This window comes from Leclercia sp. W17 (assembly GCF_003336325.1).
Lineage (GTDB): Bacteria > Pseudomonadota > Gammaproteobacteria > Enterobacterales > Enterobacteriaceae > Enterobacter.
On the sequence record NZ_CP031101.1, the window covers coordinates 3,378,238 to 3,434,815 of the forward strand.

General features: G+C 58.9%; 54 protein-coding genes and 1 riboswitch (1 of these 55 cut by a window edge). Of the genes, 30 read left to right on the forward strand and 24 right to left on the reverse strand.

Features of this window, described 5'->3' with window-relative positions:
• Together DVA44_RS16725 and mntR are read right to left on the reverse strand one after the other, a co-directional pair.
• Positions 1–384 carry the 5' end (the start) of an anion transporter gene (locus DVA44_RS16725; RefSeq protein ID WP_114387607.1) on the reverse strand. 726 nt of this gene lie to the left of the window's left edge, so the window shows 384 of its 1,110 coding nt (coding positions 1–384); the start codon lies at positions 382–384; its stop codon lies beyond the left edge, outside the window.
• The gene (mntR, locus tag DVA44_RS16730) at positions 381–854 is read right to left on the reverse strand and encodes a manganese-binding transcriptional regulator MntR (RefSeq protein ID WP_103178799.1); all 474 of its coding nucleotides are present in this window, start codon (positions 852–854) and stop codon (positions 381–383) included. The genes DVA44_RS16725 and mntR overlap by 4 nt, the downstream gene beginning before the upstream one ends.
• 183 nt (positions 855–1,037) lie before the next feature.
• Between mntR and mntS the strand changes: the two genes are divergently transcribed.
• Positions 1,038–1,163, forward strand: coding sequence for a manganase accumulation protein MntS (gene mntS, locus DVA44_RS16735; RefSeq protein WP_103178798.1), 126 nt, complete (start codon positions 1,038–1,040; stop codon positions 1,161–1,163).
• Positions 1,164–1,442: 279 nt separating this feature from the next.
• Positions 1,443–3,026 carry a phosphoethanolamine transferase gene (locus DVA44_RS16740; RefSeq protein ID WP_114387608.1) on the forward strand — a complete coding sequence of 528 codons (1,584 nt, stop codon included), beginning with the start codon at positions 1,443–1,445 and terminating at the stop codon, positions 3,024–3,026.
• 422 nt (positions 3,027–3,448) lie between these two features.
• On the opposite strand, the gene ompX is transcribed toward DVA44_RS16740, so the two are convergent.
• Entirely contained in the window at positions 3,449–3,967 is a 519-nt protein-coding gene (ompX, locus tag DVA44_RS16750; protein ID WP_114315556.1) for an outer membrane protein OmpX, read from the reverse strand.
• 354 nt (positions 3,968–4,321) lie between these two features.
• On the opposite strand from ompX, the gene rhtA reads away from it, so the two are divergent.
• The 6 genes from rhtA to ybiO all read left to right on the forward strand — a co-directional run bounded on the left by rhtA (position 4,322) and on the right by ybiO (position 10,943).
• Positions 4,322–5,209 carry a threonine/homoserine exporter RhtA gene (gene rhtA / locus DVA44_RS16755; RefSeq protein WP_114315557.1) on the forward strand — a complete coding sequence of 296 codons (888 nt, stop codon included), beginning with the start codon at positions 4,322–4,324 and terminating at the stop codon, positions 5,207–5,209.
• Positions 5,210–5,488: 279 nt separating this feature from the next.
• Positions 5,489–5,992 carry a DNA starvation/stationary phase protection protein Dps gene (dps, locus tag DVA44_RS16760; RefSeq protein ID WP_103178794.1) on the forward strand — a complete coding sequence of 168 codons (504 nt, stop codon included), beginning with the start codon at positions 5,489–5,491 and terminating at the stop codon, positions 5,990–5,992.
• Positions 5,993–6,352: 360 nt separating this feature from the next.
• On the forward strand, positions 6,353–7,099 hold the full coding sequence (gene glnH / locus DVA44_RS16765; protein ID WP_103178793.1) for a glutamine ABC transporter substrate-binding protein GlnH: 747 nt from the start codon (positions 6,353–6,355) through the stop codon (positions 7,097–7,099).
• A 116-nt stretch (positions 7,100–7,215) separates the two neighbouring features.
• Entirely contained in the window at positions 7,216–7,875 is a 660-nt protein-coding gene (gene glnP / locus DVA44_RS16770; RefSeq protein WP_103823501.1) for a glutamine ABC transporter permease GlnP, read from the forward strand.
• Complete coding sequence (gene glnQ, locus DVA44_RS16775; protein WP_114387610.1) at positions 7,872–8,594, forward strand: glutamine ABC transporter ATP-binding protein GlnQ; 723 nt, start codon at positions 7,872–7,874, stop codon at positions 8,592–8,594. The genes glnP and glnQ overlap by 4 nt, the downstream gene beginning before the upstream one ends.
• 135 nt (positions 8,595–8,729) lie before the next feature.
• Positions 8,730–10,943 (forward strand): mechanosensitive channel protein, encoded by a 2,214-nt coding sequence (ybiO, locus tag DVA44_RS16780; RefSeq protein WP_114387611.1) that lies wholly within the window; start codon positions 8,730–8,732, stop codon positions 10,941–10,943.
• 34 nt (positions 10,944–10,977) lie between these two features.
• Here ybiO and rlmF read toward each other — a convergent pair whose 3' ends face one another.
• Positions 10,978–11,892, reverse strand: a complete 915-nt coding sequence (rlmF, locus tag DVA44_RS16785; protein WP_168194493.1) for a 23S rRNA (adenine(1618)-N(6))-methyltransferase RlmF — start codon at positions 11,890–11,892, stop codon at positions 10,978–10,980.
• Between the two features lie 241 nt (positions 11,893–12,133).
• Here rlmF and mcbA point away from each other — a divergent pair, with 241 nt between their 5' ends.
• The 5 genes from mcbA to ybiJ all read left to right on the forward strand — a co-directional run bounded on the left by mcbA (position 12,134) and on the right by ybiJ (position 16,601).
• Complete coding sequence (gene mcbA / locus DVA44_RS16795) at positions 12,134–12,394, forward strand: DUF1471 family periplasmic protein McbA (protein ID WP_103178789.1); 261 nt, start codon at positions 12,134–12,136, stop codon at positions 12,392–12,394.
• A 276-nt stretch (positions 12,395–12,670) separates the two neighbouring features.
• On the forward strand, positions 12,671–14,956 hold the full coding sequence (locus tag DVA44_RS16800; RefSeq protein ID WP_114387612.1) for a catecholate siderophore receptor Fiu: 2,286 nt from the start codon (positions 12,671–12,673) through the stop codon (positions 14,954–14,956).
• A gap of 82 nt (positions 14,957–15,038) precedes the next feature.
• Positions 15,039–15,716 (forward strand): PKHD-type hydroxylase YbiX, encoded by a 678-nt coding sequence (ybiX, locus tag DVA44_RS16805; RefSeq protein ID WP_114387613.1) that lies wholly within the window; start codon positions 15,039–15,041, stop codon positions 15,714–15,716.
• A gap of 72 nt (positions 15,717–15,788) precedes the next feature.
• Positions 15,789–16,055 (forward strand): DksA/TraR family C4-type zinc finger protein, encoded by a 267-nt coding sequence (locus tag DVA44_RS16810; protein WP_039029401.1) that lies wholly within the window; start codon positions 15,789–15,791, stop codon positions 16,053–16,055.
• Between the two features lie 285 nt (positions 16,056–16,340).
• Positions 16,341–16,601: a DUF1471 family protein YbiJ gene (ybiJ, locus tag DVA44_RS16815; protein ID WP_103178785.1), complete on the forward strand. Its 261-nt coding sequence runs from the start codon at positions 16,341–16,343 to the stop codon at positions 16,599–16,601.
• 112 nt (positions 16,602–16,713) lie between these two features.
• Here the strand turns inward: ybiJ and ybiB are convergent, their stop codons facing one another.
• The gene (gene ybiB, locus DVA44_RS16820; protein ID WP_114387614.1) at positions 16,714–17,676 is read right to left on the reverse strand and encodes a DNA-binding protein YbiB; all 963 of its coding nucleotides are present in this window, start codon (positions 17,674–17,676) and stop codon (positions 16,714–16,716) included.
• Between the two features lie 279 nt (positions 17,677–17,955).
• Between ybiB and DVA44_RS16825 the strand changes: the two genes are divergently transcribed.
• The 5 genes from DVA44_RS16825 to DVA44_RS16845 are packed head-to-tail and all read left to right on the forward strand — an operon-like array spanning position 17,956 to position 23,298.
• The gene (locus DVA44_RS16825; protein WP_114387615.1) at positions 17,956–18,492 is read left to right on the forward strand and encodes a fimbrial protein; all 537 of its coding nucleotides are present in this window, start codon (positions 17,956–17,958) and stop codon (positions 18,490–18,492) included.
• Between the two features lie 57 nt (positions 18,493–18,549).
• The gene (locus DVA44_RS16830; RefSeq protein WP_114315564.1) at positions 18,550–19,224 is read left to right on the forward strand and encodes a molecular chaperone; all 675 of its coding nucleotides are present in this window, start codon (positions 18,550–18,552) and stop codon (positions 19,222–19,224) included.
• Positions 19,225–19,237: 13 nt separating this feature from the next.
• Positions 19,238–21,784, forward strand: a complete 2,547-nt coding sequence (locus tag DVA44_RS16835) for a fimbria/pilus outer membrane usher protein (protein WP_114387616.1) — start codon at positions 19,238–19,240, stop codon at positions 21,782–21,784.
• Positions 21,785–21,800: 16 nt separating this feature from the next.
• Positions 21,801–22,790, forward strand: a complete 990-nt coding sequence (locus DVA44_RS16840; RefSeq protein WP_114387617.1) for a fimbrial protein — start codon at positions 21,801–21,803, stop codon at positions 22,788–22,790.
• Positions 22,791–22,797: 7 nt separating this feature from the next.
• Positions 22,798–23,298, forward strand: a complete 501-nt coding sequence (locus DVA44_RS16845) for a fimbrial protein (protein WP_114317125.1) — start codon at positions 22,798–22,800, stop codon at positions 23,296–23,298.
• Here the strand turns inward: DVA44_RS16845 and dinG are convergent.
• The gene (gene dinG / locus DVA44_RS16850) at positions 23,285–25,462 is read right to left on the reverse strand and encodes an ATP-dependent DNA helicase DinG (RefSeq protein WP_114387618.1); all 2,178 of its coding nucleotides are present in this window, start codon (positions 25,460–25,462) and stop codon (positions 23,285–23,287) included. The genes DVA44_RS16845 and dinG overlap by 14 nt on opposite strands.
• A gap of 95 nt (positions 25,463–25,557) precedes the next feature.
• Complete coding sequence (rhlE, locus tag DVA44_RS16855) at positions 25,558–26,919, reverse strand: ATP-dependent RNA helicase RhlE (RefSeq protein ID WP_114315568.1); 1,362 nt, start codon at positions 26,917–26,919, stop codon at positions 25,558–25,560.
• Positions 26,920–27,164: 245 nt separating this feature from the next.
• Here rhlE and cecR point away from each other — a divergent pair, with 245 nt between their 5' ends.
• The 5 genes from cecR to DVA44_RS16880 all read left to right on the forward strand — a co-directional run bounded on the left by cecR (position 27,165) and on the right by DVA44_RS16880 (position 32,884).
• Positions 27,165–27,842: a transcriptional regulator CecR gene (gene cecR, locus DVA44_RS16860; protein ID WP_114315569.1), complete on the forward strand. Its 678-nt coding sequence runs from the start codon at positions 27,165–27,167 to the stop codon at positions 27,840–27,842.
• Positions 27,839–28,834, forward strand: a complete 996-nt coding sequence (gene hlyD, locus DVA44_RS16865; RefSeq protein WP_103823515.1) for a secretion protein HlyD — start codon at positions 27,839–27,841, stop codon at positions 28,832–28,834. The genes cecR and hlyD overlap by 4 nt, the downstream gene beginning before the upstream one ends.
• Positions 28,827–30,563 carry an ATP-binding cassette domain-containing protein gene (locus DVA44_RS16870; protein ID WP_114388442.1) on the forward strand — a complete coding sequence of 579 codons (1,737 nt, stop codon included), beginning with the start codon at positions 28,827–28,829 and terminating at the stop codon, positions 30,561–30,563. Before hlyD ends, DVA44_RS16870 begins: the two co-directional genes overlap by 8 nt.
• Complete coding sequence (locus DVA44_RS16875; protein WP_114315570.1) at positions 30,556–31,689, forward strand: ABC transporter permease; 1,134 nt, start codon at positions 30,556–30,558, stop codon at positions 31,687–31,689. Before DVA44_RS16870 ends, DVA44_RS16875 begins: the two co-directional genes overlap by 8 nt.
• 88 nt (positions 31,690–31,777) lie before the next feature.
• On the forward strand, positions 31,778–32,884 hold the full coding sequence (locus tag DVA44_RS16880) for an ABC transporter permease (protein ID WP_114387619.1): 1,107 nt from the start codon (positions 31,778–31,780) through the stop codon (positions 32,882–32,884).
• Here the strand turns inward: DVA44_RS16880 and DVA44_RS16885 are convergent.
• Entirely contained in the window at positions 32,846–33,256 is a 411-nt protein-coding gene (locus tag DVA44_RS16885) for a YbhQ family protein (protein WP_103823518.1), read from the reverse strand. The genes DVA44_RS16880 and DVA44_RS16885 overlap by 39 nt on opposite strands.
• A gap of 132 nt (positions 33,257–33,388) precedes the next feature.
• Here DVA44_RS16885 and DVA44_RS16890 point away from each other — a divergent pair, with 132 nt between their 5' ends.
• Genes DVA44_RS16890 through DVA44_RS16900 form a run of 3 tightly spaced genes read left to right on the forward strand, consistent with a single transcriptional unit; the run spans position 33,389 to position 36,350 of the window.
• The gene (locus DVA44_RS16890) at positions 33,389–34,150 is read left to right on the forward strand and encodes an endonuclease/exonuclease/phosphatase family protein (protein ID WP_114387620.1); all 762 of its coding nucleotides are present in this window, start codon (positions 33,389–33,391) and stop codon (positions 34,148–34,150) included.
• Positions 34,147–35,388, forward strand: a complete 1,242-nt coding sequence (gene clsB, locus DVA44_RS16895) for a cardiolipin synthase ClsB (RefSeq protein ID WP_114387621.1) — start codon at positions 34,147–34,149, stop codon at positions 35,386–35,388. The genes DVA44_RS16890 and clsB overlap by 4 nt, the downstream gene beginning before the upstream one ends.
• The gene (locus tag DVA44_RS16900) at positions 35,388–36,350 is read left to right on the forward strand and encodes a YbhN family protein (RefSeq protein WP_103178770.1); all 963 of its coding nucleotides are present in this window, start codon (positions 35,388–35,390) and stop codon (positions 36,348–36,350) included. Before clsB ends, DVA44_RS16900 begins: the two co-directional genes overlap by 1 nt.
• A gap of 84 nt (positions 36,351–36,434) precedes the next feature.
• Here the strand turns inward: DVA44_RS16900 and DVA44_RS16905 are convergent, their stop codons facing one another.
• From DVA44_RS16905 to moaA, 6 genes are all read right to left on the reverse strand, one after another.
• Positions 36,435–37,142 carry a Bax inhibitor-1/YccA family protein gene (locus DVA44_RS16905; RefSeq protein WP_103178769.1) on the reverse strand — a complete coding sequence of 236 codons (708 nt, stop codon included), beginning with the start codon at positions 37,140–37,142 and terminating at the stop codon, positions 36,435–36,437.
• A 58-nt stretch (positions 37,143–37,200) separates the two neighbouring features.
• Positions 37,201–37,653 (reverse strand): molybdopterin synthase catalytic subunit MoaE, encoded by a 453-nt coding sequence (gene moaE, locus DVA44_RS16910; RefSeq protein WP_114387622.1) that lies wholly within the window; start codon positions 37,651–37,653, stop codon positions 37,201–37,203.
• 1 nt (position 37,654) lies between these two features.
• Entirely contained in the window at positions 37,655–37,900 is a 246-nt protein-coding gene (gene moaD / locus DVA44_RS16915; protein ID WP_103178767.1) for a molybdopterin synthase sulfur carrier subunit, read from the reverse strand.
• The gene (gene moaC / locus DVA44_RS16920) at positions 37,893–38,378 is read right to left on the reverse strand and encodes a cyclic pyranopterin monophosphate synthase MoaC (protein ID WP_103823522.1); all 486 of its coding nucleotides are present in this window, start codon (positions 38,376–38,378) and stop codon (positions 37,893–37,895) included. Before moaC ends, moaD begins: the two co-directional genes overlap by 8 nt.
• 3 nt (positions 38,379–38,381) lie before the next feature.
• Complete coding sequence (gene moaB / locus DVA44_RS16925; RefSeq protein WP_103178765.1) at positions 38,382–38,894, reverse strand: molybdenum cofactor biosynthesis protein B; 513 nt, start codon at positions 38,892–38,894, stop codon at positions 38,382–38,384.
• A gap of 20 nt (positions 38,895–38,914) precedes the next feature.
• On the reverse strand, positions 38,915–39,904 hold the full coding sequence (moaA, locus tag DVA44_RS16930) for a GTP 3',8-cyclase MoaA (RefSeq protein ID WP_114387623.1): 990 nt from the start codon (positions 39,902–39,904) through the stop codon (positions 38,915–38,917).
• A riboswitch (molybdenum cofactor riboswitch) is annotated at positions 39,892–40,026 on the reverse strand. It overlaps the preceding gene by 13 nt.
• Before the next feature lie 225 nt (positions 40,027–40,251).
• Between moaA and yvcK the strand changes: the two genes are divergently transcribed.
• Positions 40,252–41,160: a uridine diphosphate-N-acetylglucosamine-binding protein YvcK gene (gene yvcK, locus DVA44_RS16940; RefSeq protein ID WP_103178763.1), complete on the forward strand. Its 909-nt coding sequence runs from the start codon at positions 40,252–40,254 to the stop codon at positions 41,158–41,160.
• 92 nt (positions 41,161–41,252) lie between these two features.
• On the opposite strand, the gene uvrB is transcribed toward yvcK, so the two are convergent.
• Positions 41,253–43,268, reverse strand: coding sequence for an excinuclease ABC subunit UvrB (gene uvrB, locus DVA44_RS16945; RefSeq protein WP_103178762.1), 2,016 nt, complete (start codon positions 43,266–43,268; stop codon positions 41,253–41,255).
• 746 nt (positions 43,269–44,014) lie between these two features.
• Between uvrB and DVA44_RS16950 the strand changes: the two genes are divergently transcribed.
• The gene (locus tag DVA44_RS16950; protein WP_114387624.1) at positions 44,015–44,719 is read left to right on the forward strand and encodes an ABC transporter ATP-binding protein; all 705 of its coding nucleotides are present in this window, start codon (positions 44,015–44,017) and stop codon (positions 44,717–44,719) included.
• On the opposite strand, the gene bioD is transcribed toward DVA44_RS16950, so the two are convergent.
• From bioD to bioB, 4 genes are read right to left on the reverse strand one after another with little or no spacing between them, the layout of a single operon-like run.
• Positions 44,679–45,383 (reverse strand): dethiobiotin synthase, encoded by a 705-nt coding sequence (gene bioD, locus DVA44_RS16955; protein WP_168194494.1) that lies wholly within the window; start codon positions 45,381–45,383, stop codon positions 44,679–44,681. The two genes, DVA44_RS16950 and bioD, sit on opposite strands and share 41 nt — an antisense overlap.
• Complete coding sequence (gene bioC / locus DVA44_RS16960; protein ID WP_114387626.1) at positions 45,376–46,131, reverse strand: malonyl-ACP O-methyltransferase BioC; 756 nt, start codon at positions 46,129–46,131, stop codon at positions 45,376–45,378. The genes bioD and bioC overlap by 8 nt, the downstream gene beginning before the upstream one ends.
• The gene (gene bioF, locus DVA44_RS16965) at positions 46,115–47,272 is read right to left on the reverse strand and encodes an 8-amino-7-oxononanoate synthase (RefSeq protein ID WP_114387627.1); all 1,158 of its coding nucleotides are present in this window, start codon (positions 47,270–47,272) and stop codon (positions 46,115–46,117) included. Before bioF ends, bioC begins: the two co-directional genes overlap by 17 nt.
• On the reverse strand, positions 47,269–48,309 hold the full coding sequence (bioB, locus tag DVA44_RS16970) for a biotin synthase BioB (protein ID WP_103823529.1): 1,041 nt from the start codon (positions 48,307–48,309) through the stop codon (positions 47,269–47,271). Before bioB ends, bioF begins: the two co-directional genes overlap by 4 nt.
• Before the next feature lie 69 nt (positions 48,310–48,378).
• Here bioB and bioA point away from each other — a divergent pair, with 69 nt between their 5' ends.
• Together bioA and DVA44_RS16980 are read left to right on the forward strand one after the other, a co-directional pair.
• The gene (gene bioA / locus DVA44_RS16975; protein WP_114388443.1) at positions 48,379–49,686 is read left to right on the forward strand and encodes an adenosylmethionine--8-amino-7-oxononanoate transaminase; all 1,308 of its coding nucleotides are present in this window, start codon (positions 48,379–48,381) and stop codon (positions 49,684–49,686) included.
• A 44-nt stretch (positions 49,687–49,730) separates the two neighbouring features.
• A complete protein-coding gene (locus tag DVA44_RS16980) occupies positions 49,731–50,207 on the forward strand; it encodes a kinase inhibitor (RefSeq protein ID WP_114387628.1) in 477 nt (158 codons plus the stop codon).
• Positions 50,208–50,274: 67 nt separating this feature from the next.
• Here DVA44_RS16980 and hutH read toward each other — a convergent pair whose 3' ends face one another.
• The 5 genes from hutH to hutI form a co-directional block, all read right to left on the reverse strand.
• Positions 50,275–51,795: a histidine ammonia-lyase gene (gene hutH, locus DVA44_RS16985; RefSeq protein ID WP_114387629.1), complete on the reverse strand. Its 1,521-nt coding sequence runs from the start codon at positions 51,793–51,795 to the stop codon at positions 50,275–50,277.
• Positions 51,795–53,480, reverse strand: a complete 1,686-nt coding sequence (gene hutU, locus DVA44_RS16990) for a urocanate hydratase (protein ID WP_114387630.1) — start codon at positions 53,478–53,480, stop codon at positions 51,795–51,797. The genes hutH and hutU overlap by 1 nt, the downstream gene beginning before the upstream one ends.
• Positions 53,481–53,605: 125 nt before the next feature.
• Positions 53,606–54,340 carry a histidine utilization repressor gene (locus DVA44_RS16995; protein ID WP_103178753.1) on the reverse strand — a complete coding sequence of 245 codons (735 nt, stop codon included), beginning with the start codon at positions 54,338–54,340 and terminating at the stop codon, positions 53,606–53,608.
• Positions 54,341–54,384: 44 nt separating this feature from the next.
• Positions 54,385–55,323: a formimidoylglutamase gene (gene hutG / locus DVA44_RS17000; RefSeq protein ID WP_114315581.1), complete on the reverse strand. Its 939-nt coding sequence runs from the start codon at positions 55,321–55,323 to the stop codon at positions 54,385–54,387.
• A complete protein-coding gene (gene hutI / locus DVA44_RS17005; protein WP_114315582.1) occupies positions 55,320–56,543 on the reverse strand; it encodes an imidazolonepropionase in 1,224 nt (407 codons plus the stop codon). Before hutI ends, hutG begins: the two co-directional genes overlap by 4 nt.
• Positions 56,544–56,578: the final 35 nt, after the last annotated feature.

Below are 56,578 nucleotides of genomic sequence, written 5' to 3' on the forward strand. Positions count from 1 at the left end.
CGCCTCGAAGATGATCATCCGGTTGACCGGGATCTCGCACAGCTTGCGCAGCGTGAGCGTCAGCGGCACCACGATAAACAGCGCCACATCATTGGTCAGGAAGGTGGAGAGCAGCGCGGCCGAGAAGACCATAAACAGCGCCAGGCGCCGCTCGGTAGCGAAACGGCGCACCATCTTGCGCCCGAGCACGTCGAAAAAGCCGCTCTGCTCGACCCCTTTGGTGAGCATCATCAGCCCGGCGAGGGTAATAATGGTGTGCCAGTCGATGGCAGCAGGCCAGCGCTCAGGTGCGAAGGGAACCAGAAAACTGAGCCCAATCCCGACCACCAGCAACAGATGAAAGAAACGATCGCGGGCCAGCGCCCGCAGGCCTGGAAGGGTCATTCTGCGGCGGATCCGTGCTTCAGCGTAAAGGCCAGGAACTGCTGCAACGTCTCTTCGCTGACGTGGTGTTCCATTCCCTCGGCATCCCGGCGGGCAATCTCAGGGCTGACGCCCAGTACCAACAGGAAGTTTTCGACAATCTGATGGCGCTCGCGGCTCGCCTGTGCCAGCTTTTCCCCTTCCGGGGTGAGAAAGACGCCGCGCCAGGGGATCATTTCGATCAGGCCCACCGTGGCCAGACGCTTGAGCATTTTTGCCACCGTCGGCTGGGAGACGCCAAGACGCGCCGCCATATCTACCTGACGGGCCTCCCCTACTTCGCGGATCAGATCCGAGATCAGCTCGACATAATCATCAATCAGCTCGCGGCGATGCGCTTCGCGAACCTGGCGAAAGCCTTCGACATGCTCTTCGACATTGACCAGTTGCGTCATTTTTTTTGTTGTTGGTTTACCTGCACGGCGATTCATTGTGCTTCCTCAATCCGGTGACACATCAAGCGTATCAATGCATAAGCGGCCATTGTAAACCATCGCTACACAAGCACAAAAAATTAACGTAATAGCCATAGCTATACAACATAGCCTGTGCTATATCTGTATGTAATGCAGTCACCCTTCAAGGATCGAAGGGATCAACCCGCAGGAGGTCATATGAACGAATTCAAGAGGTGTATGCGCGTGTTTAGCCACTCTCCCTTTAAGGTACGCTTAATGCTGCTGAATATGATTTGCGACATCATCAACGGCAAGCCAGAGCAGAACAAACCTTCCCACTAAGCGGCGTCGCGGTACGCCGCTTCATTTTTTTGTCATTTATCATCGCTATACTCCCTCGCGGACGGCTATTCCCCGATCTTTTTTACGGAAATGCAGCCCTCTTCGCAAAACCCCCCTTTTATATCTGTTGACGTTATACCTTACTGGCTCTATCTTCTTGCAGCCCTGCACTTTTTGCGGCTCGCAGATGCGGACCTCAATCCCCCTTCTACGCATTCTCAGGCAGGTTTTGACCCTTGGCGCCAGGGTGAGCACATGGCGTTTTCGCGATAGTGACCTATGAATTTAACCCTGAAAGAGACGCTCATTACCCGCAGCCGGGCCTTAAGCCCGTGGACCGGATTCTATTTTTTACAGTCGCTGCTGATTAACTTTGCCCTGGGCTACGAATTCAGCCTGCTGTACGCCGTTGCCTTCACCTGTATCCTGCATCTGTTGTGGCTCAGCGCGCCGCGATTGCAGAAAGGGGTGGTTGGGATCTGCTCGCTGGTGGCGGCCATGTATTTCCCTTTTGGTCAGGCCTACGGCGCGCCAAACTTTAATACCCTGCTGGCGATGCACTCCACCAATATGGAAGAGTCGACGGAGATCCTCACCATCTTCCCGTGGTACAGCTATATCGTCGCCCTGTTTATCTTTGCGCTCGGCGTGATTGCCGTGCGCCGTAAGCCGCAACCCAGAAACGCGTGGAGCAAAATCGACAGCCTGTGTCTGGTCTTCAGCGTGGTGGCCTTTTTCGTCGCCCCGGTGCAGAACCTGGCCTGGGGCGGCGTCTTTAAACTGAAAGATACCGGCTATCCGGTGTTTCGCTTCGTCAAAGATGTAGTGGTGAACAACCAGGAAGTGGTTGAAGAGCAGGCCCGGATGGCCGAACTGTCGCAGATGAAGGACACCTGGAACGTGCTGGGGGTAAAACCGAAGTATCACATCTATATGGTGGTGATCGGTGAAAGCGCCCGCCGCGATGCGCTGGGCGCCTTTGGCGGCCACTGGAATAACACCCCGTTCGCCAGCAAGGTCAACGGCACCCTGTTTACCGATTACATTGCCGCCAGCGGTTCTACCCAGAAGTCGCTGGGGCTGACGCTTAACCGGGTCGTGGACAATAAGCCGCAGTATCAGGATAACTTTGTGACCCTCGCCAACCGCGCGGGCTTCCAGAGCTGGTGGTTCTCCAACCAGGGGCAGATCGGGGAATACGATACCGCCATCGCCAGCATTGCCAAACGGGCTGACGAAGTGCATTTCCTGAAAAGCGGTGATTTCGAGGCGGATAAAAATACCCGGGATGAGGCGTTACTGAAGATGACCGAACAGGTCTTCAGTAGCCATCGCACCCAGCCGCAGCTGATTGTTCTGCACCTGATGGGTTCCCATCCGCAGGCCTGCGATCGCACTCAGGGGAAATATACCGAGTTCGTGCAGTCGAAAGAGACGTCGTGCTATCTCTATACCATGACCCAGACCGATGACCTGCTCAGCAAGCTCTATGCTCAGCTGCAAAACACCGGCGAGAGTTTCTCGATGGTCTATTTTTCCGATCACGGGCTGGCGTTCAAAGAGCGCGGAAAAGAGGTGCAGTACCTGGCGCACGACGACGCTTATCAGCAGAACTTCCAGGTGCCGTTTATGGTGCTGTCGAGCGATGACAAAGCCCATCGCATCATCAAAGCGCGCCGCTCGGCGAATGATTTCTTAAGTTTCTTCTCGCAGTGGACGGGGATCAGGGCCAAAGAGATCGCGAATAAGTACCGCTTCCTGTCGAACGATAAAGCGCCGCCAGTGTATGTGACCAACTTTAAATTACAGAAAGTGGATTACAACCATCTGGGGACGGATCTGTTTGAGACGAAAAGCCGGTAAATTTTTTCTGTCGCAGCAATAACATAATTACAGAACAATAAACGTCTTACAGCGGCTCCCTGGTCCGGCTGAAAATCGCCGAAGCGTTGACCGTAGGCCGGGGCGAGGCGCAGGGATGCGCCGAGAGGGCGTGACCTACAGGGATGTAGGATCACGCCCGACCCGATAGCCGGAGGGCATAAGCTGAGGGTACCGCAACGCGGCGATTTTCTTTGCCGGGAGCCGGGATTGTTAAGGGGGCGGCGGTAGCCCCCTTAACACGTTCACAGGTGACGCTGCTGGAAGAGAAGCACAGAACATGAAGTGAACGGAACAAACCTCCGAGCCGCATATTCTCCTCATCCCCTCCTCTATCCAACATGATGGGGAGAAAAACAAAAAAACCCGCCGAAGCGGGTTTTTATATTGGCTCACCGAAGTGATTAGAAGCGGTAACCTACGCCCGCGATCCAGGTGCCAACGTCAACGTTACGGATGCGGCTCTGCTCATAGGAGAAGTCCAGCGCAACGTTTTCAACTGGGTTGAACTGCATACCTGCGCCATAGGAGAAACCGTAGTCGCTGTTGCTTGCAGTGCGGTTGAAACCCTGGTTTTCAGTCTGCTGGAATTTACCGTAGCCAACACCCACAACACCGTAGATGCTTGCCCAGTCGTTCAGGCGGTAAGCCGGGCCAGCGGTGATGCCGTAGTACTGACCTTTGTTGTACGCGCCGTCTTCAGAACGGTCTTTCTCGGTGTAGGTGAAGGAACCGATAACACCCAGTGGGTTGTTATCCTGCTCGTAGCGATATTTCAGGTTGAAACCGTTGGTTTTGTTCATTACGCCCTGCATATCGCTCTGAGCGTAACCGCCAGTAACGGTGGACGTATCTGCCATTGCGGAACCTGCGGAAACAGCCAGAACGGCCGCCAGTGCTGAAAGACATGCAATTTTTTTCATAACCACCTCAAATGTGCTTCAAGTAAATCCGTAAGTTTTAAATATATCAAAAAAACTTGTGAACTCTTTGTGATTCGTGATGTCTAACGCGGGTTTTCATGTAACTAAACATTTCTACCAGCAGCTATCTTGTTCAAAAAACACCACATTTGTGTTTCATAACGCTAATAGTGCGCGTCAGTCACAATACATTCATCCAGATGATTCCTAATCTGTTACAGAAATCATTCTGCCGTATGAGGCCATTTTACGGATTTGTGACGACTTTTTTTCAACAAAGTCTCAACCGCCCGGCGTTATTTCCTTTACACTCCTCCTCTTTACTTCCTTTGACACAAACTGACAGGAGAAAGGATGCCTGGGTTGTCTCGCAGGGCGCCGGTCTGGTTGCCCGTAATCGTCATTCTTATTGCCATGCTCTCCATTCAGAGCGGCGCTTCGCTGGCAAAATCGCTCTTTCCGGTGGTGGGTGCCCCTGGCGTGACGGCGCTGCGTATTGCGCTCGGCACCCTGATCCTGGTTGTGATTTTTAAACCCTGGCGGTTGCGCTTTCAGAAGGAGCAGCGCCTGCCCCTGCTCTTTTACGGACTGTCGCTGGGGGCGATGAACTACCTCTTTTACCTGTCGATTCAGACGGTGCCGCTGGGGATCGCCGTGGCGCTGGAGTTCACCGGCCCGCTGGCGGTAGCCCTCTTCTCCTCCCGACGTCCGGTGGACTTTATCTGGGTGGTGCTGGCGGTGCTCGGGCTATGGTTTCTTCTGCCGCTGGGCCAGGACGTCTCGCACGTTGATCTCACCGGCGCAGCGCTGGCGCTGGGGGCAGGTGCCTGCTGGGCCATCTATATTCTGACCGGACAGCGCGCCGGCGAAGAGCACGGCCCCGCCACGGTCGCCCTCGGGTCGCTTATCGCCGCCATAGTTTTCGTTCCTCTGGGGATGGCCCAAGCCACAGAATCGATCTGGCAGTGGTCAATCCTGCCGGTGGGGCTGGCGGTGGCGGTGCTCTCCACCGCGCTCCCCTACTCGCTTGAGATGATTGCCCTCACGCGTCTCCCGACGCGCATTTTCGGTACCCTGATGAGTATGGAACCGGCGCTGGCGGCGATATCCGGAATGATATTCCTCGGCGAAACCCTGACCTTCACCCAGACACTGGCGCTCTGCTCGATCATTGCCGCCTCGATGGGTTCGACCCTCACCCTGCGCCGGGAGAGTAAAGTCGAAGAGGTGGATATTCGCTAGCGGGCGTTATTTTGCCGGGGAGCGGTTCCCCGGCAAAATATTCCCATTCGCATTAGCGTCATTATTTTGAAATATTTTCCGCCCCTCCTTCCAAGTCCTTCAAAAATAAGATTAATTTACCCACCGATATAAGTATCCATTTATTTTCAAGCACTTATATATCACAACCAACCTTTTACTATTAAACCGATAGGCAGGACCCGGTCGCGCTATCTATAGCCGGTGCTATACTTAATTCCGAAATAACTTTGGACGCCAACATCAAGAGGAAATGAGATTATGCCTACCGCTAAACTGGTAAAAACAAAAGCACCTAATCTGCTGTATACCCGTAACGATGTGTCAGACAGCGATAAGAAAGCGACGATTGAGCTGCTGAATCGCCAGGTGATCCAGTTCATTGACCTGTCCCTGATTACTAAACAGGCTCACTGGAATATGCGCGGTGCCAACTTTATTGCTGTGCATGAGATGCTGGATGGCTTCCGCACTGCACTGACTACTCACCTGGATACCATGGCTGAACGTGCCGTGCAGCTGGGCGGCGTGGCGCTGGGTACAACCCAGGTGATCAACAGCAAAACCCCGCTGAAGAGCTACCCGCTGGATATCCACAGCGTTCAGGACCACCTGAAAGAGCTGGCGGATCGTTATGCTGTTGTCGCCAACGACGTGCGTAAAGCGATTGGCGAAGTTAAAGACGAAGACACGGCAGATATCCTGACCGCGGCATCCCGCGACCTGGATCAGTTCCTGTGGTTCATCGAGTCTAACATCGAGTAATCCATAGCATTTTGCTATCACACCCTCGCTTATGGCGGGGGTTTTGCACTTTCATGGTGCAGTCATTTCTCCTCTCCCCCGCCAAACGTAAAGCATTTGTAATAATCACCTCACACAATCGTTAATGAAAGATTGTTTTCTCATCAATATTTGCGCTAAATAGCATAACCGTTAGTGATGGCGTTTCACTGCACCAAAACAGTGCTTCGTTATGGTGCAACTGACCGCCATTGTGACCTTTTTTGTGCAATGAAATCCGTCCTGGCCTTGCAAAAACAACACGTTGTAAAGTTGGCACGATTTTTTCATAGAACGTTCGTTCTCGCAGGGGATCGCCCCGTGGATATAAAAGGAAATGCTATGAAGTCTGTATTAAAAGTTTCACTGGCTGCACTTACCCTGGCTTTTGCGGTCTCTTCTCAGGCTGCTGATAAGAAACTGATTGTTGCCACCGACACCGCCTTCGTACCGTTCGAATTTAAACAGGGCGACCAGTACGTTGGTTTTGACGTGGATCTGTGGGCGGCTATCGCGAAAGAACTGAAGCTTGACTACACCCTGAAGCCTATGGACTTCAGCGGCATTGTGCCGGCACTGCAAACCAAAAACGTTGACCTGGCGCTGGCCGGTATCACCATTACTGACGCACGTAAAAAAGCGATCGACTTCTCTGACGGCTACTACAAAAGCGGCCTGCTGGTGATGGTGAAAGCGGATAACAACGACGTTAAAAGCGTGAAAGATCTCGACGGCAAAGTGGTTGCGGTGAAGAGCGGCACCGGTTCTGTTGATTACGCTAAGGCCAACATCAAATCGAAAGATCTGCGCCAGTTCCCGAACATCGACAACGCCTACATGGAACTCGGCACCAACCGTGCTGACGCCGTGCTGCACGACACGCCAAACATCCTTTACTTCATCAAAACCGCAGGCAATGGCAAGTTCAAAGCGGTAGGTGATTCCCTGGAAGCACAGGAATACGGTATCGCCTTCCCGAAAGGCAGCGACGAGCTGCGTACTAAAGTGAACGGCGCACTGAAAACCCTGCGCGAGAACGGCACTTACAACGAAATCTATAAAAAATGGTTCGGTACTGAACCTAAATAATTCAGCCTGATCCAGGCTCTGTCAGGCCCGGTGGCGCGCGCTCACCGGGCCTGCAATTTTAGTCACGCACATTGTCGCTGACTGTTTGTTTTCACCACGGTATACAGGAACTCATCATGCAGTTTGACTGGAGCGCCATCTGGCCCGCCATTCCTCTTTTGCTTGAAGGCGCCAAAATGACCCTGTGGATTTCGGTCCTCGGTCTGGTTGGCGGGTTGATTATCGGCCTTGTCGCCGGTTTTGCCCGCACCTACGGCGGCTGGATAGCCAACCACGTAGCGCTGGTTTTCATCGAAGTGATCCGCGGCACGCCGATTGTGGTGCAGGTGATGTTTATCTACTTCGCCCTGCCGATGGCCTTTACCGACCTGCGCATTGACCCGTTCAGCGCGGCGGTGGTCACCATCATGATCAACTCCGGTGCCTATATCGCCGAGATCACCCGCGGTGCGGTACTGTCGATCCATAAAGGCTTCAGCGAGGCTGGTCTGGCGCTGGGTCTCTCCCGTCGCGAAACCATCCGCCACGTGATCCTGCCGCTGGCGCTACGCCGTATGCTGCCACCGCTGGGTAACCAGTGGATCATCAGCATTAAAGACACTTCGCTGTTCATTGTTATCGGCGTGGCTGAACTGACCCGTCAGGGCCAGGAGATCATTGCCGGTAACTTCCGTGCGCTGGAGATCTGGAGCGCCGTGGCCGTGGTCTATCTGATTATTACGCTGGCGCTGAGCTTCGTGCTGCGTCGTCTTGAAAAAAGGATGAAAATCCTGTGATTGAATTTAAAAACGTCTCCAAGCACTTTGGTCAGACCCAGGTGCTGCACAACATCGACCTGACTATTCAGACCGGCGAAGTGGTGGTCATTATCGGGCCGTCCGGCTCCGGTAAATCGACCCTGCTGCGCTGCATCAACAAACTGGAAAAGATCACCAGCGGCGATCTGATTGTCGATGGCCTTAAGGTCAACGACCCGAAAGTGGACGAACGCCTGATCCGCCAGGAAGCGGGCATGGTGTTCCAGCAGTTTTATCTCTTCCCGCACCTGACGGCGCTGGAAAACGTGATGTTTGGCCCCCTGCGCGTGCGCGGTGCCGACAAAGCGGCAGCCGAGCGGCTTGCAAAAGAGCTGCTGGCGAAAGTGGGGCTGGCGGAGCGCGGGCATCACTACCCGTCCGAGCTCTCCGGCGGTCAGCAGCAGCGCGTGGCCATCGCCCGTGCGCTGGCGGTGAAACCAAAGATGATGCTCTTCGATGAGCCAACCTCGGCCCTCGACCCGGAACTGCGCCACGAAGTGCTGAAGGTTATGCAGGACCTGGCGGAAGAAGGGATGACCATGGTGATCGTGACCCACGAAATCGGCTTTGCCGAGAAAGTGGCCTCACGCCTGATTTTCATCGACAAAGGCCGTATTGCCGAAGATGGTAATCCGCAGACGTTGATTGAAAACCCACCGAGCCAGCGTTTGCAGGAGTTTTTGCAGCACGTTTCGTAAGTTTTTGCCTTTTGTAAGCCGGGTAGGCGTAGCCGCCACCCGGCTTTTTTATTGCCGGAATTCTCCCAAAAACCCCCCGCTTCCGCCCGCCTTCTATACTTATCACTTTGCACAATTTTGTCACCGGAGGACATCGTGCCGTGGATTTTGCTGCTCCTGATAAGCCTGTTTTGTCTGCCTGCCCAGGCCGTCAGCCTGCCGGGCATTCCCGCCGCCGCCGCCAGCGAGCAGAGCACGCCGCCACCGGAGCCGGACGTTGAGCAGAAAAAGGCGGCCTACTCGGCGCTGGCAGATGTGCTGGAAAATGACGCCTCGCGCAAGGAGCTTATCGATCAGCTGCGCAGCGTGGCTGCCACACCGCCTGAGACACCGGTGCCTAAAATAACCCCGCCGGAGATCACCGAAGAGAAAACGGTGCTGGAGAACGTCACTGATATCAGCCGTCACTATGGCGATGCCCTCGCCTCCCGTTTCGCCCAGCTCTACCGCAACCTGATCGGCTCCCCGCATAAGGCCTTTAACCCGCAAACCTTTACCGCCGCCGCGCAGCAGTTTCTGATCCTGGCCGGACTGGTCTTTGCCTTTTACTGGATGGTGAGGCTCTGCGCCTGGCCGTTGTACCGCAAAATGGGGAGCTGGGGGCGCAAAAAGAACCGCGAAACCAGCAGCTGGGTCCATCTGCCGCTGACCATCGCCGCGGCCTTTATTATCGATCTGCTGCTGCTGGCGCTAACCCTGTTTATTGGCCAGATGCTGCGCGAGTACCTCAACACTGGCAACCCGACCATTGCCTTCCAGCAGGCGCTGTTCCTCAATGCCTTCGCGCTGATTGAATTCTTCAAAGCGATCCTGCGGTTGATATTTTGCCCACGCGTGCCCGATCTACGACCTTTCGCCATTAACGACAGCGCCGCGCAGTACTGGTCGCTACGCCTGAGTATTCTGAGCGGCCTTATCGGCTATGGCCTGCTGGTGGCGGTACCGATTATCTCCAATCAGGTCAACGTGCAGATTGGCGCTCTGGCCAATGTGCTGATCATGCTCTGTATTACCGTCTGGGCGCTGTACCTGATCTTTCATAACAAGCGCGCCATTACCGAGGGGCTTCTCCACCTTGCCGACCGTTCGCTGGCCTTCTTCAGCCTGTTTATTCGCGCTTTTGCCCTCGTGTGGCACTGGCTGGCGAGCGCCTATTTTATTGTGCTCTGCTTCTTCTCCCTCTTCGATCCGGGCAACAGCCTCAAGTTTATGATGGGGGCGACCTTCCGCAGCCTGGCCATCGTCGGCATTGCCGCCTTTGTGTCGGGGCTGCTCTCCCGCTGGCTGGCTAAAACCATCACCCTCTCACCGCACGTGCAGCGCAGCTACCCGGAGCTGCAAAAACGGCTCAACGGCTGGATCTCCGTGTCGCTGAAGGTGGCGCGGTTCCTGACGGTCTGCGTGGCCATTATGCTGCTGCTCAGCGCCTGGGGGCTGTTCGATTTCTGGAACTGGCTGCACAACGGCGCAGGGGAAAAGACGGTCGATATTCTGATCCGTATCGCGCTGATCCTCTTCTTCTCGGCTATCGGCTGGACAATCCTGGCGAGCCTGATCGAAAACCGGCTGGCGTCAGATATTCATGGCCGTCCACTGCCCAGCGCCCGCGCCCGAACGCTGCTGACGCTGTTTCGTAACGCGCTGGCGGTGGTCATCAGCACCATTACCATCATGATTGTGCTCTCGGAAATTGGCGTCAACATCGCTCCGCTGCTGGCAGGGGCCGGGGCGCTGGGGCTGGCGATCTCTTTTGGTTCCCAGACGCTGGTGAAGGACATCATCACCGGGATCTTTATTCAGTTTGAAAACGGGATGAATACCGGGGATCTGGTGACCATCGGGCCGCTGACCGGCACGGTGGAGCGGATGTCGATTCGTTCGGTGGGGGTGCGGCAGGATACCGGGGCGTATCACATCATTCCGTGGTCATCGATCACTACCTTTGCCAACTTTGTCCGCGGCATCGGGTCGGTGGTGGCGAACTATGACGTGGACAGGCATGAAGATGCCGAAAAAGCGAAAGATGCGCTGAAAGCGGCAGTGGATGAGCTGCTGGAAAGAGATGATATTCGCGGGCTGATTATCGGCGAGCCGTCGTTTGCCGGGATTGTCGGCCTGACCAGCACCGCCTTTACTCTGCGCGTGTCGTTCACCACCCAGCCGCTGAAACAGTGGACGGTGCGTTTCGCCCTCGACAGCATGGTGAAAAAGCACTTTGACCTGGCGAACGTGCGGATGCCGGTACAGATGTATCAGCTGTTGCCGTCGCCGGGCCCGACACCACCGGCACCGCAGGAGCCCACCCTGTAGCCCCGGTAAGCGCAGCGCCACCGGGGAGAAGCGGTTAACGCTGGCGGCGTTTGGCGTTGTCCATAAAGGTCCAGGCGATAAAGCGGCTCTGCTTCTGTCCCTGGGCCATCTCTTTTTTCACCACTTTCACCGCACCGACGTCGGTCAGGGCGCGGTAGAGGGGCGGCAGGTTTTCGCTGCGGGAGACCAGGGTGGTAAACCACTTCACCTGACGGGCAAACTGGGCGCTTTCGGCGATCATCTTCGTGATAAAGGCCACTTCGCCGCCTTCGCACCACAGCTCCTGCTGCTGGCCGCCGAAGTTCAGCGCGGCATCGGCCGCCTGGCCGAGGTTGCGACGCTTACGCTCGCTGCCCGCCCGGGCGGATTCAGCGGAATCATGGAACGGCGGATTGCACAGGGTGGCGTCGTACTGTTCGTTTTTATGGATGATACCCGTGAAGATCGCCGAGGCCTCTTTCTGACGCCGCAGACGGATGGCGCGGCTCATGCCGGGGTTACCGTTAATGATGGCCGTGGCGTTGGCAAACGCCTGCGGGTCCACTTCGCTGCCGGTAAAGCGCCAGCCATATTCATGCACACCAATCAGCGGATAAATGAGGTTCGAGCCGGTGCCAATATCCAGGAGGGTTGCCTCTGCGGGAACGACGCCATTGTTACCCTCCGCCAGCAGATCGGCGAGATGGTGAATATAGTCGGCACGCCCCGGCACCGGTGGGCAGAGATAGCCGTCCGGAATATCCCACTGCGTTACCCCGTAGAAATGCATCAGCAGCGCTTTATTCAGCGTCTTCACCGCCTGTGGATCGGCGAAGTTCACCGTTGGCTCGCCTGTAGGCGTCTGGGTGATAAATTCGCGCAGCGCCGGACAGCTCTCGCATAAGGCATTCATGTCGTAACGGCTACGGTGGCGGTTGCGAGGATGCAACCCCGGCTTCTGGGATGTCATGGCGTTCTCCTGTAAACAGCGGCGTAAGATACCCGTTGCGGGCGCAACGGTAAATATTTCTCTGCGCCGCAGAATAAAACACCAGAAATCAGTCACCTGTATGTCGCTGATTTGTCATGTAATTGTCAAAAAATGTCGTTCAAAAAATAAGCAGATCATCATCAATTTTTTGCCCTAAATCACACTCTGCCCCGTTCTACACTTAGTGTGCATCACCCGTTGTCAATCAGAGGAAGTGATTATGAAAAAATACCTGGTAATGCTCGCTGCCGCTTCACTGGCAGGTGCGTCGTTTGCTGCATGGTCAATCGAATCACTCAGCAATGGCGATACCGGTCAACTGAGACCAGCCGGAACCGTGCAGGCTTCTGGCGCAAGAGACCTTGACGATCTGCAGGACAAACTGGCTGAAAAAGCGCGTGAACAAGGTGCTAAAGGCTATGTGGTGAATTCTGCCAGCGGCGATAACACCATGTTCGGTACCGCCACGATTTACAAGTAATCCCCCGCCCTGCACTGCAACTGCAACTGCATCCCCCGGGGTGCAGTTATTTTTTGCCCAAAATCCACTTTGTGAAGTTTTTTAGCAGGCAATGTAAATTTACGTATTTCATTTTGTTGACGAGAGTGATAAAAAGTCACGCCAAATGATAATGTTTATCAAAATAATTATCATTTGTAGGCTCATTACGGATATCACGTGGCACAGGATAAGGCGCAGACCTGCCTGACAACGTAATGGAAACTCAATACTAAAAATTATAAGTCGCTAAACAATATGGATAAAAATCGCAACGTTCCGAACAGCTTTAACTCGCTGACCTTTTTTGCGGGTCTGTGTATCGGTCTTTCCCCGGTGGCGACAGCTCTTGCCGCAGACAGCACGGATAACAAACCTGACGATACCCTGGTGGTAGAGGCCGCCCAGCCTTCGCTCTATGCCCCACAGAAGTCTGCCGACGCCAAATTCAGCCGCCCGGTGGCAGACACGACTCGTACCATGACGGTGATCTCCGAGCAGGTGCTGAAGGATCAGGGCACCACCAATCTGACCGACGCGCTGAAAAACGTCCCGGGTGTCGGCGCCTTCTTTGCCGGTGAAAACGGCAACTCCACCACCGGCGACGCAGTCTACATGCGCGGCGTGGATACCTCGAACAGCATCTACGTTGACGGTATTCGCGACATCAGCACCACCACCCGTGACACCTTCAACACCGAACAGGTGGAAGTGATCAAAGGGCCGTCCGGCAGCGATTACGGACGCAGCGCCCCGAGCGGCTCCATCAATATGATCAGTAAACAGCCGCGTCTGGATTCCGGTATTGATGCCTCTGCCAGCATTGGCAGCGCCTATATGCGCCGTGGAACCCTCGATATTAACCAGGTGATGGGCGATACCTCGGCATTTCGTCTGAACCTGATGGGGGAAAAAACTCACGATGAAGGGCGCGATAACGTTAAAAACGAGCGCTACGGCGTGGCCCCTTCCCTTGCCCTGGGGCTGGGAACGGAAAACCGCCTCTACCTGAACTACCTGCATGTCACCCAGCACAACACCCCGGATGGCGGCATTCCGACGATCGGGCTGCCGGGCTACTCTGCCCCATCGGCAGGCACCGCGGCGCTGAATCACTCCGGCAAGGTGAACACCAGCAACTTCTACGGCACCGATTCCGATTACGACGATTCTACGTCTGACACCGCCACGATGCGCTTTGAGCATGACTTTAACGACAACACCACTCTGCGCAACACCACGCGCTGGTCGCGGGTGAAGCAGGATTATCTGATGACCGCCGTGATGGGCGGGGCCAGCAATATCACCCAGCCGGATCGCAACAACGTGGACACCTGGACCTGGTCGCGCAACGCCAACACCAAAGATGTCAGCAACAAGATCCTCACCAACCAGACCAACCTGACCACCAAATTTTATACCGGCAGCGTCGGGCACGACATCAGCACCGGGGTGGAGTTCACCCGCGAAACCCAGACCAACTACGGCGTGGATGCCCTCACCCCGCCGCCGGTCAATATCTATCATCCGAACAGCAATATCGATATCGGCGGTCTGAACAACAGCGGCGCCAACGCCAATGGCCGGACCGATACCTTCGGTCTGTACGCCTTCGATACGTTGCAGGTCACCCGTGATTTCGAGCTGAACGGCGGGGTTCGTCTGGACACGTACCATACCGAATATGACAGCGCCAGCATCTGCGGCGGCACGGGGCGTGGGGCTGTGGCCTGCCCGGCCGGCACGCCGAAAGGTTCCCCGGTCACGACGGTTGATACCGCCACCTCCGGTAACCTGGTCAACTGGAAGGCTGGGGCGCTTTATCACCTGAACGAATACGGCAACGTCTATGTGAACTACGCCATCTCCCAGCAGCCGCCGGGCGGCAATAACTTCGCGCTGGCCCAGGGCGGAACCGGCAGCAGCGCCAACCGCACCGACTTTAAGCCGCAAAAGGCTAAAACCAGCGAGCTGGGCACCAAATGGCAAGTGCTCGATAAGCGTCTGCTGCTGACCGCGGCGATCTTCCGCACCGACATCGAAAACGAAGTCGAGCAGAACGACGACGGCACTTACTCCCAGTACGGTAAAAAACGCGTCGAGGGTTATGAGCTGTCGGCAGCGGGTAACATCACCCCGGCCTGGCAGGTGATCGGCGGCTATACCCAGCAGCGCGCCAGCGTGCGCACCGGCAATGACGTGGCGCAGGATGGCACCTCTTCCCTGCCGTATACCCCGGAACATGCCTTCACCCTGTGGAGCCAGTACCAGGCCACGGACGATCTCTCCGTTGGCGCAGGCGCCCGCTATATTGGCAGCATGCACCGTGGCGCTGACGGCGCGGTGGGTACGCCATCGTTTACCGAAGGGTATTGGGTGGCGGATGCCAAACTGGGCTATCGCGTCAACCGCAACCTCGACATGCAGCTCAACGTCTACAACCTGTTTGATGAAGACTATGTCGCGTCCATTAACAAGAGCGGCTACCGCTACCATCCGGGCGAGCCACGCACCTTTATGTTAACGGCGAACATGCACTTCTGATCCCGCGTGGGGCTTCGGCCCCACCTTTCCGTGCACTTCTGTTAGCGCGTGGGGCTGCAGCTCCATGCTTCGGAGAACCATTATGATGTATCACATTCCGGGCGTGCTGAACGCCGATGAGGTAGCGCACTTTTGCGCCCAACTGGACCAGGCCCCCTGGATCGACGGGCGCGCTACGGTAGGTAACCAGGGCGCGCAGGTTAAAAACAACCAGCAGGTCGACACCCAAAGCCCGCTGTATGCCACGCTACAGGCCGCGGTATTGCAGGCGGTGAATCAGCACCCGCTCTTTTTTGCCGCTGCTCTGCCGCGCCAGATCTCAAGCCCGCTGTTTAACCGCTACCAGCAGCAGGAGACCTACGGTTTTCACGTTGACGGCGCCGTGCGCAGCCATCCACAAAGCGGCTGGATGCGGACCGATCTCTCTGCCACCCTCTTTTTAAGCGCCCCCGACAGCTACGAGGGCGGCGAGCTGGTGGTGAACGACACCTACGGCCAGCACAGCGTCAAGCTCCCGGCGGGAGATCTGGTGCTCTATCCCTCCAGCAGCCTGCACTGCGTCACGCCGGTCACCCGCGGCGTGCGGGTAGCTTCCTTTATGTGGATCCAGTCGATGATCCGCGACGATAAAAAGCGCGGCATGCTGTTCGAGCTGGATCGCAACATCCAGACCCTTCGCGCCCGCCACGGCGAAAGCGACGAAGTGCTCTCCCTGTTGAATCTCTATCACAACCTGCTGCGTGAATGGTCTGAAATCTAGCCGTTCGCCTTGATTGTACGTTTTTTGGCCCCATAGTTACTGAACAGCGCAATAACCTGTCAGGAGGGGTTTATGGCTTCCGGTTGGGCGAATGATGACGCCGTTAACGAACAGATCAACAGTACCATTGAAGATGCGGTGGCGCGGGCGCGGGGCGAAATTCCGCGAGGCGAAAGCCTGAAATTCTGCGAAGAGTGTGAAGAGCCGATCCCCGAAGCGCGGCGTAAAGCGGTGCCTGGCGTGCGGCTGTGCATCGCCTGTCAGCAGGAGAAAGATTCACACAACGCATCACATGCAGGATATAATCGCAGAGGATCGAAAGACAGCCAGTTGCGATGACTGGCCGTACGGCGACATCACCACGCAAGCGATTACCTTTTAGCGCATGCTTTTTCACCGCAGGTTTGGCAAAATGTGCCCTCACCGCCGCGTCTGTAAAGCGCAACGGCAAGAAACGTAAATCCATTCACTGAATTTATTAATATTCAATAACTTATTTGTCATTCAAATTTTTCGCATGATGACGTCAATTCTCTTCGATTTTATCTCTCGCAAAAAAGCGTGATACTTATCACATCGACGGAACAACGTCCCCTTAACAGAATAACCTGCGAGATACTGACCATGAAAACCATCAAATATGCTGTTGCTGCTGTTGCCCTGACCACCCTCTCTTTCGGTGCTTTCGCTGCGGAATCTGTAACCGCTGCCCAGGCAAACAGCATGAATAAAATCGGTGTGGTCAGTGCAGAAGGCGCGACCACTCTGGATGGTCTGGAAGCACGCCTGGCGGCGAAAGCTGAAGCGGCTGGCGCGACCGGTTACACCATTACCTCCGCTAACACCAACAACAAACTGAGCGGCACTGCGGTTATCTACAAATAACCTGACCCTTATCTCTGCTCTGCTCGCCGGTTCGCTGGCGAGATGTTCCAACCCTCATTGACCCTGTTGTTATTTTTTGGCCCGTCCATCGCTGGACGGGCCTTTTTTTTAGTTAAAAACTCTGGTTAACCCGCGCCAGCCCGGCATCGACCGTTTCAACCTGACCCGTCGCCAGCAAACAGCAGGCCATCTGCAGCTTGAGGGAGTGCGGCACCGCTTCGCGCCCGGCGAGGCAGCCCTCAATCCAGCGCGCCGTGGTTTCGGCATCTTTTGCCTGCGGCAGCACAACGTCGCTGTTCTCTTCGCCGCGCTCCAGCACCACCCGGGTGCCCGCCGCATCAATCAGCGTTAGCTGCGGACAGCGCTGCGGGTTGGCATAGACTTCGCCTTCCGTCCCGTGCATCAGGAGTCCTCTGCCGCCGATATCGGCAAAAAACGTCGCCACGCGGGTGACATATTCCGGGTGCGACACGCTGGAAAGGCGCAGCGCGGCATCTTCTGCAAAGGGCGTCGCCAGCTTGGCAAGGGTGTGGGCGCTGTTACGCACCCCCATGCGCCAGCGCATCGCCAACTGTTTTTCCAGCGGCGGACAGAGAGTGCTCACCGGGATATAGACCGGATGATGGCCGTCAAGCTTCGCCTGGGCCTGGCCGCCGTGACGAGTCGGCTCAATGCCCAGCAGGGTGAAAATGGTTTCCGTCAGCACGCGGGTCGGATCTTCACTCACGCCGTGCACCACCACCGGGAAACCCAGCTTATGCAGCAGGATCGCCAGCAGCGGGGTCAGGTTGGCCTGCTTACGTGCGCCGTTGTAGCTCGGGATCACCACCGGCATTGGCTTCGCCACCGGCGGCGTCAGGCGCAGAGTTTGTGCCTGCATCGCCTCATAGAAGCCGCGCATTTCGCCTTCGCCTTCACCCTTAATGCGCAGGGCAATCAAAATACCACCCATCTCCAGGTCCGGCACTTCGCCATTCAGCATCGCGGTATAGAGCGCCCGGGCGGTCTCCTGATCCAGGTCGCGGGCGTGGTTTTTCCCCCGCCCGACCTCTTTGATAATTTTGCGATAATCCACGTTGTTTCCCCTTGTGACATCTTGTTAACACTATAGCGTTGATAAGGGGCCATCGGACAGACATTTCTCTTATTGCTGCCGGGCGGCAACAACACCATCCCCTTGTAATGACAGTAAAAATAAAAAATCAAGCATTAATGAAATCACTATTGACCGGGTCAATAGTTATCTGCCAACGATTAATTTCGTAAATTACCCCCGCTAAAAAGTCGCCCCGCTTTTTTCCAAAAATTAATCACAACGGATGTTATAAACACCGGAATTCACTCAGGAATTATTATGCGTAAAATTGTCTCCGGCACCTTTATTGCCACTGCATTATGTTGTTCTGTCTCTGCCTGGGCTGCAACCAGCGGCGAGGGGCAAATTAATTTTACGGGTGAGATCATCGACTCCGCCTGCCAGGTGGTCAATGGTGTCAGCAGCCCGCTGGATGTTTCCCTCGGCAAAGTGTCGCAAAAGGCCTTTACCGGTTCCGGCTCCACCACCGCAACAACCCGTTTTGATATTCAGCTGAAAGACTGCCCGGAAACCATCACCAGCGCGGCCATCACCTTTGGTGGCTCCGCTGACGGCACCAACGCCAACGTGCTGGCCGTCACCCCAGGTACTGGTGCGGCAACCGGCGTGGGTATTCAGCTGCTGGATAAAACCGAAAATCCGCTGAGCCTCTATACCGCCTCGACCAGCTATGCGCTGCAGTCTGGCACCACCACCAACGATCTAGTATTCGGCGCACGCTATATCCAGACCGGCAGCACCATCACCGCCGGTTCGGCTAATGCGGTCTCCACCTTTACCGTCATGTACAACTAATCCTGCGGCGCCTGGCCTCTGCGGCCAGGCGTTGTCAGCTTTATTCAGAGTCCCACCATGCGTAAATCTATTTTCATCGCCTCCCTGTTAGTTATGACCACTGCCGCTCACGCCGGCGTGATTATCGAAGGGACCCGTTTAATTTATCAGGGAGATAAAAAAGAAGCGTCGTTAGGGATTTCCAACCCGGATAACCTCGACTACCTGGTGCAGTCCTGGGTAGAGAACGCCGATGCCGGGCAGGATAAAGCGCCGTTCCTCATCACCCCGCCACTGTTTCGCCTTGATGGCAAACAGGACAACGTCCTGCGCGTGGTGCGCACCGGGGGCAATCTGCCAGACGATCGCGAATCGCTCTACTGGCTGAATATCAAATCCATTCCCTCTACCTCCCGCAACGAGAGCAGCAACACGCTGCAAATCGCCATTAAAACGCGGATCAAACTGATCTACCGTCCGAGCGGAGTGAGCGGCAAGCCAGATGAGGTGGCGGATAAATTACGCTGGCACAAACAGGGTAATAACCTGGTGGTAAGCAACCCAACACCGTTTTACATGAATTTCCAGGCCATCACCGTGGGCGGCAAAAAAGTCAGCAACGTCACCTGGGTAGCCCCGGACAGCGACGCGCACTTTGCCGTGCCGGGCGGCATCACCGGAAACACCGTTTCCTGGAAAATCATCAACGACTATGGCGCGGTGAGCCACGCCTTGTCTGCGCCTCTGCAATAAGCCCGACGCTGCCATGGCCTGGGACTACTCCACCAAAGCCCCCCGTAATCCCCTGCGCGCCCTGCTGGTTGCCCTGGGCTGCGCGGTGCTGAGCGTGGGGGTGCAGCAGGTGCTGGCGGAGGATTACTTCAACCCGGCGCTGCTGGATATCGACACCCCCGGCCAGGGCAAAACCGACCTCTCGCTGTATGAGAAGGGCCCGGGCATCGCGCCGGGGAACTATCAGGTGGATGTCTATGTGAATAATAATAAAGTCGCCAACAGAAAAATTGCCTTTGGCCTGCAACAGCCGGCCAACGGCCCGGCCACCCTGCAACCCTGCCTCTCGCCAGACACCCTCAAGAGTCTGGGTATCCAGAGCGATAAATTCAGCGTCACAACGGATGACGGCTGTGTCGATCTCTCTGGGTTACCTGCCGCCAGTGCCACTTTCCGCCCCGGCCAGCAGCAGCTGCTGCTGAGCATCCCCCAGGCGGCCATCACACCGGTGCCCCACGGTTACGTGGCACCGGAAGAGATGGACAACGGGATCAACGCTTTTCTGCTGAACTACAGCTACTCCGCCGGGGATAGCCACGGCCGGGGTGAAGATAGCAGCCACGAGCGCAATGAATACCTGAACCTGCGGCCGGGACTGAACCTCGGCGCCTGGCGTCTGCGCAACTACTCCACCTGGAGCCGGACCCGGGACAATCGCACCACGCAGCACGACTTCTCCCCGGTCTACAGCTATGCCCAGCGCAATATCCTGTCGCTGGGCAGCGTCGTCACCCTTGGAGAAAGCTCCACCCCTTCCGACGTGTTTGATAGCCTGTCGTTCACCGGAGCGCAGATTGCCTCCGATGATGACATGCTGCCGGATAGCCTTAAGGGCTTTGCCCCGCGCATTCGCGGCGTGGCGCACAGCAACGCCCAGGTGGTGGTGCGCCAGAACGGCTACGTGATCTATCAGAACTACGTCGCGCCTGGCGCGTTCGAAATTAACGATCTCTACCCTACCGGCGGCAGCGGCGATCTGAACGTTACCGTCAAAGAGACCGACGGCAGCGAGCAGCACTTCGTGGTGCCTTACGCCTCGGTGCCGGTTTTGCAGCGTGAAGGCCGGTTCAAGTACAGCCTGACCGGCGGGCGCTACCGCAGCTATGACCACAGCGTGGAGAAGACGCCGTTTCTGCAGGGCACCGGGATCTACGGCCTGCCGTACGATATCACCGCTTACGGCGGCATCCAGACCAGTGAATATTACGATGCCCTGGCGCTTGGCACCGGGAAAAACATTGGTAACTGGGGAGCGTTTTCTGTGGATATGACCGCGGCAAAATCGCAGATGGCGGGACAAAAAACCTCCCGTGGCCGCGCCTGGCGGGTGCGCTACAGCAAAGACTTCGCTAACACCGGCACCCACTTTACGGTGGCCGGGTATCGCTACAACAGCGCCGGGTTTGAGACCATGGCGGATGTGTTTGACTCCCACACCCACGACGACGACTGGAGCCCGGCGGATCGCCGCCGTAACCGCCAGGAGGCCACTGTCGATCAATCCTTGGGCGGCTCCCTGGGCTCGTTGACGTTAAGCCTGGTCAAAGAGAATTACTGGCACAGCGATCAGAGCATGACCTCGCTGAGCATCGGCTATAACGGCAGCTGGCACGGCATCAGCTACGGTATCAACTATGGCCTGAGCAAAAACGTCCAGGATGAAGATGACAATGACGATGACCAGCGGGAAAACGAGCAGACCTTCGGCTTTAACGTCTCCGTTCCGCTGGATCACTGGCTGAGCAATACCTGGGTCAATTACACCTTTAACAACAGCAAGCATGACACCAGCCAGAGCGTCGGACTGAACGGCACTGCGCTGGCGGGCAATAACCTCAGCTGGGGGGTGCAGCAGGGCCACAGCCACGATTCCGGCTACAGCACCAACCTGAACAGCGATTACAAAGCCACCTACGGCGAGATGACGGCAGGCTATTCCCAGGATGACCAGCAGCGCCAGCTCAACCTCGGCGTGCAGGGGAGCATGATTGTTCACGCCCACGGCGTGACCCTCGGCCAGCCGATGGGGGATACGGTGGCGTTGGTGGAGGCGCCGGGAGCCAGCGGCACCAGAATCGAAAACCAGACCGGGGTGAAAACCGACTATCGCGGCTATGCCATCGTGCCTTACGTCACGCCGTACCATCACAACACCGTGGCGCTGGATACCGAGAGTCTGCCTGCGGGGGCCGACGTCGGCCAGGCAGCCAAAGTTATTACCCCAACTCGTGGGGCGGTTGTGCGTACCCACTTTAATACCCGCGTCGGCAGCCGGGTGCTGCTGACCCTCACCCGCGCCGATGGACGTCCGGTGCCCTTTGGTGCCACGGCGGCGCCGGCCCATGAGAGCGGCGAATTTATCGTTGGTGATGGCGGTCAGGTCTACCTGACCGGGATGCACGCCCGGGGCAGTGTCAACGTCAGCTGGGGCAAAGGCCCAGGCGCGCACTGCTCCGCCCACTATCAACTGCCGTCTCGATCCGCTGACCCGGTGATTAGCGTCACCGCGCAGTGCACCTGACAGCATCGAGGAAAAGATGAAACCCTTCCGTTACGGCTGTGTACTGGCCCTGTTTGCCACCCTGTTTCTGTTTATGCCGCAGGCCAAAGCGGCCTGCTCTACCGCAGATCTGCCCTGGACGGCCACGCCGGGTACGCTGACGGTGCCCGCTACGCTCGGGGTGGGCAATGCCATCCCGGGCTCCGCCCGCACGCACACGGTGAAGGGCCACTGTGACGCCGCCGACAGTGGTAAGCCCATCACCGCCTGCCATCTGGGCGAAGGCGATGAAATACCGGGGATGCCGGGGGTCTATCGCAGCGGTATTGAGGGGGTTGGCATTGAACTGCTGAACAGCGCCGGCCAGCCGGTGCAGGGCCGCACCGCCCACTGTGACAGCCGAAGTACGCCCCTGGGGTACGTCAGCAGCGATGGCTCCGGCAGCTTCAACGTATCGCTGACGATGCAGCTGATCAAAACTGCAAGCAAAACCGGAGAGCTGGCGTCAACAACGGTGCATAACGGCATCTGGTCACTGGGCATCTACCCCGATCAACAGCTGGGTCAGTTGAACGCCGTGCGCTATGGCGGCAACCTGGCGCTGAAGGCCACCACCTGCTCAGTGGATCCGAAAAGTCTGGTCGTTACGCTGGGGGATTTTCCGTTGAGCGGCTTTACCCATCGCGGCAGTTTCAGCAGCTGGAAAGCGTTCAATCTAACGGCGATCTGTTCTGATACTGTCACCATGACGGCCCGGATCACCAGCCCAAATGGCGCGACGACGATTAGCGATGGCAATGATGTTCTGAACCTGACGCCAGGCCCTGACAGCGCCAGCGGGGTGGGCGTAAGAATGACCCTCGGCGGGGTGGTATTACGCTACGACTACCCGATCCCCTTTGGCGACCAGACCATTCCCAACCAGCCTTTCGACCTGCCCTTCCAGGTGCAGTACTACCAGACTGGCGCTCAGGCGACCGCCGGAAGAGCCAATACCATTGCCACAATCGACATTGAATACCAGTGAGATCCCGATGAAATATGTAGCCCTGCTCGTGCTGCTGGCCAGCCTGCCCGTCTCAGCCACCGACGTGCTCCTCAGCATCAAAGGCAATATTTACGACACTGCCTGTGAAGTGGACAGCACGAGCCAGAATAAGGTGGTCGATCTCGGCCAGGCGGTGGCCAGTGATTTTAAAGCGCCGGGGGATGTCGGCGTGTGGAAGAATTTTGATATCACCCTCTCGCACTGCCCGCAAAGCCTGACCCTGGCGACCATCAACCTGGAGGGGAAGCGCGACACGCTCCACCCGTTCAAGTTCGCCAACACCGGTACGGCAAGAGGGCTGGCGCTGGAGCTGGCCGACCGCACCGACTCGATCATTCTGGCGCCGGAAGCGCGCTTCAATGCGGTAATTGACCCAATCACCCACACCGCCGATTTCCCGATGGCGGCACGCTATTACGCCTCGTACGTTCCGGTCCACGCGGGGGAGTTTTCAAGCACGGTGCTGTTTACCTTCACTTACCAGTAGGACCGCGCCCCTTAGCACGGATGCTTTTCCTGCGCCCGGCGGCAAGCTTGGCCGGGCGTTTTTTTACTTCGGGAACCTCAGGTTGTTCGATAGGAAAGACCGGCAGGGCATTCAGTAACCGCTTACCGTAATTTTTGGTCAGCAGCCGCTTATCGTAGATCACCACCTCGCCCCAGCAGCTGTGGCTGCGGATCAGACGCCCGACCTGCTGGATCAGGTTGAACGACGCCGCGGGCAGACTCTGCACCTCAAACGGGAAGCGGTTCAGGCTTTTCAGCCACTCGCCCTCGGTCAGTACCACCGGGCTGTCGATGGGCGGGAAGGCGATCTTGTGAATATGGACCTGGGTCAGGTAGTCGCCCTTAAGATCCAGCCCTTCGGCAAAGGACTGGAGCCCCACCAGCACGCTGCGCTCCCCGGCATCGATACGTTTACGGTGCAGCTCCACCAGCCGGTAGCGGGGCTGATCCCCCTGCACCAGCAGCAACAGGCGCAGGTCGGTGACAAAGGTTAAAAAGAGGTTCATTGCCCGGGCGCTGGCGAACAGCACCAGCATGCCGGGATACTTTTTGCTTTCCAGCTGTTCACGAAAGTAGGCCGCCATTTCGGCAAGGTGCTGCTCTTCGTTGTCGATCAGCGGCTCATACTGCATACGCGGGATCACCAGCTTGCCCTGCTCGCAGTGGTTGAACGGCGAGTCGAGGGCCACAAAGCGATCGCCCGCCTTCTCCTTCAGACCGCTCATCTCCTGCAGGCGGGAGAAACTGTTCAGCGAGCGCAGCGTGGCGGAGGTCACTACCACATGCGGGACGCTGCGCCAGAGCAGCTTTTCCAGCTGATCGCTGACGCGAATGCCCGCACAGTGGAAGAAGAGATGCACCTGCCCTTCCCTGACTTCCCGCGTCGCCCACTTGGTAACCGGCGCGCCGGAGGCCTGGGCCATCGACGCCAGCCGCCACAGCTTGCTCTGCCCCTCGAACATGCCCAGGGCACGGTTCATCTGCAGCAGCACCCGGTGGACACGCACCACGTCATGGGTGCCGGTTTTTTCACTGAGATCGTTTAAAAACAGCTCCGCCAGCCCGCGCAGTTTCTCGATAAGCTGCGCCAGCTCGCGGCAAAGATCCATGATCTCCTCCGGCAGCTCGCCCATCTCAAAGCGGTGCTCTGCCTCCTGGCCGGGTGGCAGATAGAGATTGAGGATGTTGTTCAGGGAGGCGATATGGGTGTAGATGGTTTCGCAGTGCTCGCTGAGGCGCTCCGCAACCGCCAGCGGCGGAATGGTTTTCGGCCGGAACTGATCCATGCAGGTCGCCACCAGCTTGCAGAACAGATCGAGCTGCAGGCGGAACCAGGGGGCAGTTATCTCGGCGCTCATCTCCAGCGCATCGCGCGCGACGTCCGGCAGGTGATGCCCTTCATCCAGCACCAGCAGCAGATTTTTCGGATCCGGCAGCACCGCTTCGCTCTCCATCGCCGCCATTACCAGCGCGTGGTTGGCGACCACCACTTCGGCCTCCTGAATTTCACGGCGGGCGACAAAGAACGGGCATTCGCGATAGTAGTGGCAGTTGCGGTTCAGACAGCTGGCCTTATCGGTACTGAGTCTGCGCCACAGATCGTCGCTGAGCGCCTGATCGGTGTGATCCCGCAGGCCATCCCATTTATAGCTATCGAGATCGGCCTTAAGCCGGGCGCACTGCTCCTGCTCAGCTTTATTGTTAGGGGTCAGCTCGTCATCCAGAAAGGCCAGCAGATCCTGCTGGGTGGGCTCGGTGCTGGCAAGGGCGGTTAAGTTGCGCGGGCAGACATAGCGCCCACGCCCAAAGGCAGCAGTGAAGCGCAGCTCGGGAATAATTTTGCGCAGCAGCGGCAGGTCTTTGCTGTAGATCTGATCCTGCAGGGCGACGTTGGCGGTACTGACCACCAGCGTCTTTTGTTCTTCCCGGGCGATAGCGATGCCGGGGATCAGGTAGGAGAGGGTTTTACCGACGCCGGTCGGGGCTTCAATTGCCAGATGTCGACCCTCGTCACCGGCCAGCGTTTTTGCCACATCGGCAATCATCTGCCGTTGCGGTGCGCGGGGAATGAAGTCGGGGATCTGCTGTTGTAGCGCCTTATACCAGGCGGCAATTTGCGCTTTCAGCGCGGCGGTTAAAGCCATGATGAACCTGAAATACTGTATAAACAGCCACTATTGTGGCACTTTCTTAAGCGGGCCGCAAAAGAAAAGCCCGGCTTTACGACCGGGCTTCCAGATTACTGCGCACTGGCAGGTTTGCGCGGACGGCGTCGGCGCTGGCCTTCACCTGCCGGTTTCGCGTCGCCATCGCGACGCGGCGGTTTGTTTGCCGCTTTCGGCGCGCCGCCTTCGCTACGGCGCGGCTGCTGCTGACCACGTCCACCGCCGCCCTGCCCGCGTCCACCACCCTGACCACGTCCGCCCTGACGCCCGTTCTGGATCGGCTCAGCTTTGATGGACGGATCTACCTCATAGCCTTCGAGGGCGATACGCGGGATCTCTTTTTTCAGCAACCGTTCGATGTCGCGCAGCAGCTTGTGCTCATCAACACAGACCAGCGACAGCGCTTCGCCCGTTGCCGCCGCGCGACCGGTACGGCCGATACGGTGGACATAATCTTCCGGAACGTTCGGCAGCTCGTAGTTCACCACGTGCGGCAGCTCTTCAATATCCAGACCGCGGGCGGCGATGTCGGTTGCCACCAGTACGCGGATATCACCGGATTTAAAATCGGCCAGCGCGCGGGTACGAGCCCCCTGGCTCTTGTTGCCGTGGATCGCCGCGCTGCGGATGCCGTCTTTGTTCAGCTGTTCCGCAAGGTGGTTCGCCCCATGTTTGGTACGGGTAAAGACCAGCACCTGCTGCCAGTTCCCTTCGCCAATCATCTGGGAGAGCAGTTCGCGCTTGCGCTTTTTATCAACAAAGTGAACGTGCTGGGTCACCTGTTCGGAGGCGGTGTTACGACGCGCCACTTCCACTTCCAGCGGATTGTGCAGCAGTTTTTCCGCCAGGCCTTTGATCTCGTCGGAGAAGGTGGCGGAGAAGAGCAGGTTCTGACGGCGGGCCGGCAATTTTGCCAGCACGCGACGAATATCGTGGATAAAGCCCATGTCCAGCATGCGGTCGGCTTCGTCGAGCACCAGGATCTCCACGCTGTCGAGCTTAACGGCGTTCTGGTGTTCCAGGTCGAGCAGACGGCCCGGGGTGGCGATCAGCACGTCCACGCCGCCGCGCAGTTTCATCATCTGCGGGTTGATGCTCACCCCGCCAAACACCACCAGCGAGCGGATGTTGAGATAGCGGCTGTACTCACGCACGTTCTCACCCACTTGGGCGGCCAGTTCACGGGTTGGGGTCAGGATCAGGGCGCGCACCGGGCGACGGCCTTTGGCGTGCGGTTCGCTTGAGATCAGGCGTTGCAGCAGCGGCAGGGTAAAGCCAGCGGTTTTACCGGTCCCGGTCTGGGCGCTGGCCATCAGATCGCGGCCTGCCAGTACAGCGGGAATGGCCTGCTGCTGAATAGGGGTCGGTTCGCGGTAACCCTGCTCCGCTACAGCGCGCAGAATTTCCGGGTTCAGGCCAAGGGTATCAAAAGACATAACAACTCCGAACCGCCCCGACCATTTTCAGGTGTAGTTTTCAGGGAGATATAACAAATGAAAGGACAAAAACCACGGTGTCGCGAAGCAGCGGAGTGTAGCAGCTTTTGTGATACAGCGCATAAATATCCCGCCGGGGGCGGCATTTACGCTATTAAACAAGCCGGATACCGGCAAGAAAACTGGACACGCTCAAAAAACAGTCATATTCTTAATCAATCGATTGATTAATTTTGTGTGCCGCTATGAATCCGATCCCGACCACCACCAAAGGTGAGCAGGCTAAAAGCCAGTTAATCGCCGCCGCGCTGGCGCAGTTTGGCGAATATGGGCTGCATGCCACCACCCGCGATATCGCTGCGCAAGCCGGGCAAAATATCGCCGCCATTACCTACTATTTTGGCTCGAAAGAGGATCTCTACCTCGCCTGCGCCCAGTGGATCGCCGACTTCATTGGCACCCAGTTTCGCCCCCACGTGGAGGAAGCCACCGCCCTGCTTGCCGAGCCGTCGCCGGATCGCGCGGCCATTCGTGGCCTGATCTTAACCGCCTGCAACAACATGATTCAGCTGCTGACCCATGACGATACGCTGAACCTGAGTAAGTTTATTTCACGCGAGCAACTCTCGCCCTCTGCCGCTTACCAGCTGGTCCACGATCAGGTTATCGCCCCGATGCACTCCCACCTGACCCGGCTGGTGGCGGCCTATACCGGGCGTGACCCTCTTGATACGCAGACCATTTTGCATACCCATGCCCTGCTGGGCGAAGTGCTCGCCTTTCGCCTGGGGCGTGAAACCATTCTGTTACGCACCGGCTGGACCGAATTCGATGAGGATAAAGCGCTGCAAATCAGTCAGGTCATCACCTGTCATGTCGATTTGATCCTGCAGGGCTTAACGCAAAGGAGCCTGGAGTCATGAAAAAACCTGTCGCCATTATTGTGGCTGTGGTGGTTGTGCTGGCAGCCGGTATCGGCGGCTGGCTGTGGTATCAGAGCCAGCAGGATAAAACGCTGACCCTGTACGGTAACGTCGATATCCGCACCGTGAACATGAGCTTTCGCGTCGGCGGACGGCTGGCCTCCCTGAGCGTGGATGAAGGCGATGCTATTACCGCTGGTCAGACGCTGGGCACGCTGGACAAGGCGCCCTACCAGAACGCGCTGTTGCAGGCCCAGGCGGGGGTTGCCGTGGCACAGGCGCAATACGACTTAATGCAGGCGGGCTACCGTGACGAAGAGGTCGCCCAGGCCGCCGCCGCCGTTAAACAGGCGCAGGCCGCCTATGACTACGCGCAGAACTTCTTTGTCCGCCAGCAAGGGCTGTGGAAAAGCCGCACCGTGTCGGCCAACGATCTGGAGAACGCCCGCTCCTCGCGGGATCAGGCTCTGGCGACGCTGAAATCCTCCCAGGATAAGTTGCGCCAGTACCGCTCCGGCAACCGCGAGCAGGATATCGCCCAGGCAAAAGCCAGCCTCGAACAGGCCCAGGCTCAGCTGGCGCAAGCGCAGTTGGATCTGCACGACACCACTCTGGTAGCCCCGGCCAACGGCACCCTCCTGACCCGCGCCGTGGAGCCCGGCAGTATGCTGAACGCGGGCAGTACGGTGCTGACCCTCTCCCTGACGCGTCCGGTGTGGGTGCGGGCTTACGTCAATGAAGCCAGTCTCGGCGAGGCGAAACCGGGGCGCGAAGTGCTGCTCTATACCGACAGTCGCCCCGACAAGCCGTACCACGGAAAAATCGGTTTTGTCTCCCCGACCGCGGAATTTACGCCAAAAACCGTCGAAACCCCGGACCTGCGTACCGATCTGGTCTATCGCCTGCGCATTATCGTGAACGATGCCGACGATGCCCTGCGCCAGGGGATGCCGGTAACCGTCAGCTTCGACAATGGGCAAGCCCATGAGTGATGCGGTGATCCAGCTCTCCGGCCTGGTCAAACGCTTTGCCGGGATGGACAAACCCGCCGTCGCGCCGCTCGACTGCACGGTGCATAAAGGCTACGTCACCGGGCTGGTCGGCCCGGACGGCGCGGGCAAAACGACCCTGATGCGGATGCTTGCCGGCCTGCTGAAGCCCGACGAAGGCAGCGCCAGCGTGCTGGGGCTGGACCCGGTTCGCGACGATCGCGCCCTGCATGCGATGCTGGGCTATATGCCGCAGAAGTTTGGTCTGTATGAAGATCTGACGGTGATGGAGAACCTGACCCTGTATGCCGACCTGCGCAGCGTCACCGGCGAGACGCGGGAGAAAACCTTTCAGCGCCTGCTTGAGTTTACGTCGCTCGGCCCCTTCACCGACCGGCTGGCGGGCAAGCTCTCCGGCGGCATGAAGCAGAAGCTGGGGCTGGCCTGTACGCTGGTGGGGCAGCCGAAGGTGCTGCTGCTGGACGAACCCGGCGTTGGCGTCGACCCCATCTCCCGCCGCGAGCTGTGGCAGATGGTGCACGAGCTGGCGGGGGACGGAATGTTAATCCTCTGGAGCACCTCCTATCTCGACGAAGCGGAGCAGTGCCGCGACGTGCTGCTGATGAACGAAGGGGAGCTGCTCTATCAGGGCGATCCCACTGCCCTGACCCAGAGCATGACCGGGCGCAGCGTGCTGCTGCACTCTCCTCATGAGAATAACCGCCGCCTGCTGCAACGGGTGCTGAAGCTGCCCCAAGTGAGCGACGGCATGATCCAGGGGAAATCGGTGCGGGTGATCCTCAAAAAAGAGGCCAGCGCCGACGATCTTCGCCAAAACGCGGATCTGCCGGATCTGGCGATTGATGAGACTGCCCCGCGGTTTGAAGATGCCTTTATCGATCTGCTCGGCGGCGCAGGCACCGCCGAATCGCCGCTGGGGGCGATCCTGCATACTGTGGAAGGCACCCCCGGCGAGACGGTGATCGAGGCCAAATCCCTGACCAAAAAATTTGGTGATTTTGCCGCTACCGACAATGTGAACTTTACGGTAAAACGCGGCGAAATTTTCGGCCTGCTGGGCCCCAACGGCGCAGGCAAATCCACCACCTTCAAAATGATGTGCGGCCTGCTGGTGCCCACCGCCGGCAAAGCGCTGGTGCTGGATATGGATCTGAAAGTCAGCTCCGGCAAAGCGCGCCAGCACCTGGGCTATATGGCGCAAAAGTTCTCGCTCTACGGCAACCTGACGGTTGAGCAAAACCTGCGCTTCTTCTCGGGCGTCTACGGCCTGCGCGGGCGGGTGCAGAATGAAAAAATCGCCCGCATGAGCGAGGCGTTTGGTTTAAGCAACATCGCCAGCCAGGCCACCGACGCGCTGCCGCTCGGGTTCAAACAGCGGCTGGCGCTGGCCTGCTCGCTGATGCACGAGCCGGACATTCTGTTTCTCGATGAACCGACCTCCGGGGTCGATCCCCTCACCCGCCGTGAGTTCTGGCTGCATATCAACAGCATGGTGGAAAAAGGGGTCACGGTGATGGTGACCACTCACTTTATGGATGAGGCGGAGTATTGCGACCGGATTGGGCTGGTCTATCGCGGCAAGCTGATTGCTCACGGCACACCCGACGATCTGAAAGCCCAGGTGGCGGACGAGCAGCAGCCCGATCCCACCATGGAACAGGCGTTTATCACGCTCATTAACGACTGGGATAAGGAGCATGGCCATGTCTGACAAAGCCCTCTCCTGGCGTCGGGTCCGCGCCCTGTGCATCAAAGAGACGCGGCAGATTGTGCGTGACCCGAGCAGCTGGCTGATTGCGGTGGTGATCCCCCTGCTGCTGCTCTTTATCTTCGGCTACGGCATAAACCTCGACTCCAGCAAGCTGCGGGTGGGGATCCTGCTGGAGCAGCACAGCGAAGAGGCGCTGGACTTCACCCATACCCTGACCGGCTCGCCCTACATCGACGCCACCATCAGTGACGATCGCCATAAGCTCACCCAGATGATGCAGGCCGGGCGCATTCGCGGGATGATTGTGATCCCGGTGGATTTTGCTGCCCGCATGGCGCGCCCGAACGACACCGCCCCGATCCAGGTGATCACCGACGGCAGCGAGCCCAATACCGCCAACTTTGTGCAGGGCTACTCAGAAGGGATCTGGCAGCTGTGGCAGATGCAGCGGGCGGACGATCGCGGCGAGACGTTTGAGCCGCTGATTGACGTCCAGACCCGCTACTGGTTTAACCCGGCAGCCATCAGCCAGCACTTTATTATTCCCGGCGCGGTGACCATTATCATGACGGTGATCGGCGCCATTCTGACCTCGCTGGTGATTGCCCGCGAGTGGGAGCGCGGCACCATGGAGGCGCTACTCTCTACCGAAGTGACGCGCACGGAACTGCTGCTGTGCAAGCTGATCCCCTACTATTTCCTCGGAATGCTGGCGATGCTGCTCTGCATGTTGGTGTCCGTATTTATTCTCGGCGTGCCCTATCGCGGCTCGCTGCTGGTGCTGTTCGCCATCACCAGCCTGTTCCTGCTCAGCACGCTGGGGATGGGGTTGCTTATCTCCACCATCACCCGCAACCAGTTTAACGCCGCCCAGGTGGCGCTGAATGCCGCGTTTTTGCCGTCGATTATGCTGTCCGGGTTTATTTTTCAGATCGACAGTATGCCGGCGGTGATCCGCGCGGTGACCTATATCATCCCGGCGCGTTATTTCGTCAGCACCCTGCAAAGCCTGTTTCTGGCGGGCAATATTCCGGTGGTGCTGATGGTGAACCTGTTGTTTTTGATTGCCTCGGCGGTAATGTTTATCGGCCTGACGTGGATGAAAACCAAACGGCGATTAGATTAGGTTTCGCCCGGTGGCGCTACGCTTACCGGGCCTACGGGTCTTGTAGGCCGGGCAAACGCAGTGCCACCCGGCGTTTTGAGGAGTGACTATGTTTCACCGTTTATGGACATTGATTCGCAAAGAGCTGCAAGCCCTGCTGCGCGAGCCGCAGACCCGGGCGATATTGATTCTGCCGGTGCTGATCCAGGTGCTGCTCTTCCCCTGGGCGGCCACCCTGGAGGTGACCAACGCCACTATCGCTGTCTATAACGAAGATAACGGCAAACATTCGGTGGAGCTGACCCAGCGCTTCGCCCGCGCCAAAGCCTTTACCCACGTGCTGATCCTCAACAGCCCACAGGAGATCCAGCCCACCATCGACACGCAAAAGGCGCTGCTGCTGGTGCGCTTCCCGGCCGATTTTTCCCGTAACCTCGACACCCTGCAAACCGCCCCTATGCAGCTCATCCTCGACGGGCGTAACTCCAACAGCGCACAAATCGCCGCCAACTATCTGCAACAGGTGGTGAAGGATTACCAGCAGGAGTTGATGGCGGGCAAACCGAAACCGAACAACAGCGAGCTGGTGGTGCGCAACTGGTATAACCCGAACCTCGACTACAAATGGTTTGTGGTGCCGTCTCTGATCGCCATGATCACCACCATCGGGGTGATGATCGTCACCTCCCTGTCGGTGGCCCGGGAGCGCGAACAGGGCACCTTCGATCAGCTGGTGGTCTCCCCGCTGGCGACCTGGCAAATCTTTGTCGGTAAGGCGGTCCCGGCTCTGATTGTCGCCACCTTCCAGGCCAGCATCGTGCTGGCGATTGGCATCTGGGCCTATCACATCCCGTTTGCCGGATCGCTTCTGCTCTTTTACTTCACGATGGTGATTTACGGGCTGTCGTTGGTGGGGTTTGGTCTGCTGATCTCGGCGCTCTGCTCGACCCAGCAGCAGGCGTTTATCGGGGTGTTCGTCTTTATGATGCCCGCCATTTTGCTCTCGGGCTATGTCTCGCCGGTGGAGAACATGCCGGTCTGGCTGCAGAACTTAACCTGGGTGAATCCGATCCGGCACTTCACCGATATCACCAAGCAGATCTATCTCAAGGATGCGAGTCTGGATATTGTCTGGGGGAGTTTGTGGCCGCTACTGGTGATAGCGGCCGTGACGGGTTCAGTGGCGTACGCGATGTTTAGGCGGAATATCGCGTAGCTTTTTGTCTTTGGTTAACAGTGAAACGATCGCGGGCCCAGCAAGGATAGCCAGCCCTGCGACAGCCAGCAAAAAGTTGTTTTGCAGCACGCGGGACAACAGCCACAGCACAATCAATGCCGCGCCAAAATACCAGGTGGTGGTGAGCTCTTCGAGCACATCCGCCACTTCGCGCCAGCGCGCTTCATGATGACGCTGTAAAAAGAGCATCAACAGGACAGTCACGCCGTACAGCACGCATAATCCTAAGCCGACCCGCACCAGGGTACCGCTCATCCAGGCCATCACCAGCACGGCCACCACCAATAAATGCAACATAATCTGCCAGCAACTCAGGCCGGTTGCGACGCGTATGCGTTGTTGCCACTTCATGGCACTCTCCTGAAGGATTTTACTCTGCCTGTTCAGACTATCGCACTTTACGGAAAATTCCGTAACACAGCACCTTTTTGTGACGACGACTACACTTTATTTTCATCAGGATAGTGACGCGGGAAGGAGTGTATGGCCCAACAAACCCGGCATTTTTCGCTTAAAGTGTTAACAATCAATATTCATAAAGGATTCGCGGCTTTTAACCGCCGTTTCATTCTGCCCGAACTGCGTGACGCTGTACGAACCGTCAGCGCGGATATCGTCTGCCTGCAGGAGGTGATGGGCGCGCATGAAGTGCATCCTTTGCATGTGGAAAACTGGCCCGATACCAGCCACTACGAATTTCTCGCCGACACCATGTGGAGCGACTACGCTTACGGGCGTAATGCCGTCTATCCCGAGGGGCATCACGGCAATGCCGTTCTCTCCCGCTACCCTATCGAACACTATGAAAATCACGATGTCTCGGTGGGCGAGAGTGAAAAACGTGGGCTGCTTTACTGCCGTGTCGCGATCCCGGAGCTGACCAGACCGCTGCATGTGGCCTCGGTCCACCTTGGCCTGCGCGAAGCTCACCGCCAGGCGCAGCTGCAGATGATGACCGAGTGGGTCAACGGCCTGCCAGAAGGGGAACCGGTGGTGGTCGCCGGTGATTTTAACGACTGGCGCCAGCGCGCCAACCATCCACTGAAAACGGGGGCCGGGTTAGAAGAGATCTTCACCCTTGCCCACGGCAGGCCCGCCCGTACCTTCCCGGTGAGATTCCCGCTGCTGCGTCTGGACAGGATCTATGTCAAAAACGCTCACGCCAGCAGCCCTACCGCGCTGGCCCTGAGCAACTGGCGTCACCTTTCCGACCATGCGCCGTTAAGTGCGGAGATTCATCTATGAAATGTTCATGGCAAAGCGGCAACCGGATAAAGCTGCTGGAAAATGGCGATCAATATTACCCGGCGGTTTTTGCCGCCATCGAGAAAGCGCAAAGCCGGGTACTGCTTGAAACCTTTATCTGGTTTGAAGACAACGTGGGGCGAAAACTGCATTCGGTGATCCTGCGGGCGGCCCAGCGCGGGGTACATATCGAAGTGCTGCTGGACGGCTACGGCTCCCCCGACCTCAGCGATGAATTCGTGGGGGAACTCACCTCAGCAGGCGTGGTATTCCGCTATTACGATCCACGCCCGCCTCTGCTGGGTATGCGCACCAACGTCTTCCGCCGCATGCACCGTAAAATTGTGGTGGTGGACGATCAGGTGGCCTTTGTGGGCGGGATTAACTACTCCGCGGAACATATGTCGGACTACGGTCCTGAAGCCAAGCAGGATTATGCCGTCCAGGTCGAAGGCCCGGTGGTACAGGATATTTTGCAGTTTGTCGTGGAAAACCTGCCCGGCAAAGCCGCAGTGCGTCGCTGGTGGAAGCGGCGTCATCGCGCCGAAGAGAATACCAAACCGGGCGAAGCGCAGGCGCTGTTTGTCTGGCGCGATAACGAAGAGCACCGGGACGATATTGAGCGGCACTATCTGAAGATGCTGACCAACGCCCGTCGGGAGGTGATCATCGCCAACGCCTACTTCTTCCCGGGCTATCGCCTGCTGCACGCCATGCGTAACGCAGCCCGGCGCGGCGTGCGGGTTAAGCTGATTGTGCAGGGCGAGCCGGATATGCCCATTGTGACCGTGGGCGCCCGCCTGCTCTACAACTATCTGGTGAAAGGCGGCGTCGAGATTTACGAATACCGCCGCCGTCCGCTGCACGGCAAGGTCGCGCTGATGGACGATCACTGGGTAACTGTCGGCTCCAGCAACCTTGATCCCCTTAGCCTGTCGCTGAATCTGGAGGCCAACCTGATTATTCACGATCGCGAGTTTAACCAGACCCTGCGTGACAATCTCACCGCCATCATCGCCGAGGATTGCGTCCGGGTGGATGAGTCGATGGTGCCGAAACGGACCTGGTGGAATCTGGGCAAAAGCGTGGTGGTGTTCCACTTCCTGCGCCATTTCCCGGCGCTGGTCGGCTGGTTGCCTGCACATACGCCTCAACTGGCGCAGGTCCCCCCGCCGGTACAACCCGAGATGGAGACTCAGGATCGCGTTGAGGCGAGCAACACGGGGGTAAAACCCTGATGAGCAAAAAACATTCGCGCTGGCGTCTGGCAAAAAAGATCCTCACCTGGGTATTTTTTATAGCCGTAGCAGTGCTGCTGGTGATTTACGCCAAAAAGGTCGACTGGGGCGAGGTGTGGAAGGTCATCCGCGACTACGACCGTGTATCGCTGATGGGCGCCGTGGCGCTGGTGATACTGAGCTTCCTGCTGTATGGCTGTTACGACCTGCTGGGACGAGTCTACTGCGGGCATAAGCTGGCCAAGCGCCAGGTTATGCTGGTGTCGTTTATCTGCTACGCCTTTAACCTGACCCTGAGTACCTGGGTGGGCGGCATCGGGATGCGTTACCGCCTTTACTCCCGCCTGGGGCTACCCAGCAGCACCATCACCCGCATCTTCTCTCTGAGTATTACCACCAACTGGCTGGGTTACGTCCTGCTGGGCGGCGTAATCTTCACCGCGGGCGTGGTGCAGTTGCCCGCTCACTGGTATATCGATCAGTCGACGCTGCGCATTATTGGCATCGTGCTGCTGCTGGTGATTGGGTTCTATCTGTGGGCCTGCGCGTTCGCTAAGCGGCGCCATGTGACCATCAAAAAGCAAAAGCTGGTACTTCCCTCCTGGCGTTTTGCGCTGGCGCAGATGGGCATTTCCGCCGCCAACTGGATGGCGATGGGGGCCATTATCTGGCTGCTGATGGGTGAAGATATCAACTACTTCTTCGTGCTGGGTGTGCTGCTGGTGAGCAGTATCGCCGGGGTGATTGTCCATATTCCTGCCGGGATTGGGGTGCTGGAAGCGGTGTTTATCGCCCTGTTAGCGGGAGAGCATGTCTCTCACGGCACCATCATCGCCGCCCTGCTGGCCTATCGTATGCTCTATTATTTCCTGCCTCTGGGGCTGGCGACGGTCTGTTATCTGGTGCTGGAGAGCCGGGCGAAGAAGTTGCGGGCCAAAAACGAACAACAGATGGCGAAGTAATGGCGGGATTGGCCGGGTGGCGCTGCGCTTACCCGGCCTACGGTGTTGTGGGCCCGGCAAGCGAAGCGCCGCCGGGCAAGGCAATCAACGACGGTTGCCAAAGATGCGCAGCAGCATCAGGAACAGGTTGATGAAGTCCAGATAGAGCGTCAGCGCCCCGAGAATAGAGTATTTACGCAGATTTGAGCTGTCGCGCACGTCAATCTGCTCGCCAATGTTTTTCAGCTTCTGGGTGTCATAGGCCGTCAGCCCGACAAAGACAATCACCCCGATATAGGTCACCGCCCACATCAGCGCTTCACTCTTCAGCCAGAAGTTCACCAGCGATGCCAGCACGATACCAATCAGCGCCATAAACAGCATGTTGCCAAAGCCGCTCAGGTCGCGTTTGGTGGTGTAGCCGTAAAGGCTCATCGCACCAAACATCCCACCGGCCACCACAAAGGTGCTGGCGATGGAGGAGTAGGTGTAGACGAGGAAAATACTGGAGAGCGTCAGGCCGGTCAGCGCCGAATAGAGCATAAACAGCGTGGTGGCCATCCCTGCGCTGAGCTTATGCACCAGCCCGGAGAGGACAAACACCAGCGCCAGCTGGGCGATGATCAGGCCAAAGAAGGTGATTTTGCTGGAGAAGACAAACATCATCACCGCAGGGGTGTTGGCGGAAAACCACGCGACAAAGGCGGTAAGCAGCAGGCCGCAGGTCATCCAGCCATAGACCTGGGCCATGTAGGTTTGCAGCCCGGTACGGCTCTGCTGCACGATGGAATCGGAACGGGGAAATCTGTCCATAACACACTCCTTTTTAAGTGGACACACTGTTAAAGCCTAACACATCCCGGCAATCCGGCTACCAGCGGTTGGCGGCTTCCTTGTCGCTGTTGCGGGACTCGACCCAGCGATCGCCCTCCGGGGTCGCTTCGCGCTTCCAGAACGGGGCGCGGGTTTTGAGATAATCCATAATAAACTCACCCGCCGCAAAGGCGCTGCCGCGATGGGCGCTGGTGACGCCAACGAAGACGATCTCCTCCCCCGGCCACATCTCGCCGATGCGGTGGATCACGGTCACGCGGCCGAGCGGCCAGCGCTGACGCGCCTGCTCAACGATCTCCGCTAGCGCTTTTTCCGTCATGCCAGGATAGTGCTCAAGGGTCAGCGCTTTTACGCTGTCGCCGAGATTATGGTTACGCACCTTGCCGGTGAAGGTGACCACCGCGCCATCTTCGTCACGCTCAGCAAGCCAGTTATACTCCGTGCCGACGTTAAAACGCGCCTGTTCGACCAGGATTTTGGTGTCACTCATTTCAGCCCCCGGTCACCGGTGGGAAGAAAGCCACCTCATCGCCCGGTTTGACCGGATGCGTGAACTCCACCAGCGTCTGGTTCACCGCCGCCAGCAGTTTGCTCGCGTCCAGCGCCAGCGCCCAGCGGTCGCTTTGCGCCGCCAGATGCGCCCGCAGCGCTTCGACGTTTTCCACCTCGATATCCAGCGTCAGGCTGTCGGTATTCACCAGCTCGCGCACCTGCGCAAAAAACAGTACTTTAATCATTCTCTTGTGCCCTGAAATCACCCGATTTTCCCCCGCTTTTCGCCAGCAGGCGAACCGGGCCAATAACCATGTCTTTCTGCACCGCTTTGCACATGTCATAGATGGTTAACGCCGCCACGGAGGCGGCAGTTAAGGCTTCCATTTCCACGCCGGTTTTCCCGGTCAGGCGGCACAATGATTCGATGCGCACCCGGTTGTGCTCCGGCTCGGCCCGCAGGTTGACCTCCACTTTGCTGAGCATCAGCGGATGGCACAGCGGGATCAGATCCCAGGTGCGTTTCGCCGCCTGGATCCCGGCGATCCGCGCCGTAGCGAAGACGTCCCCTTTGTGGTGGCTGCCGTCAAGGATCATTGCCAGCGTTTCGGGAAGCATGGTGACGAACGCTTCCGCGCGGGCTTCACGCACGGTTTCGGCCTTGGCGGAGACATCCACCATATGGGCTTCGCCCGCGGCGTTAATGTGGGTCAGTTGCGACATAGCTTATTTCTTCAGGTGAGGATGGAAATTACACGGACGCGTGCGGGCATCCAGCTGCGGGGCAATGATATTTTCCCACGCGGTGCGGCACGCTTTGGTGGAGCCTGGCATGGCGAAAATCACCGTGTTGTTGGCGATCCCTGCGACAGCACGCGATTGCAGGGTGGAGGTGCCAATCTCTTCAAACGAGAGCATGCGGAACACCTCGCCGAAGCCTTCTATCTCGCGATCGAAGAGCGGCAGCAGCGCTTCCGGGGCCTGATCGCCTGCGGTAAAACCGGTGCCGCCGGTGATCAGCACCACCTGGACGTTATCGCTGGCGATCCAGCGCGACACTTCCGCGCGAATGGCGTAGCGGTTCTCTTTGACGATGGCCTTGTCGACGATCTGATGCCCGGCCTCGTGGGCTGCATCGCGCAGCCAGTGGCCGGAGGTGTCATCCTCTTCGCCGCGGCGTTCAGAAACGGTAAGAATAGCAATACGCGTCGGGATAAATTCAGCGCTTACCTGACTCATCTTCTGGTTCCTTGTAGCGATTACCCGCCAATGTATGACAGGTTCTGGGTGATCCCGGTGTTGCCCTGATGCAGGAAGTGGGTCTGTTTTTTGTGCATCAGCGCCTCAGAAATGCGTGCTTCCAGCGCCGCCTGCTGCGCATCATCGGCCAGCAGATCGCGCAGGTCGACGCCGCCGTCGCCAAACAGGCAGAGGTGCAGCTTGCCCACCGACGAGACGCGCAGGCGGTTACAGCTGGCACAGAAGTCTTTTTCATACGGCATGATAAGGCCAATCTCCCCTTCGTAGTCGGGGTGACAAAAGACCTGCGCCGGGCCGTCGCTGCGCTGGCGAAGCTGGTGGATCCAGCCGCGTTTAAGCAGCTCATCGCGCAATACCATGCCGGAGATGTGATGACGGGAGAAGAGGTCGCTGCCCTCGCCGGTTTCCATCAGCTCAATGAAGCGCAGCTGAATGCGGCGGGGTTTGATCCACGCCAGGAAGGTATCCAGTTGATGATGGTTCACATCGCGCATCAGCACGGTGTTGACCTTCACCTTGTCGAAGCCGGCCGCAAAGGCCGCGTCGATGCCTTCCATCACCTGGTGGAATTTATCCTGTCCGGTGATGGCGTGAAACTGGCGGGCATCCAGGCTGTCGACGCTGACGTTGATGGCGGTCAGCCCCGCGTCGCGCCACTGCGCGACATCGCGCGCCAGACGATAGCCATTGGTGGTGACCGCAATCTGGCGGATGGCGTCGTTTTCACGTACCGCCGCGATGATATCGGTGAAGTCCCGGCGCAGCGAGGGTTCGCCGCCGGTAAGACGGACCTTCTCCGTTCCCATGGCGGCAAACGCGCGCGTGACGCGGCGCACTTCGTCCACGGAGAGAAAGCCGTTATTGGTGACGCTGCCAGGCTTATAGCCATCCGGCAGGCAGTAGGTGCAACGGAAGTTGCACACATCGGTAATCGACAAACGCAGGTAAAAAAACTTACGCGCGAATGCATCGGTAAGTTGTGAAGCCATGTACACCTTTCCTGATACGGGAGGCACAGTCATTTCTTCCTGTACCCTGGTGGCAAAAGCGCCACGGCCAGAGCGCCATATCTGTCGACACAGGCGCAAAGGCTAGAGTGTATGTTTTCAATGATGAAAACGTGGTTATGTCGATAGTAGCGTGTTAAAGCGAGTTTCGCTATCGTCGACTTACGCTATATAAATGTGTATATAACGAGCTAATCGTGCCATTTCGGTTCAGAATACGTCATTATCACATTTTTGCATTGATATACGTCATTTTGCGCGGGTCGCAGCATCGTCATTTAGGAGTAGTTGCGTTACTGTTTACATGTTGGTCTTAATAAGGAATTTTTATGCGCAATCGCACTTTTGCGGATCTTGACCGGGTGGTCGCTCTCGGCGGAGGCCACGGACTGGGCCGGGTCATGTCCTCCCTGTCATCGCTCGGCTCCCGCCTGACAGGGATCGTCACGACCACCGATAATGGCGGCTCAACCGGGCGCATCCGCCGCTCCGAAGGCGGCATCGCCTGGGGAGACATGCGCAACTGCTTAAATCAGCTTATCACGGAACCGAGCGTGGCTTCGGCCATGTTTGAGTATCGTTTTGCCGGTAATGGCGAACTTTCCGGGCATAACCTTGGAAATCTGATGTTAAAGGCGCTGGATCACCTCAGCGTCCGGCCTCTGGAGGCGATCAATTTAATTCGCAACCTGCTTAAAGTGGACGCCTTTCTCATCCCCATGTCCGAACTTCCGGTTGATTTGATGGCAATCGACTGCAACGACCATGAAGTGTATGGCGAGGTAAATATCGATCAGCTTGCCCTGCCCCCGAAAGAGCTGATGCTCTACCCCACTGTCCCGGCGACCCGCGAAGCAGTAGAAGCGATTGGTGAAGCGGATCTGATCCTCATCGGCCCCGGCAGTTTTTACACCAGCCTGATGCCGCTCCTGCTGATTAAAGAGCTGGCCCAGGCGCTGCGGCGCACGCCCGCCCCGGTAGTCTATATCGGCAATCTGGGTCGCGAGCTCAGCCCGGCCGCCGCCGGGCTTTCGCTGGCCGCAAAGCTGGCGCTGATGGAGCAGTATGTCGGTAAAAAGATCGTCGATGCGGTAGTGGTCGGGCCGAAAGAGGATATCTCAGGTATGGAAGGCCGGGTGGTGGTGCAGGAGCCGCTCGAAGCAAGCGACATCAAGTACCGCCACGATCGGCATCTGCTGCGCGTGGCGCTGGAGAGAGCGATTCAGGCGTTGGGTTAGCTTGTACGGCCTGTAATGCCCGGTGGCGCTTCGCTTACCGGGCCTACAGGCAGAGTGCCGTTGTTGAGCCAGTAAGCGCCACCGGGTACAAACTACGACGCGGCGATGAATAAATCCCGTAGCTGATGCAGCTGGTCGCGGATCTGCGCCGCCTCTTCGAACTCCAGGTTCTGTGCGTGCTGCATCATCTGCCCTTCCAGCTCGTGGATTTTCTGCTGCAGCGCTTTCGGCGTCAGGGCCACGGTATCGGCCTCAACCGGTGAGCGCGACTTGCCGCGTCCCTTGGTTTTGGTTTTCGCGATATTCTGGCCAAGCTGCAGGATATCCACCACCTTCTTGTTGAGCCCCTGCGGAACAATCCCGTGCTCTTCGTTATAGCGCTGCTGCTTCTCGCGACGGCGTTCGGTTTCGCCGATCGCTTTCGCCATCGACGGGGTGATCTTATCCCCGTAGAGAATCGCTTTACCGTTAACGTTTCGCGCCGCACGACCAATGGTCTGGATCAGCGAGCGCTCGGAACGCAGGAAGCCCTCTTTGTCGGCGTCCAGAATCGCCACCAGCGACACTTCTGGCATATCCAGCCCCTCACGCAGCAGGTTGATCCCCACCAGCACGTCGAACTCGCCAAGACGCAGATCGCGGATAATTTCCATGCGCTCCACGGTGTCGATATCCGAGTGCAGATAGCGCACCTTCTCACCGTGCTCTTCGAGGTATTCGGTCAGGTCTTCCGCCATCCGCTTGGTCAGGGTCGTCACCAGCACACGCTCGTTAATGGCCGACCGGGCGCGGATTTCCGAGAGCAAGTCATCCACCTGGGTGGCCACCGGACGCACTTCGATAATCGGATCCAGCAGGCCGGTCGGACGCACCACCTGATCCACCACCTCGTCGCCCGATTTCTCCAGCTCGTAGTTGCCTGGCGTTGCGGAGACGTAGATAGTTTGCGGCGCCAGCGCCTCGAACTCTTCAAACTTCATTGGACGGTTATCCAGCGCCGACGGCAGGCGGAAGCCGTACTCCACCAGGGTCTCTTTACGCGCCCGGTCGCCACGATACATCCCGCCAATCTGCGGAATGGTGACGTGGGATTCATCCACCACCAGCAGGCCATCCGCCGGCAGGTAGTCAAACAGGGTTGGCGGCGCTTCGCCCGGCCCACGGCCAGAGAGATAGCGCGAGTAGTTTTCGATACCGGAGCAGTAGCCCAGCTCGTTCATCATCTCGAGATCGAACTGGGTACGCTGGCTGATACGCTGCTCTTCCAGCAGCTTGTTATTTTCTAACAGCACCCTGCGACGATCCGCCAGTTCAACCTTGATGTCCTCCATCGCCTGCACGATGCGCTCGCGCGGGGTGACATAGTGGGTTTTTGGGTAGACCGTGAAGCGCTGAATGGTCGATTCCACATGGCCGGTCAGCGGGTCGAACAGCGACAGCCGCTCCACCTCTTCATCGAAAAGCTCGACGCGCAGCGCGAAGTCGTCCGACTCCGCCGGGAAGATGTCGATCACTTCGCCGCGCACGCGAAACGTACCGCGCTGGAACGCCTGATCGTTACGGGTGTACTGCAGCTCGGCCAGGCGACGCAAAATGGCGCGCTGATCGATAATCATCCCCACGGTCAGGTGCAGCATCATCTTCAGGTAGAGATCCGGGTCGCCGAGGCCGTAGATGGCCGATACCGAGGCCACCACCACCACGTCACGGCGCTCAAGCAGCGCCTTGGTCGCGGACAGACGCATCTGCTCAATATGCTCGTTCACCGAGGCATCCTTCTCGATAAAGGTGTCCGAGCTGGGAACGTAGGCTTCCGGCTGATAGTAGTCGTAGTACGACACGAAGTACTCCACCGCATTCTCGGGGAAGAACTCTTTCATCTCGCCGTAGAGCTGCGCCGCTAGGGTTTTGTTCGGGGCGAGCACCATTGTGGGGCGCTGGAGATCGGCGATCACATTAGCGACGGTGAAGGTTTTACCCGACCCGGTTACCCCCAGCAGCGTCTGGTGCGCAAGCCCATCCTCCAGCCCCTCTTTCAGACGGCGAATCGCTTCAGGCTGATCGCCGGAGGGACGAAAAGCGGAATTCAGTTTGAACGGTTTACTCATGAACGGCGACCTGATGATGGTTGATACGGCAGGTGAGTAATTTTACTCTTGATGGCTATTTTTGCCAGTAAATTATACTGGACATAAACACAGTGGCAACCGCGACGTTTTGTGCCACCCTGGGCAAGAATCAAACGAAGCTGCACAAAATTTCGCCTGCGGCGGGATAAAATTCCATCAATGCACGGTTATCCCCAGAACTTTTTATTTTTTAACATTTGTCAAGGCGAGACGCCGAACTTAAGCGCATTATCGTGACCGTTTAATGACAAAGATTGATTTTATTTAACGGATTGATTCCATTTATTATTTTCAAAAAGACGCGTTTCGCAGCAATTCAGGCGCAGGCCGCGTATTCTCTCGCTTACCCCGCGTTTTCTAACTCTAATGCACATGGTTATCCACAGGAATAGTGGATAACTGCCTCCAGCCCATACGGAGCGTGACTCGGCTAATTCCCGGTTTTTACCCACAGCGAGACGGTAAAAAATTTTTATGACCCAATTTTGGCGATCTTATGACAATAAAACGTTCACCCACCAGTGAGACATTGTTCACATTTTAACCAAAATAGTACCTGCACCAGGTGAATCATACGGGGCACCGGCGCAGTGCATCCCCCTCTCCTCGCAGCGCTTATTTTTGCGCCTAATCTGAAAAAAGGCGGTTTAAACGCTATTTTTTGGCCAGTGGCAAGAGTCTTGCAGAGTATCAGGGGACACTGATGTCTGAAAAGGAGTAAGACCATGTTGAGCCTGCGTGCCGTTAATCAGTATTACGGGGATCGCCACACCCTGTGGAACGTTGACCTCGATCTGCCGCCCGGCGTCTGTACCGGGGTGGTCGGGCTGCCCGGAATGGGGAAAACCACCCTCGTAAACTGCATTGCCGGCCTGCTGCCTATCGCCAGCGGTACGATGATCTGGCAAGACGCCGGAGCCTCGCCTTGTGAGTGGCTTCCGGGAACCGAAATTGGCTTTGTCCCACAGGACAGGCGGATTTTTTCCCAGCTGACGGTAGAAGAGAACCTGCATATCGCGCGGATGGCAAAAGGGAGTGTAGGCGGGTCGGTGAGCAGCGAAATTTTTGAGTTCTTTCCGGAACTTTACCCGCTACGCCAGCAGCGGGCGTCAGGGCTGAACGACGACCAGCAGTACCAGCTGGCACTGGCGAACGCGCTGGTCACCCGCCCTCGCCTGCTGATCCTCGACGAGCCCAGCCGTGGCGCCAGCCCGCTGTTTAGCATCAGGCTGGCGCAGCTGCTGCTGAGGTTTAACCGCGAACTGGGGCTAACGGTGCTGCTGGCCGAGCAGCACCTGTCGCTGATCCGCCGGGTGGCGGAGCGCTTCTGCCTGCTATACCGCGGGCGAAACGTGGCCCAGGGCCGCGTCAGCGAGCTGGATGACCCGCTTATTGCCCACTGGATGGGGCCGACGGCGCCAGTGCGCTGAGAGAGAGATAACGCCCGATATCCGCCGTGTCGGCCTGCTCGCCAAGCCAGGGGATCTCACCCAGCAGCGGTGCAGGCAGTACGCGTTTCAGCGTCGCCATGTATTCGCCATGACGTTTGCCGGGGGCCGCCACCCCGTTAGCCACCCAACCCGCAACATGCAGCCCCGCCTGGCGGATTGCCTGGGCGGTGAGCATGGCGTGGTTGATGCAGCCCAGCTTCACCCCCACCACCAGGATCACCGGCAGGCGCTCGGCGATCGCCCAGTCGGCGAAGGTCTGCTCCGGGGAGAGCGGCGTAAACCAGCCGCCCGCCCCTTCCACCAGCACCCAGTCGGCCTGGCTTTCCAGCGCGCATAGCCCGGCTGAAAGCACGCTAAACTCGATGGGACGCTGCTCTTCCGCGCTGACAATATGCGGCGAGGTGGGCTCGGCGAAGGTGTAAGGGTTCACCTCCGGGTAGCTGAGCGCCACGCTGCTGTTGCGCTGTAGCGCCAGCGCATCGCTGTTACGCAGCCCTTCCGCGGTCATTTCGCTGCCCGAGGCCACGGGCTTATACCCGGCGGTGTTGCGCCCCAGCATCCGCGCCGCCTGTAGCAGGGCAGTGCTGGCGACGGTTTTTCCGACCTCGGTGTCGGTGCCGGTGACAAAATAGCGTTCAGTCACGTTCGATAATCCCATGAAAAAGTTGATAAGAGAGCGGGTATTTGCCATCACGCTGCGGCCAGGCCTGCGCCAGGTTCTGCAGCTGTCCTCGGGTTAAGGGCCTGGCGGCCCGACCGGCGTGCAGATGGGTAGCGCCGATCCCCTTCAGGGAGTGCATGGCGCCAAGCGCATCGTCAAAGTGCAGCGTGATTGTCTGGACCGCACAGCGGTGCCGCCAGCCACTGAGGGCATTATTTACCTCTTCCCGGCTCAGAAAGCGGTTGGTGTGCGGCTGCGTGTCTACCGCCTGCCAGGCCTGCTTCAGCTCCGGCAGGGAGCCGTTCAGCAGCGTGGTAAAGGCCACCCTGCCTCCGGGCTTCGCCACGCGCCAGAGCTCCGCCAGCGCCTGCGGCAGGCTGGCGCACCACTGCACCGCCAGATGGCTCCAGACCAGGCTGAACTGCGCATCCGCCAGCGGAATGGCTTCGATATCCGCCTGCAGATAGTGGTCGGCCGCCCGGTTGCGGCGCGCTTCGTCCAGCATCGGGGCGCTGAGATCCATCGCCGTCACCACGCTGCCACTTCTGCGCCAGGCGAGGCTGTTGCTGCCCGGGCCACAGCCGGCGTCCAGCACGCTGGGGAAGGTGTTTTCTGCGAGCAGCGCCCGCAGCCCGTCGGCACTTTGCCGCTGGAGCGCGTCGTGACGGGAATAGCTCTGCGCCGCCCGGCCAAAGGCGGCGGCAATGGCCTGTTTATTCACTTGCGACATGCAGCGCCTCCAGTAACGCGGTGATGTCTGCCGCTTCATGGGCCGCCGTCAGGGTCAGGCGTAAGCGCGCCGTGCCCGCCGGTACGGTGGGCGGACGAATGGCCGTCACCCAGATCCCCTTCTCTCTGAGGGTCTGTGCCAGATGCAGGGCGCGCGCGTTTTCGCCCACAATTAGCGGCTGAATGGCGCTTTGCGACGCGGTGATCTCAAGCGGAAGACCGCTCACGCCTGCGCGGAACTGGCTGATAAGTGCCGAGAGCCGCTGCCGCCGCGCATCGCCTTCGTCGCTGCGAATAAGGTTAAAGGCTGCCAGGAGCGCCACCGCCTGGGCAGGGGGCATGCTGGTGCTGTAGATGAGATGGCGGGCAAACTGCAACAGATAGTCGGCCACCGGGTCGCTGCACAGTACCGCCGCGCCGCTGATACCCACGCCTTTGCCAAAAGTCACCACCAGCAGCTCGGGTTTGACGCCCTGATGTGCCGCACTGCCGCGCCCTTCTGGCCCGGTGACGCCAATGCCGTGGGCATCGTCCACCAGCAGCCAGCTGCCCTTACGCCGGGCCGCCGCATGGATATCGACCAGCGGGGCGCTGTCGCCATCCATGCTGAAGATCCCCTCGGTCACCACCAGTTGCTGGCCCTCGCAGGGTTTATCCAGCAGCGAAGCGAGCTGAGCGGCATCGTTATGGGCGAAGCGCCGGAGCTGGGCCGGGCTGTGACTGGCCGCTTCCAGCAGGGAGGCGTGGCTTAAACGGTCGGCCACGATGCGATCGTCCTTGCCGGTCAGGGCTGCAATCAGCGTCTGATTGGCAGCAAAGCCGGAGATAAACAGCAGCGCCCGCGGGTAACCGAGCCAGTCGGCAAGTTGCTCCTCCAGCGCCCGGTGCGCGCGGGTATAGCCGCTGACATGGCCGGAGCCGCCGCTGCCCACGCCATACTGCTCCGCCCCCTGTTGCCAGGCGCGGATAAGGGCCGGATGCTGGCTCAGGCCGAGATAGTCGTTGCTGGAAAAATTAGAGTAGCGCCGCTGGTCGCAGGTGAGAAAACGGCCTGCGCCGTTCTCCACCGGGGTGCGCACGCGCAGCGCATCGGCCGCCCGACGGGCGTCGAGGGCGGCATCAATACGTTGCTGCCAGGTCATAGCGTCGCCGCGTTGTAAAACTGGTCGGTATCGGCGTTGAAAAGCTGCTGTTCCAGCTGGTGCTGCTGTTCGTTATCGCCGGTGAGAACCGCGGTCTGCTGCGGATTCAGCCCCAGCTTGCGGAACAGCTGGACATCTTTGTCCTCTTCCGGGTTGGGGGTAGTGAGCAGCTTGCAGCCGTAGAAGATGGAGTTAGCCCCGGCCATAAAGCACATCGCCTGGGTCTGCTCGTTCATCTGCTCGCGGCCCGCGGAGAGGCGCACGTAAGAGGTCGGCATCATCACCCGCGCCACCGCAATGGTGCGGATAAAGTCAAAGGCGTCGACATCGTCATTGTCCGCCAGCGGGGTACCCTTCACCTTCACCAGCATGTTGATCGGCACGCTTTCCGGCGGGGTCGGCAGGTTCGCCAACTGCAACAGCAGACCGGCGCGGTCGGTCACCGTTTCGCCCAGACCCACGATGCCACCCGAGCAGACCTTAATGCCCGCCTCACGCACTTTATCCAGCGTGTCCAGCCGCTCCTGGTAGGTACGGGTGGTGATGATGTTGCCGTAGAACTCCGGGGAGGTATCAAGGTTGTGGTTGTAATAATCGAGCCCCGCCGAGGCCAGGCGCTGCGCCTGGCTGTCGTCCAGCGTGCCGAGGGTCATGCAGGCCTCCAGGCCCATCGCCTTAACGCCCTGCACCATCTGTTCGAGGTAAGGCATGTCGCGCTCGTGCGGGTTTTTCCACGCCGCGCCCATGCAGAAGCGGGTCGACCCGGCGTTTTTCGCCTGACGCGCCGACTCCAGTACCTGCTCCACCTCCATCAGCCGCTCGGATTCGAGGCCGGTTTTGTAGCGCGCACTTTGCGGGCAGTATTTACAGTCTTCCGGGCAGGCGCCGGTCTTGATCGACAGCAGCGTACTGACCTGAATCTGCTGCGGATCGAAATGCTGACGGTGGATCTGCTGCGCTTCAAACAGCAGTTCAAGGAGGGGTTTTTCAAATAATGCAGTGACTTGCGACATTGTCCAGCGAGTCTGGTGAGCCATGGGGCATCTCCAAAGGGGTTTAGTTCAGCGTGGTTTCGGTTTATGCTTGTAAACCTAAATGTTTTCAAAATGGTTTACAAGTCGATTATGACAACGGACGATCTCGCCTTCGATCGGCAACATATCTGGCATCCTTACACCTCCATGACCCAGCCCCTGCCGGTTTATCCGGTGACGGAAGCCCACGGCTGCGAGCTGACGCTGGCCAGCGGCGAGCAGCTGGTAGACGGCATGTCCTCCTGGTGGGCGGCCATTCACGGCTACAATCACCCCCGGCTGAACGCCGCGATGAAAGCGCAGATTGACCGCATGTCGCACGTGATGTTCGGCGGGATCACCCATCCTCCCGCGGTAGATCTCTGCCGTCGGCTGGTGGCGATGACCCCCGACGCGCTGGAGTGCGTATTCCTGGCCGACTCCGGCTCGGTGGCGGTGGAGGTGGCGATGAAAATGGCCCTGCAGTACTGGCACGCCAAAGGCGAATCCCGCCAGCGGTTCCTCACCTTCCGCAACGGCTATCATGGCGACACCTTCGGGGCGATGTCGGTGTGCGATCCCGACAACTCGATGCACAGCCTGTGGAAGGGCTACCTGCCGGAAAACCTCTTTGCCCCGGCGCCGCAGAGCCGCTTTGACGGCGAGTGGGATGAGATGGACATGGTGGGCTTTGCCCGCCTGATGGCGGCCCATCGCCACGAGATTGCCGCGGTGATCCTTGAGCCCATCGTGCAGGGGGCGGGCGGCATGCGTATCTACCATCCGGAATGGCTGAAGCGCATCCGCAGGATGTGCGACCGGGAAGGTATCCTGCTCATTGCCGACGAGATTGCCACCGGCTTCGGGCGCACCGGCAAACTGTTCGCCTGCGAGCATGCGGGGATTACGCCGGACATTCTCTGCCTCGGCAAAGCCCTGACCGGCGGCACCATGACCCTCTCCGCCACCCTTACCACCCGCCTGGTGGCCGAGACCATCAGCAACGGCGAGGCGGGCTGCTTTATGCACGGCCCGACCTTTATGGGTAACCCGCTGGCCTGCGCCGTCGCCAGTGAAAGTCTGGCATTGCTGGAGAGCGGCGAGTGGCAGACCCAGGTGGCCGCCATCGAAGCCCAACTGAAGGATGAACTGGCGGCGGCGCGGGAGGCAGAATGTGTCGCCGACGTGCGGGTGTTGGGGGCCATCGGCGTCGTTGAAACGACCCAGCCGGTGAACATGGCCGAGCTGCAACGCTTCTTTGTAGCGCGCGGCGTCTGGGTGCGGCCGTTCGGCAAGCTAATCTATTTGATGCCGCCGTATCCGATCAGCCGTGACCAGCTCAGCAAGCTGACCGCCGCGGTGGTGGATGCCGTACAGGAACCTGCGCACTTTGCGATCTAGTTTATGCGTTACACTTCTGGCTGAGCTTATTACGGAGGAACAGTATGAAACTCATCAGTAAGGATCTGCGCGACGGCGATAAACTGCCGCTGCGCCACGTGTTTAACGGTATGGGTTACGAGGGAGATAACATCTCTCCGCATCTGGCGTGGGACGAGGTGCCGCCGGGCACCAAAAGTTTTGTCGTCACCTGCTACGATCCCGATGCGCCTACCGGCTCCGGCTGGTGGCACTGGATTGTCGCCAATATCCCGGCCGATATCCGCGTCCTGCCGCAGGGCTCCGGCTCCTCGCTGGTAGCGCTGCCGGAGGGTGCCGTAGAGACCCGCACCGATTTTGGCAAAGCGGGATATGGCGGCGCAGCGCCTCCTAAGGGCGAAACCCATCGCTATATCTTCACGGTGCATGCGCTGGACGTGGAAAAAATCGAGGTGGATGAAGAGGCGAGCGGTGCGATGGTGGGCTTTAACGTCCATTTCCATACTCTGGGAAGTGCCTCCATTACGGCGATGTACAGTTAAATAAAAAAACCGGCACATTGGCCGGTTTTTTTGTAGGCCCGGTAAGTGAAGCGCCACCGGGCATGTTTTACAGGAAGGCCGGTAACAACCCAACCAGACTGCCTTTATCCAGCAGCCCCATCGCCGCATCAATATCCGGGGCGAAGAAGCGATCGTCATCATAGTGCGCCACCTGCTCCCGCAGGATATGACGCGCCTGCTCCAGCAGCGGGCTGGAGGTGAGGCCATCACGCAAATCGCAGCCCTGCGCTGCCGCCAGCCACTCGACCGCCAGCACGCCACGGGTATTGTCCGTCATCTCCCACAAACGACGGCCTGCTGCCGGGGCCATTGAGACATGGTCTTCCTGGTTGGCGGAGGTGGGCAGGCTGTCCACGCTGTGCGGGTGCGACAGCGCCTTGTTCTCGCTCGCCAGCGCCGCGGCGGTGACCTGAGCAATCATAAAGCCGGAGTTCACCCCGCCGTTGCGCACCAGGAACGGCGGCAGTTGGGACATATGTTTATCCATCATCAGCGCGATTCGGCGTTCAGAGAGCGCGCCGATTTCGGCAATCGCCAGGGCCAGGTTATCCGCCGCCATCGCCACCGGTTCGGCGTGGAAGTTGCCGCCGGAGACCACCTCACTTTCCGCCGCGAAGACCAGCGGGTTGTCGGAGACGGCATTGGATTCCACCAGCAGCACCTCTGCCGCCTGGCGCATCTGCGTCAGGCAGGCGCCCATCACCTGCGGCTGACAGCGCAGGGAGTAGGGATCCTGCACCTTGTCGCAGTTGTGATGCGACTCGGCAATGGCGCTGGTGTCGGTCAGAACGTGGCGGAACAGTGCCGCGGCGTCGATCTGCCCGCGCTGGCCGCGCACCTCGTGGATACGGGCATCAAACGGGCGCCGGGAGCCGAGCACCGCTTCGGTGGTCAGCGCCCCGCAGACCACCGCCGAGGCAAAGAGATCTTCGGCTTCAAACAGGCCGCGCAGGGCAAAGGCGGTGGAGGCCTGGGTGCCGTTCAGCAGGGCCAGCCCCTCTTTCGCCGCCAGCGTCACCGGGGCCAGCCCCGCTTTTTGCAGGGCAGTGGCGGCCGGGAGCCATTCGCCACGGTAGCGGGCTTTGCCTTCGCCGAGCAGGGTCAGAGACATGTGCGCCAGCGGCGCCAGATCGCCGGAGGCACCCACCGAGCCTTTGGCCGGGATCCACGGGTAGACGCCCGCATTGACCATGGCAATCAGCGCCTCAATCACGCTCAGGCGGATGCCGGAGAAACCGCGCGCCAGGCTGTTGATCTTCAGCACCATCATCAGGCGCACCATGTCATCATCCAGCGGCTCGCCCACGCCCGCCGCGTGGGACAGCACCAGCGAACGTTGCAGGTTTTCCAGATCGTGGGTGGCGATACGCGTCTGCGCCAGCAGGCCAAACCCGGTGTTGATGCCGTAGGCGGTGCGCCCTTCGGCGACAATGGCTTCCACGCAGGCGACGCTGTCGTTAATCGCCTTATGGGCCGCCTCATCGAGCGTGAGCTGGAGCGGCTGCTGCCAGATCTGGCGCAGCTGGGCCAGGGTCAGGGAGCCGGGCGTCAGGGTTAAGGCGTTCATCAGTGCTTTCCTTGTGTGGCCGCGATCATCGGCAGGTTGAGTCCCTGCTCTTTCGCGCAGTCGATGGCAATGTCATACCCGGCATCGGCATGGCGCATAACGCCTGTCGCCGGATCGTTGTGCAGGACGCGGGCAATACGGGCCGCGGCTTCATCGGTGCCGTCGCAGACGATCACCATCCCGGCATGCTGGGAGAAGCCCATGCCCACCCCGCCGCCGTGGTGCAGCGAAACCCAGGTGGCGCCGCTGGCGGTGTTGAGCAGCGCGTTCAGCAGCGGCCAGTCTGAGACCGCGTCGGAGCCGTCCTGCATCGCTTCGGTTTCGCGGTTCGGGCTGGCAACCGAGCCGGAATCGAGATGGTCGCGACCAATGACGATGGGCGCGGAGACTTCACCGCTGCGCACCATTTCGTTGAAGGCCAGGCCCAGCTTCTGGCGCCACTCCAGCCCGACCCAGCAGATCCGCGCCGGCAGTCCCTGGAAGTTGATGCGCTCGCGAGCCATGTCCAGCCAGTGATGGAGGTGCTCATCATCGGCGACAATCTCTTTCACTTTGGCGTCGGTTTTGTAGATGTCTTCCGGGTCGCCGGAGAGGGCTACCCAGCGGAACGGGCCGATCCCGCGGCAGAACAGCGGACGGATATAGGCCGGGACAAAGCCAGGGAAGTCAAAGGCGTTGGTCACGCCCATCTCTTTCGCCATCTGGCGGATGTTATTGCCGTAGTCGAAGGTCGGTACGCCCTGCTGGCTGAAGGCCAGCATCGCGTTAACGTGGTCAGCCATGGAACGCTTCGCCGCCAGCACGGTACCTTCCGGATCCTGCTGCGCTTTCTGCTGGTACTCTTCCCAGCTCCAGCCTTTTGGCAGGTAGCCGTGCAGCGGATCGTGGGCACTGGTCTGGTCGGTGACCAGGTCCGGGCGCACGCCGCGCGCCACCAGTTCCGGTACGATGTCGGCGGCGTTGCCGCACAGGGCAATGGAGACGGCCCGTCCCTCGGCGGTATATTTCTGGATGCGCGCCAGGGCGTCGTCAAGCGTGTCGGCCTGCTCATCGACGTAGCGGGTCCGCAGACGGAAATCGATGCGGCTCTGCTGGCACTCAATATTCAGGGAGCAAGCCCCCGCCAGTGTTGCCGCCAGCGGCTGTGCGCCGCCCATGCCGCCTAAGCCCGCGGTGAGCACCCAGCGGCCTTTCAGGGAGCCGTTATAGTGTTGGCGGCCTGCTTCAACAAAGGTCTCGTAGGTGCCCTGGACGATGCCCTGGCTGCCAATGTAGATCCAGCTGCCAGCGGTCATCTGGCCATACATCGTCAGCCCTTTCGCATCCAGCTCGTTGAAGTGTTCCCAGGTGGCCCAGTGCGGCACCAGGTTGGAGTTGGCGATCAGCACGCGCGGGGCGTTTTTGTGGGTTTTGAACACCCCGACCGGTTTGCCGGACTGCACCAGCAGGGTTTCGTCGCTTTCCAGTTCGGTAAGCGCGGCAACAATGGCGTCATAACACGCCCAGTTGCGCGCGGCGCGGCCAATCCCGCCATAGACCACCAGCTCGTGAGGGTTCTCCGCCACGTCGGGATCGAGGTTATTCATTAACATGCGCAGCGGGGCTTCGGTGAGCCAGCTTTTGGCAGTCAGCCGGGTGCCACGTGGGGCGCGGATCTCTTGCTGGCGAAACTTACCTGACGACATTGTGTGCTCCTCATTGGGGACAGAATATACAGTAAGATATACTTGTATAGACAAGTGCACACAAGACCGATTTTAACAATTACGATACATTTTTGTCATATTGCGTCAGCAATCACGCTTTTGGCTTATGACATGAAATGGCCCTGCAGCCGGTAGCGGTTGCCGGGGAACAGCAGCCGGGCATGGGAGACGATGTGGGAGGCTGACCAGGTGCGGCGGTGGATCAGCAGACAGGGATCGTGCTCTTTGATGCGCAGCAGCTCGCACTCCTTCGGCGTGGCCCGCACCGCCTCGACGATATGCTCCCCTTCCGTCAGCGGCGCAACCCGCGACAGATAAGCATGGGGCGTGGTGGTGGTGTAGTCCTGCTGAAGGTAGTCCGGCACCAGCGCGGCATTGACGCAGCGATCCTCTATCTGCACCGGGACGTCGTTTTCATAGTGCAGCATCAGGGAGTGAAAGATGCGCGATCCCTCTTTGACGTTCAATGCCACCGCCTGGGCGGCGCTGGCCTGCGTCTCTTCGAGGAACTGCACTTCACACCGGTGCTGATGGTTGCGGGAGGCGATCTCATCGGCAATGCTGCGGATCTCAAACAGTGCCGACTGCCCTTTTGGCTCGGCGACAAAGGTGCCGACCCCCTGCAGGCGCACCAGCAGCCCCTCATCGGTCAGCTCCCGCAGCGCGCGGTTGATGGTCATCCGGCTGAAGCCGAACTGGGCCACCAGCTCCGCCTCGGACGGGATACGATCGTGGGGACGCCAGACGCCGGTGGCGATCTGATGGCTGATCGCCTGCTTGACCTTTTCATAGAAAGGGGCTGGCGCACTTGCCTGCTGCTGCGGGGCGCGAGAGAACATAGCAATTCCTTAAGCCGTCATAAAAAATCGAGTATATACAAGCTTTATGCCCACCAGTGAGCGATTTGCCACGCCAGCCGTGCGGCGAGCTTCGCCCCCTGGCCGTCGCGATCGAAGCCGGGACTGAACTCAACCAGATCGGCCGCCTGCAGTTTGCCGCTGCGACAGATCTGCTCGATGACCGGGAGCAGATCCCGGGCGGGAACCCCCAGCGCGGCGGGGGCCGACACGGCGGGCATCTCCCCGGCAGGCATCACGTCGAGATCGATAGTCAGGTAGACACGGTCTGCCTGTTCAAGAAGCGTTGTGAGCGCGTCCAGCGCCTGCTGCCGGAAATCGAGATCCTCCACCAGCGTAACGTTCAGGCGCGCAGCCTCATCCCACAGCGCCTGGGTATTGGCCGCCCGGCTGACACCCAGACAGGCATAGTGAAACTCACGCTGCTGCGCGGCGCAGTACCGGGCCAGCTGGCGGAACGGCGTGCCGGAGGTCGCCTGACTGGCGTTTCGCAGATCGAGATGGGCATCGAGGTTGACGATCGCTACCCGCTCACCGGGAAAGGCATCCAGCACACCGCGACCATGGGCCCAGGCGGTTTCATGTCCGCCACCAAAAACCAGGGTGCGCATGCCCGCCTGCTGGCAGGCGGTGACCGTCTCGCTCAGCGCCTGCTGGGCCGCCTCCAGCGCATTGCCCTCTACACCAATGTTGCCCATATCCATCAGCCGATCGTGCCCCTGGTGGCTCGCCATGTTCGCCAGCGCACGGCGTAACACATCCGGCGCCTGTGCGGCACCGGGGCGGCCCTGATTGCGTCTGATCCCTTCGTCACAGGCGAAGCCAATCAGGGCGATACCGTCACCGGTCGGCGTTGGCGTGTCGCTAAGTTGCACGGTTTGAAACAGGCGCAGCGCGTTGCTGGCCTCGCTGCTGTCGTCACGGCCTTGCCAGACGTCCGGTGAAACCGGCTGCCACAGGCTCATACTGTTTTTCCTCTGAATACGCGCTGATAAAGCGGGTTACGCCCCGGCTCATAGACCATCTCCACCGGGTTTTTCGCATCCCAGATGGCCAGATCGGCGACAAACCCGGCCTTCAGCTGGCCGTGGGTCTCACCACGACCCAGCGCCTGCGCGGCATGCCGGGTGACACCTGCCCACGCCTCTTCCGGGGTTAAGCCAAACTGGACGCAGGCCATGTTCATCGCCAGATGCAGGCTGGCGAACGGACTGGTGCCCGGGTTGTAGTCGGTGGCGACCGCCATCGGTATCCCCCGCTGGCGTAACAGCGCAACCGGCGGGCGCTGTCGCTCCTGTAAAAAGTAAAATGCGCCGGGGAGTAAGACCGCCACGGTGCCGCTCTGCGCCATCGCGTCGACACCAGCCTCGTCAAGATATTCAATATGATCGGCGGAGAGCCCATGATAACGACTCACCAGTGCAGTGCCGCCGAGACTGGAGAGCTGCTCAACGTGGCCTTTAATGGGGATGCCCAGCGTCTGCGCCGCCTTGAACACTCGCTCGCTCTGTTCAGGCGTAAACCCGACATTTTCGCAGAAGACATCAACAGCTTCGAAGAGCCCTTTTTCCCACAGTGCAGGCAGCATATGCTGGCAAACATGGTCGATGTAGGCATCCGGATCGTGGCGATACGCCTTCGGCACGGCGTGCGCCGCCAGCAGCGTCGGGCTGATCTCCACCGGGTTGGTCTGCGCAAGACGCCGGGCCACGCGCAGCATCTTCTCTTCGGATTCGTCATCCAGGCCGTAACCTGATTTAATCTCAAGGGTGGTGACGCCCTCGCGCATTAAGCGCTGCAAGCGCTGCTGCGCGAGCTGTTCGAGCTGCTCAGGCGTGCTCTCCCGGGTGGCAGTGACCGTGGCGTTAATGCCGCCGCCCTGGGCGCTGATGGTCTGATAAGAGACCCCGTTGAGTCGCTGCTCCCATTCGGCGGCACGATCGCCGCCAAACACCAGATGCGTGTGGCAGTCGATCAGGCCCGGCGTCACCAGCCGCCCCTGTAAATCAATGGTATTGGGCAGATCCTCCGGCAGGTCATATTCCGGCACGATGGCCAGGATGGTCTCACCGCGCACAATCAATGCCCGGTTTTCCAGCAGGCCATAGGGGGTGTCGTGGTCGGGATCCAGCGTCGCGAGGCGCAGGTTACGCCAGATCAGATCGTCAGGATGAAGTTGCAGCATCGGGCTTCCACTTGTCATGGGTTGTATAGACATTT

Bases quoted from the DNA above. Each gene is read 5' to 3' on its own strand.
- rhtA (WP_114315557.1), top strand. From the start codon at position 4,322: ATGCCTGGGTTGTCTCGCAGGGCGCCGGTCTGGTTGCCCGTAATCGTC.
- DVA44_RS16810 (WP_039029401.1), top strand. From the start codon at position 15,789: ATGGCTTCCGGTTGGGCGAATGATGACGCCGTTAACGAACAGATCAAC.
- mcbA (WP_103178789.1), top strand. From the start codon at position 12,134: ATGAAAAAATACCTGGTAATGCTCGCTGCCGCTTCACTGGCAGGTGCG.
- bioF (WP_114387627.1), bottom strand. From the start codon at position 47,272: ATGACCTGGCAGCAACGTATTGATGCCGCCCTCGACGCCCGTCGGGCG.
- bioC (WP_114387626.1), bottom strand. From the start codon at position 46,131: ATGTCGCAAGTGAATAAACAGGCCATTGCCGCCGCCTTTGGCCGGGCG.
- mntR (WP_103178799.1), bottom strand. From the start codon at position 854: ATGAATCGCCGTGCAGGTAAACCAACAACAAAAAAAATGACGCAACTG.
- DVA44_RS16830 (WP_114315564.1), top strand. From the start codon at position 18,550: ATGCGTAAATCTATTTTCATCGCCTCCCTGTTAGTTATGACCACTGCC.
- glnH (WP_103178793.1), top strand. From the start codon at position 6,353: ATGAAGTCTGTATTAAAAGTTTCACTGGCTGCACTTACCCTGGCTTTT.
- DVA44_RS16845 (WP_114317125.1), top strand. From the start codon at position 22,798: ATGAAATATGTAGCCCTGCTCGTGCTGCTGGCCAGCCTGCCCGTCTCA.
- DVA44_RS16980 (WP_114387628.1), top strand. From the start codon at position 49,731: ATGAAACTCATCAGTAAGGATCTGCGCGACGGCGATAAACTGCCGCTG.
- DVA44_RS16835 (WP_114387616.1), top strand. From the start codon at position 19,238: ATGGCCTGGGACTACTCCACCAAAGCCCCCCGTAATCCCCTGCGCGCC.
- hutG (WP_114315581.1), bottom strand. From the start codon at position 55,323: ATGAGCCTGTGGCAGCCGGTTTCACCGGACGTCTGGCAAGGCCGTGAC.
- hutH (WP_114387629.1), bottom strand. From the start codon at position 51,795: ATGAACGCCTTAACCCTGACGCCCGGCTCCCTGACCCTGGCCCAGCTG.
- DVA44_RS16905 (WP_103178769.1), bottom strand. From the start codon at position 37,142: ATGGACAGATTTCCCCGTTCCGATTCCATCGTGCAGCAGAGCCGTACC.
- moaD (WP_103178767.1), bottom strand. From the start codon at position 37,900: ATGATTAAAGTACTGTTTTTTGCGCAGGTGCGCGAGCTGGTGAATACC.
- bioB (WP_103823529.1), bottom strand. From the start codon at position 48,309: ATGGCTCACCAGACTCGCTGGACAATGTCGCAAGTCACTGCATTATTT.
- rhlE (WP_114315568.1), bottom strand. From the start codon at position 26,919: ATGTCTTTTGATACCCTTGGCCTGAACCCGGAAATTCTGCGCGCTGTA.
- glnP (WP_103823501.1), top strand. From the start codon at position 7,216: ATGCAGTTTGACTGGAGCGCCATCTGGCCCGCCATTCCTCTTTTGCTT.
- hlyD (WP_103823515.1), top strand. From the start codon at position 27,839: ATGAAAAAACCTGTCGCCATTATTGTGGCTGTGGTGGTTGTGCTGGCA.
- moaB (WP_103178765.1), bottom strand. From the start codon at position 38,894: ATGAGTCAGGTAAGCGCTGAATTTATCCCGACGCGTATTGCTATTCTT.
- cecR (WP_114315569.1), top strand. From the start codon at position 27,165: ATGAATCCGATCCCGACCACCACCAAAGGTGAGCAGGCTAAAAGCCAG.
- DVA44_RS16995 (WP_103178753.1), bottom strand. From the start codon at position 54,340: ATGTTCTCTCGCGCCCCGCAGCAGCAGGCAAGTGCGCCAGCCCCTTTC.
- ybiX (WP_114387613.1), top strand. From the start codon at position 15,039: ATGATGTATCACATTCCGGGCGTGCTGAACGCCGATGAGGTAGCGCAC.
- DVA44_RS16870 (WP_114388442.1), top strand. From the start codon at position 28,827: ATGAGTGATGCGGTGATCCAGCTCTCCGGCCTGGTCAAACGCTTTGCC.
- clsB (WP_114387621.1), top strand. From the start codon at position 34,147: ATGAAATGTTCATGGCAAAGCGGCAACCGGATAAAGCTGCTGGAAAAT.
- ybiJ (WP_103178785.1), top strand. From the start codon at position 16,341: ATGAAAACCATCAAATATGCTGTTGCTGCTGTTGCCCTGACCACCCTC.
- bioA (WP_114388443.1), top strand. From the start codon at position 48,379: ATGGTTTACAAGTCGATTATGACAACGGACGATCTCGCCTTCGATCGG.
- ompX (WP_114315556.1), bottom strand. From the start codon at position 3,967: ATGAAAAAAATTGCATGTCTTTCAGCACTGGCGGCCGTTCTGGCTGTT.
- DVA44_RS16875 (WP_114315570.1), top strand. From the start codon at position 30,556: ATGTCTGACAAAGCCCTCTCCTGGCGTCGGGTCCGCGCCCTGTGCATC.
- rlmF (WP_168194493.1), bottom strand. From the start codon at position 11,892: ATGACATCCCAGAAGCCGGGGTTGCATCCTCGCAACCGCCACCGTAGC.
- dps (WP_103178794.1), top strand. From the start codon at position 5,489: ATGCCTACCGCTAAACTGGTAAAAACAAAAGCACCTAATCTGCTGTAT.
- yvcK (WP_103178763.1), top strand. From the start codon at position 40,252: ATGCGCAATCGCACTTTTGCGGATCTTGACCGGGTGGTCGCTCTCGGC.
- uvrB (WP_103178762.1), bottom strand. From the start codon at position 43,268: ATGAGTAAACCGTTCAAACTGAATTCCGCTTTTCGTCCCTCCGGCGAT.
- DVA44_RS16800 (WP_114387612.1), top strand. From the start codon at position 12,671: ATGGATAAAAATCGCAACGTTCCGAACAGCTTTAACTCGCTGACCTTT.
- hutI (WP_114315582.1), bottom strand. From the start codon at position 56,543: ATGCTGCAACTTCATCCTGACGATCTGATCTGGCGTAACCTGCGCCTC.
- DVA44_RS16950 (WP_114387624.1), top strand. From the start codon at position 44,015: ATGTTGAGCCTGCGTGCCGTTAATCAGTATTACGGGGATCGCCACACC.
- hutU (WP_114387630.1), bottom strand. From the start codon at position 53,480: ATGTCGTCAGGTAAGTTTCGCCAGCAAGAGATCCGCGCCCCACGTGGC.
- moaC (WP_103823522.1), bottom strand. From the start codon at position 38,378: ATGTCGCAACTGACCCACATTAACGCCGCGGGCGAAGCCCATATGGTG.
- DVA44_RS16825 (WP_114387615.1), top strand. From the start codon at position 17,956: ATGCGTAAAATTGTCTCCGGCACCTTTATTGCCACTGCATTATGTTGT.
- DVA44_RS16890 (WP_114387620.1), top strand. From the start codon at position 33,389: ATGGCCCAACAAACCCGGCATTTTTCGCTTAAAGTGTTAACAATCAAT.
- DVA44_RS16840 (WP_114387617.1), top strand. From the start codon at position 21,801: ATGAAACCCTTCCGTTACGGCTGTGTACTGGCCCTGTTTGCCACCCTG.
- DVA44_RS16885 (WP_103823518.1), bottom strand. From the start codon at position 33,256: ATGAAGTGGCAACAACGCATACGCGTCGCAACCGGCCTGAGTTGCTGG.
- DVA44_RS16900 (WP_103178770.1), top strand. From the start codon at position 35,388: ATGAGCAAAAAACATTCGCGCTGGCGTCTGGCAAAAAAGATCCTCACC.
- DVA44_RS16880 (WP_114387619.1), top strand. From the start codon at position 31,778: ATGTTTCACCGTTTATGGACATTGATTCGCAAAGAGCTGCAAGCCCTG.
- moaA (WP_114387623.1), bottom strand. From the start codon at position 39,904: ATGGCTTCACAACTTACCGATGCATTCGCGCGTAAGTTTTTTTACCTG.
- mntS (WP_103178798.1), top strand. From the start codon at position 1,038: ATGAACGAATTCAAGAGGTGTATGCGCGTGTTTAGCCACTCTCCCTTT.
- moaE (WP_114387622.1), bottom strand. From the start codon at position 37,653: ATGAGTGACACCAAAATCCTGGTCGAACAGGCGCGTTTTAACGTCGGC.
- DVA44_RS16740 (WP_114387608.1), top strand. From the start codon at position 1,443: ATGAATTTAACCCTGAAAGAGACGCTCATTACCCGCAGCCGGGCCTTA.
- dinG (WP_114387618.1), bottom strand. From the start codon at position 25,462: ATGGCTTTAACCGCCGCGCTGAAAGCGCAAATTGCCGCCTGGTATAAG.